This window comes from Kitasatospora sp. NPDC093806 (genome assembly GCF_040683335.1).
Taxonomy (GTDB): Bacteria; Actinomycetota; Actinomycetes; order Streptomycetales; family Streptomycetaceae; genus Kitasatospora.
The window spans coordinates 1-57,671 of record NZ_JBFBDO010000048.1 but is presented as its reverse complement, the minus strand read 5'-3'; the positions used below and the strand labels follow the sequence as shown (position 1 = coordinate 57,671).

Genomic DNA, 57,671 nt, shown 5'->3' with positions numbered 1-57,671 from the left:
GGTCGACTACACGGTGTACGGCATCCGGGACGCCATCCTGATCGACAACACCGGCAAGTGGCGTGACCGCGAGGGTCTGTCGAAGCACCTCCGCCCCGGCATCGAGAAGGTCGTCCTGACCGCCCCGGGCAAGGGCGACGTGCCCAACATCGTGCACGGCGTCAACCACGACACCATCAAGCCGGACGAGCAGATCCTCTCCTGCGCGTCCTGCACCACCAACGCGATCGTCCCGCCGCTGAAGGCGATGGAGGACGAGTACGGTGTGCTGCGCGGCCACGTGGAGACCGTCCACTCGTTCACCAACGACCAGAACCTGCTGGACAACTACCACAAGGCCGACCGTCGCGGCCGCTCGGCACCGCTGAACATGGTGATCACCGAGACCGGTGCCGCCTCGGCCGTCGCCAAGGCCCTGCCGGACCTCAAGGCGAAGATCACCGGCAGCTCGATCCGCGTGCCGGTGCCGGACGTCTCGATCGCCATCCTGAACCTCCAGCTGGCCCGCGAGACCAACCGCGAGGAGGTCCTCGACTACCTCCGCAACGTCTCGCTGACCTCGTCGCTGAAGCGCCAGATCGACTTCACCACCGCCCCCGACGCGGTGTCGATGGACTTCATCGGCTCGCGCCACGCCTCGATCATCGACGCCGGCGCCACCAAGGTCGAGGGCGACAACGCGATCCTCTACCTGTGGTACGACAACGAGTTCGGCTACTCCTGCCAGGTCATCCGGGTCGTCCAGCACGTCTCGGGCGTCGAGTACCCGACCTTCCCGTCCCCGGCGGTCTGATCCGTAGCGGATGAAAACGGTGGGGCGGCAACCTCGGAGGTTGCCGCCCCACCGGCGTTCCCGGGCACGGGTCGGACCGCCAGGCACGGGCCGGGTCACCCGGGTACGGGTGCGGTCACCCGGGTGGGGCGGCCGTACGGCGTTCGGCGCGGGCGCCCTGGGCGACGACCACGGCGAGGGCGGTCGCGATGACCGCCTCGGCCCAGAAGAAGGCGGCGTAGTCGAGCAGCGAGCCGATCGGCGGGCTGCCGGGTGCCGCGTTGCGCATGCCGACGAGGGCGAACAGGGTGGCGGCCATCCACCCCAGGGCGGGCCAGACCAGGCCGCGTCGCTGGGTGACGATCACCCAGGCCGCCGTCAGCACGGACAGGGCCAGGGCCCACATCGCCACGATCATGAACCAGGCCAGGATGAACGTGCTGCGCGAACGGGTCAGCCGCTCCGTCACGACCACGGCGTTCTCCGTGACCGCCGCCCCGCCGCGGCCGCGGACCAGGAAGAACGGGTCGGCGTTGACGAGGCTGAGCACCATCGGCACCGGTCGGCCGCCGAAGGTGGCCTCGAAGCCGAGCAGCGTCTGGTAGCGGTCGAAGGGGTAGTCGGAGACCCGGCCGGTGAGCAGGGTGAACGGGATGGTCTCGGCGTTGATCCGCTGGCCGGCGGGGAACCGCAGGAGCGCGCGGTCGAGCGAGGTGGTCTCCACCACGAGCTCGGCCGTCGGCGCCAGCGGGTTGTCGGGGGAGGCCAGCGCGCCCTCGGGGGAGACGATCACCTTGGCCGTGAGGGCGAGCGCGCTGGGGTCGACGCGTTGGACGATCACCTCGACGGTCACGTAGTCGCTGCCGACCTCGGGGCCGGCGAACTGTTCCCGCTCGCGGCTGCTGCGCTCGTTGAGGTAGAGGGCGATGCCGGCCGCGCAGACCAGGGCGACCAGGACGACCACCAGGACGAAGCGGCCGCGTCGCGGGGTGTAGAGGGCGGGGCCGGGCGGGGCGCCGGACCGCGCGCGATGCGGCGGCCGGACGCGGCCGGCGCGCAGCCGGGTACGGAGGCGGGGGCGCGGGCCGTCGGCCCGGCGGGTCGGAGACGGCATGCTGGCGTACCCGCTTTCGGGCCGGGACCGGTGGGAGGGGGAGGAACGCGGTCCAGCCTCCCGGCCGGGGAGCCGGGGTGGACGGCGCCACCCTCGGCGGTGCTCCGTCCGGCCCTGCCCGCTGTCCCTCACCCGGGGGACGGCCGGCGGTGGGCGGGGGACAGCAGACAGGGCCGGACGGGGGCCGGGCTCGCCACCCGGCCCCCTGGGACGCGCCGGACGGTCCGCGGGGGATCGGCCGTCCGACGTCCCCCACGGTGTCACCCCGCCGCTCGCCCGACCATGGCGGCGCCGACAGGCTCCGGGGGAGCGGAGCTGTCGGCGCCGACAGCGGGCAGCCCGGGCCTCAGCAGGTGGTGCCCGTCGGGACCGGCCGCAGCTCGGTCAGGTAGGCGTCGACGGCGCCGTTGACGCAGTCGTTGCCGCGTCCGTACGCGGTGTGCCCGACGCCGCGGTGGGTGAGCAGCATGCCGCCGGGCAGCTGTTCGGCCAGGCTGCGGGCGTCCTCGTACGGGGTGGCCGGGTCGCCGGTGGTGCCGACGACCAGGGCGGGCGGCAGGCCGTCGGCGCGGACCCGGTGCGGGGTGCTGGTGCCCTGCGGCCAGGTGCGGCAGCTGAGTTCGGCGAGGACGGTGGCCGCGCCGAAGACGCCGGACTCGCGCCGGGCGCGGTCGAGGACGGTCCAGTACGCCTGCGGGTCGGCGGGGTGCGGGATGTCGAGGCAGTTGACGGCTTCGAGCGCGGCGTCGGAGTTGTCGGGGTGCTCGCTCCCAGAGCCCCCGTCGCCGCCCTCGCCGCCGGGCTCCTCCCCGCCGGCCAGGGCGGCGAGCTTGGTCCCGTCACCGCGGTGGGCGGCGCGCAGGGCCTCGGAGAGCGGCTTCCACTGGCTCTCGGGCGAGTACATCGACTTGGTGACGGCGGTGTGCAGCAGGTTCTGGTCGAGCCGCCGGGCGCCGGACCGGTTGCCGTCCTTGACCGGGAGCGGCTTGCGGGCGGTGCGCTCGTACAGGTCGGCGACCAGCTTGCGGATCGCCTCCGGGGAGTCGGCCGGGCAGCTCGCCTTGCCGACCACCGCCGCGCACTGGTCGGCGTAGTCGTCGACGGCCTTGCGGAACGCGGCGCCCGAGCGGAGGGCGCGCTCGGCCCAGTCCTGCGCGGGGTCGACGGCGCCGTCCAGGACGAGCGCGCGGACCCGGCGCGGGAACAGTTCGCCGTAGACGGTGCCCAGGTAGGTGCCGTAGGACCAGCCGAGGTAGCTCAGCTGCCGGTCGCCGAGGGCGGCGCGCAGCACGTCGAGGTCGCGGGCGGCGTCCTCGGTGCCGACGTGCGGCAGGATCTCGCCGCTGCGGGCGGTGCAGGCGGCGGTGGACCGGTCGGCCTCGTCGAGCGCGGCCTGCCGTTCGGCCTCGGTGGTCGGGACGACGGCGGGGGAGGTGGTGGGCGCGGCCGGGGCGGACGGCTTGCCCGCCGCCTTGCCCGGGGACGTCCCCGCTGACGCCTCCGCCTCCGCGCAGTCGACGGCGGGCACGCTGCCGGCCACCCCGCGCGGGTCGAAGCCGACCACGTCGAAGCGGGCCCGGAGCGCGTCGGTGAACGAGGTGATCCCGCCGCCCTTCAGGTGCGCGACGCCGGAGCCGCCCGGGCCGCCGGGGTCGAAGACCAGCGAGCCGATCCGCCGGCCGGGGTCGGTGGCGGCGGCGCGGATCAGCGGCAGGGTGAAGGTCCGGCCGTCCGCCGGGTGCCGGTAGTCCATCGGGACGGTGAGCGTCGCGCACTGGAGGTCGCCGCACGCGCTCCAGGAGGGCTTCTGCTCGTAGAACCGCCGCAGCTCGGGGTCGGTGGCCGGCTCCGTCGCCGCCGCCGTCGCCACCGCGGTGGCAGGAGCGGTGGCAGGAGCGGCAGCCGGTGGCGCGGTGGCCGGGCCCCGCGTCGCGTCCGGTGTGCAAGCGGTCAGCGAGCCGACGGCGACGGCGGCGGACAGGACGGAAGCGAGGGTGAGGGCACGGCGGTGCCCCGGGAAAAGGTTCACGCGAGGGTGCTCCGGGAAGGACGGGCGGGCGCCGTGCGCCGAGCCGTTCAAGGTGCCGCCCCGAGGGTGTGGGCGGCCCGGGCACAACGCTACGAGCGCCCCACCCGCCCCCGGGTCCCCCTCAGGTACCCGCCCCGCCCCGCCGGTCGGCCGCCCCGCCCTGCGCTTGGCGGCGTAGCAGCGCCGGTGACCGAGAGTGACGGAAATGCCGGTGGCCCCGTCCGCGGGATGTACCGGTGTTAGGGCTTCGTTAACCCCCGTGTGCCCCGGTGTCCGGCTGCCGGTCGCGTGCACTAATGGTCTATACCAATGCGGTACTGTGGCCGCGGAGCTGTCAGAAACACGGCTGTGGGGGCCACATGACTGTCCAACACCTTCCTTCTCTCTCTTCCTCCTCTTCTCCTTCCGTTCTCTCTCATCTGCCTCAACCACCTTCCGACCAGGAGCTCTACTGGTACTTCGGACCACAGCGGCGGTGGGTGCTCGTCGCGAGCTCGGCCGCGTTCGTCTTCACGGCGGCGACGATGCTGACCTTCGCGCTGCGCACGCCGGCGCTCTGGATCTTCCTCGCGGTGCTCGGGCTCAACGTCGTGGCGCTGGTGCTCTCCTCCGTCAACAGTCTGCGACAGCGCCGGCTCACCCGGCAGTCGCACGAGGTGCTGGTGCACGCCTGGGCGCCGGAGGAACTGCCCACCGTCGACCTCTACCTGCCGACCTGCGGTGAGCCGCTCGACATCCTGGAGAACGCCTACCGGGCGGTCGCCGCGGTCGACTGGCCCGGGGCGCTGACCGTCTGGGTGCTCGACGACGCGGCCCGGCCGGAGGTCGCCGAGCTGGCGGCCGCGCACGGGTACGAGTACGTCGTCCGGCCCGACCGGGGCCACCTCAAGAAGGCCGGCAACCTCAACCACGCGCTGACCCTCAGCACCGGGGAGCTCATCGCCATCCTGGACGCGGACTTCGCGCCCCGGCCGGACTTTCTGCGCCACCTCGTCCCGTACTTCGCCGACCCGCGGATCGGCATCGTGCAGAGCCCGCAGTGCTTCGACACCGACGAGTCGATGAGCTGGATCGAGCGGGCCGCGGGCGCCGCGCAGGAGTGGTTCTTCCGCTGGATCCAGCCCTCCCGGGACGCCAGCGACGCCGCCATCTGCTGCGGCAGCAACGCCGTCTACCGGCGGGTCGCGATCGACGAGGCCGGCGGCTTCGCCCGGCTCGACCACAGCGAGGACCTCTTCACCGGCCTCGGGCTCTACGCCAAGGGCTACCGCACGCTCTACGTGCCGGTACTGGTCGCCAAGGGCACCTCGCCCGACAACCTCGCCTCCTACGTCAACCAGCAGTACCGCTGGGCGATGGGCAACCTGCACCTGCTCGGCTCGCCCGAGCTCAAGCGGATCGGCGCGCCCTGGCGGATGCGGCTCTGCTTCTACGAGGGCATCGTCGGCTACCTGGCCGCCGCCGTGAACATCTTCGTCGCGCCGCTGCCGCCGCTGGTGATGATGTTCGGGTACCCCGACCAGATCCGGCCCTGGCACGTGCTGCCGATGCTCGCGCCGCTCTGGCTCTGGCACGTCCTGCTGCCCAGGGTCAGCCGCACCCGCTGGCGGATCGAGGTGATCCGCTCCAACGTGCTGATGAGCGTCGCCGCCGGTGTCGCGTTCTGGCACACCCTGCGCGGCCGCAGCGCCGCCTGGGTGCCGACCGGGGCGGGTTCGGCCGGGGAAGCCGGTACGGCCAAGGCCAAGCCCAAGTCCGGCGGGATGGCCCGCAAGGTGGTGCTCGTCTCGCTGGCCTGGCAGGTCGGCTCGCTCGGCGCCGGCGCCCTCGGGCTCGGCCTGGCCGTCGCCGAGTACGGCTGGGGGCCCACCTGGGGCCTCGGGCTCTACCTCGCCGTCCAGGCACAGATCGGCCTGCCGCTGATCCGCGACCTCCTCGTCGAGCTGCGCGGCGCCGGCCGGGAAGGCAGTGCCGCGGCGTCCCGCCTCGGCATGCTGCCCCGGCGCTGGCCGGAGGGCCTGGCCGCGACCGCCGTACTCGTGCTCACCGCTCTGCTCGCCTCCGGCTGGGTCCGCCCGATGCTGCCCTGGCTGGGCTGAAAGGTCACCGCCACCAATGTCGTCACCTCCGATATCCCCGCCGCCGGCCGAGGCCGCCGCGGTCCCGGAACTCCGTCCGGACGCCTACACCATCCCCGGCCCGCCGACCGGCGGCACCGTCTCCCGGGGTTCCGATGCCCCGGGCCCGGCGCCCCGCCCGACCGGCTTCCGCCCCGACATCGAGGGCCTGCGCGCCGTCGCCGTGCTCGCGGTGCTCGCCTTCCACGCCGCCGTTCCCGGCCTGGCCGGCGGCTTCGTCGGTGTGGACGTCTTCCTCGTCATCTCCGGCTACCTGATCACCGGCCTGCTGGTGCGCGAGGCCACCACCACCGGCCGGATCCGGCTCGGCGAGTTCTTCTCCCGCCGGGCCCGGCGCCTGCTGCCCTCCGCCGCGATCGTGCTCGGCACGGTCGCGCTGGTCGGCGCCTGGCTGACCGTCCCGCTGCGCCGCGCCGACCTGGAGCACGACGTGCTCGCGGCCGCCCTCTCCGTCGCGAACTGGCGCTTCGTCGCCCAGCAGACCGACTACCTGGCCGCCGGCCGGGACGAGAGCCCGCTGCTGCACTTCTGGTCGCTGGCCGTGGAGGAGCAGTTCTACCTCTTCTGGGGCCCGCTGCTGGCGCTCACCGCCTACCTGGTGCTCCGGGTGGTCCGGCGGGGCCGGCCGGACGGGCGCGGGCGGGCCGTGCGGCCGGTCGCGGCGGCGCTGGCCGCCGTGCTGACCCTCGGCTCCTTCGCGCTCTCGCTGCGCTGGACGCACGACAACGTCTCGCTCGCCTACCTCGGGACGCCGTCCCGGGTCTGGCAGTTCGGCGTCGGCGCGCTGCTCGCCCTGCTGCCCTGGCACCTGCTGCGCGGACCGCGTCCGCTGCGGGTGCTGGTCGGCTGGGGCGGCGCGGCGGCCGTCGTCGGTTGCGTGCTGGCCTACGACAACACGACCCCGTACCCGGGCTGGGCGGCGCTCGTCCCGACCCTCGGCACGGCGGCCGTCATCCTGGCCGGCACCCCGGGCCGGGACACCGGCGGTTCCGACCGCCTCGGCGTCGACCGGCTGCTCGCGCTCCGCGCCCCGCGCGCGATCGGCCGTCTCTCCTACAACCTCTACCTCTGGCACTGGCCGGTCCTGGTGCTGGCCGGCGCCAAGTTCGGCCCGCTGTCCTGGCCGGTCAAGGTCGCGCTGACGGCCGCCGCCGCGCTGCCCGCCGCCGCCGTCATGCGCTGGGTCGAACGGCCGCTGCGCCGCAGCCGCACCGTCTCCGAACTCCCGCGCCGTGGGCTGTCGTTGGGGCTGGCCGCCGTGGTCATCCCGGTGGTGCTGGCGCTGGTCGTCGGCACCGGGACGCTGCGCCTGCTCGGCCCCGCCGCCCCGGTCGACCTCCAGGGCCTGCCGCCCGGTTCGCCGGACGGCACCTCGCTGCTGGTGCGCACCGCCACCCCGCCGAAGGGCGGACCGGCGGTGGTGCCGGACCCGGTCCAGGCCCGCGCGGACTTCCCGCCGGACGGCGAGTGCGAGGTCGCGCCGACCGCCACCACCAGCCCCGACTGCCGCTTCGGCGTGACCGGGAGCCCGGACCGGATCGTCCTGCTCGGCGACTCGCACGCCGGCCAGTGGTTCTCCGCGCTGCTCGCCCTGGCCGCCGAACGGCATTGGGCGCTGGAGGAGTTGGTCAAGCAGGGCTGCCCGCTGCCGGAACTCACCGTGGTCAACCCGCAGTTGGGCCGCACCTACCGCGAGTGCGACACCTGGCGGGCGAACGCCCTGACCCGGCTGAAGGAGGGCCCCAAGCCCCGGCTGATCGTCGTCTCCACCCTCAACCGGTACACCGACGACCGCCAACTCCTGCTCCAGGGCTGGGAGAAGACCCTCGCCCCGCTGCGCGAGCTGGGCGTGCCGATCGTCTACCTGCGGGACACCCCGATCCCCGGCACCGACGTGCCCGCCTGCGTCTCCGGGCACACCGAGGCGCCGGCCGCCTGCGAGTTCCCGCGCGAGAAGGCGCTGTGGGCCGACCCGCTCGCCGAGGAGGTCGCCGCCGGGCGGGTGCCGGGCGTCCGCTCGGTCTCGGTCAACGAGGTCATCTGCCCCGGGAGCGGGCGCAGTTGCCCGGCGGTGCTGGAGCGCATCCTGCTCTACCGGGACGACGCGCACCTGACCAACGTCGCGGCCGTGGTGCTCACCCCGCGCCTGGAGCGGCTGCTGGTCGGCTCCGGCGCGCTGCCCGCCAAGGGCGGACCGGGTGCCGCGCCCGGCCCGGTCGTCGACGGCTGGACCCAGCTGCTGCGCGACGACTTCGACGGCCCGGCCGGCAGCCGCCCGTCCGCCGCCGACTGGCAGTACGACCTGGGTACTTGCTACCCCGGCTGCCCGGCCCCGCAGTGGGGCACCGGCGAGATCGAGACGATGACCGACTCGACCGACAACGTCCGCCTCGACGGCAAGGGGGCGCTGGAGATCGTGCCCACCCGGGACGGCAACGGTGCGTGGTCCTCCGGCCGGATCGAGTCCCGCCGCGCCGACTTCGCCCCGCCGCCCGGCGGAGTGCTGCGGATCGAGGCCTCGATGGCGCTGCCCGACGTCACCGGCCCGGCCGCCGCCGGCTACTGGCCCGCCTTCTGGACCCTCGGCGGCGAGCTGCGCAACGGCTTCACCGGCTGGCCGGCGATCGGCGAGCTGGACATCATGGAGCAGGTCAACGGCCGCGACGCGGTCTTCGGGACGATGCACTGCGGCGTCCTCGACGGCGGCCCTTGCCAGGAGCCGCGCGGCCTCGGGTCCGGCGACCAGCCCTGCCCGGCCGAGTGCCGCACCGGCTTCCACCGGTACGCGGTCGAGGTCGACCTGAAGCCCGGGGCCGAACAGGTCCGCTGGTACCTCGACGGCCGTGAGCACCACCGGGTGACCGCCGCCCAGATGGACCGCGCCACCTGGGACAAGGCCGTCGGCCGCGGTCTGTTCCTGATCCTCAACGTGGCCGTCGGCGGCAACCTCCCGACCGCGTTCGGCGGCGCCGTCACCCCGGCCACCGAACCGGGGCACCCGCTGCGCGTCGACTACGTCTCGGTGGCCACCAGGCCGTAGCCGACCCGGAGGGGATTCGGGAACGGCCCGGGCCGGGGAGCACGCCGCTCCCCGGCCCGGGCCGTTCGCGCCGGCTCAGCGTTCGCGCCTCCCGGGGAGTTCCCGGTGGCTCAGCGTTCGCGCCGCCCGGGCAGTGCCGCCCAGGCGGCCGCGAGACGGTCGACCAGGGCCGCCGCCGTCTCCGGCGGGAAGGAGTAGGGGAGCCGGAGGTGGTCGTCGTGGGCGCCCGACGGGTCCATGGTGGCCCCCGGGACGACCTCGGCGCCGTGCCGCAGCGCCAGCTGCGCGTAGACCCGGGCGTCCGTGCCCGGCGGCAGCCGGACCCACAGCACCGAGCCGCCGTCCGGCTCCCGCCACCGCCAGTCCGGCAGGCGGGCGGACAACAGACCTGCCATGGCGGCGAGTTGCTCCCGGCGGGCGCGGTCCCGCGCGGGGGCGAGGCCGGACAGGGTGGGGAGCAGCCGGGCGGCGAGGGCCTGGTCGAGGACGGCGCTGCCGAGGTCGCTGACCGCCTTGAGCCGGGCCAGCCGCGCCACGGCGTCCCGCGGCGCGCGGACCCAGCCGAGCCGCAGGCCGCCCCAGACCGCCTTGGTCAGCGAACCCACCGTCAGCACCGTCCCGCCGGCGGGCGTCGCACCGATCGGCGGCGGCGCCTGGCCGGGGGCGAGGGCCGCTGCGTGGGCGCTGTCCTCCAGGACGGTGACGCCGTGCTCGGCGGCGAGTTCGGCCACCCGGCGGCGGCGTCCGGCGGACATCAGGGTGCCGGTCGGGTTGTGGTACGTCGGCATGACGTAGAGCAGCGCGGGCCGGTGCTCGGCGAGCGCGGCGGCCAGCCGGTCCACCCGGATGCCGTCCGGGTCGAGCCCCACGCCGACCAGCCGCGCGCCGGCCGCCCGCAGGACGTCCACGCAGCCCGGCCACCCGGGGGACTCCACCACCGCGGTCGACCCGCGCCCGAGGTACAGCTGGGCGCTCAGCGTGACGGCCTGCGTGGCGCCGGTGGTCACCAGCACCTGCTCGGGCACCGTCGGCAGCCCGTGCGCCGTGTGGTGGTCGGCGATCGCGGCCCGCAGCGCAGGGAGCCCCGCCGGGTGGTAGCCCGTGTCGCGGACGAGGCCGGGCAGGTCCGCGCGGACCAGGTCGAGCAGCGCCCCGGCCAGGTCCGGACCGCCCGCCTCGGCGGCCTGGCCCAGCGAGATGACGTCCGGCGGCTGCGTCACCAGCCGCTGGAACAGCGCCGTCGCCTGCCCGCCGGGCACCCGCCCGTCGGCCGGCGCCCGGTGGGCGGCCGCCCCGCCCGCCACCCGGGTGCCGCTGCCCCGGCGGGTCTCGACCAGGCCCGAGCCACGCAGCGCGTCGTAGGCGGCCACCACCGTCGCCCGGCTGAGCGAGAGCGCGTCGGCGAGCCGCCGCTCGGAGGGCAGCCGGTCGCCGGCGCGCAGGTCCCCGGCGCGGACGGCGGCGACGAACGCCTCGGTGAGCCGCCGGTACAGCGGGCCTTCGGCGGCGCTCCAGTCGCCCAGCAGGTCGATCAGCGCGGCCGGTTCCGAGCCGCCGCCATTCCGGTCCACTTTCCCCTCCACTGGCACGGGAGTACGGACCCGCGCTGCCCGAGGCTAACGGCATGACGAACAGCGCCACCCTCACCCCCCGGCTCGCCGCCATCTGCGACCTCTCCGTCCCCGCCGCGCGGGACGGCGCAGGGCGGCACGAGTACGACGGGACCGTCCAGGACCTCTCCCCGGCCGGCGTCCGCCGCGGCCTCGCCGCCCTCTCCTCTGTTGCTGTCGACGCCGACCCGCACGACGAGGCGCACGCGGCCGCCGCCGAGGACGCTCTCCGGGTGCGGTTCGGTGAGCTCGAACTCCACCGGAGCAACCCCCTGTGGCACATCGAGAACCTCGACCTCTCCGGCTACGACCGCCCCTACGCGCCCGAGCCGGAACGCGACGCCGCCCGCTCCGCCCACCTGCGCCGCTGGCCCGACGCCGTCGACGCGGCCGTCGAGGCCCTGGACCGCGTCCCCGCCGCCCTCGCCGCCGCCACCCTCCCGCTCGCCCGCGGCCTCGCCGCCCACCTCGACCCCCGGGGCGGCCTCGACCACCTCGCCGCCGGCCGGGCGCTCGCCCGCCTGCTCGCCCACCTCGAACGGGCCGCCGCCCTCGGCCTGCCGTCCGCCGCACTCGGCGGCCCCGCGCTCGCCCGCCTCCTCGGCGCCGCCGAGGCCTGCTCCGTCGACCTCACCGCGATGTCCGCCCGGGTGGACGCCGAACGCGACCGGCTGCGCGCCCTGCTCGACGAGGCCCTGTGCCGCGTCGACCCCGCCGCCGCGCCCGCCGACACCGCCCGCGCCCTCCAGGCCGACCACCCCGGAGCCGACGGCCTGCTCGACGAGTTCGCCGCGCTGGTCGAGGAGACCGTCGCCTGGACGGCGCGCCGCGACCTCGTCCCGGACCACGACGTCGAGGTGCTCGTCCAGCCGATGCCGGAATCCCAACAGCGCGCGCTGGCCGGGCTGTTCGCCTCCGCGCCGTACGAGGCGGACGCGCCCGCGAGCTTCCGCGTCACCCTCCCCGACACCGCCTGGGACCACGCCGAGCGCGAGCAGTGGCTGTCCAGCGGCTTCAACCGGACCCTGATGCCCAACATGGCGATCCACGAGGTCGCCCCCGGCCACGCCAGCCACTTCCGGGCCCTGCGCCGGGCACCGACCGAGGTCCGCCGCACGCTCCACTCCGAGGCCTTCATCGAGGGCTGGGCGCACTACTGCGAGGAACTCGCCCTGGAGGAGGGCTTCCGCGACGGCGACCCGCGCGTCGCCGTCGCGGTCGCCCAGGACGCGCTGCGCCGGGTCACCCGCTTCGCCTGCGCGATCGGCCTCCACACCGGGGCGATGACCGTCGAGGACGCGGCGGCCCGCTTCACCCAGGACGTCGGCCTGACCGGCCCCGCCGCCCGGCACGAGGCCCGGCGTGGACTGTTCGACCCCACCTACGGGCGGTACACCTGGGGCAAGTTCGCCATCCTCGACCTGCGCGAGCAGGCCGTCTCCCGTTGGGGCAGCGGGTTCAGCCTTCGCCGCTTCCACAGCGCCCTGTTCGACCTCGGCGCCCCGCCGCTCGGCCTGCTCTCCACGGCGCTGGAGCGCGGATGACGACCTCACTGCCCGCCTTCATTCTCGCCACCCTGCTGCTGATCGCGGTGCCGGGGCCCAACCTCGTCTACATCCTCACCCGCAGCGTGCAGGACGGCCGCCGGGCGGGCCTGGTCTCGGCCCTCGGCATCGAGACCGGCACCCTCGTCCACGTCACCGCCGCCGTGGCGGGCCTGGCCACCCTCGTCGCCGACCACCCGCTCGCCTTCGCGACTCTCCGCTACGCAGGCGCCGGCTACCTCGCCTACCTCGGCCTACGCACCCTCCTCACCCGCCCGTCCACCGCCGCCACCGCGCCCCCTGCCCGCCCACTCCGCCACATCTACCGCGACGCCGTCCTCGTCAACCTGCTCAACCCCAAGGTGGTCCTGTTCTTCCTCGCCTTCCTCCCCCAGTTCCTCCCCACCTCCGCCACCCGCGCCGACATGCTCCTCCTCGGCCTGGTCTTCCTCACCATCGCCCTCGTCATGGACCTCTCCTACGCCCTCACCGCCGCCGCCCTCACCCCGCGTCTCCGCACCCACCCCCGCCCCCTCGCCTACGCCACCGGCGGCGTCTACCTGGGCCTCGCCGCCCTGGTCTTCCTCTGACCCTCCCGTTCACCGGAACATGAGTGTTGACGCATCGCTCCGATTCATCTCCTGCGTCCGGGCCCCGGATCTGCAAGCCCACCCGTAGCGGCAACAGCGCCAACTGTGTGGAACTGGCCACTCCTGGCGGCCCCTTCTCCTACGTGCGTGACTCGAAGGACCCGGAAGGCCCCGCATTGATCCTCACCGATAAGGCGTACGCAGCGTTCATAGGCGCAGCCGCCGCCGGTGAGTTCGACTTCGGGTTCGTCTGACCGCTCGCCTGGGTGCTTTGCCGCATGCGGCAAAGCACCCAGGGAAAACGGTGATGCCTCCGTCGGGGAGGAACACGGGCGCCGTCGCGCATCATCCTGGCGAATCCGCTGACGCGACGCCCGTCGAGGGCTCACTATGAGTGCCGACCCCGTTCTCGTCCGTGAGTGGGGCTGACCACTTAGGTGTGGGAGGATCAGATGCCACTACGGCGCATCGGCAAGGACGAGAAGTCCGGCGATCACGGGTCCCCCACGGTGTGGGTGGACCAGGAGACCAAGGACTTCATCATCCAAGGGTGGAAGATCGACCAAACGACGACGGCGGACTGCCTTGCCGACGGCCCGATCCCGGAGCACGAGACCGTGGTCCGCGTCCCTGTCCGCATGGCGAAGGTGCTCAAGGAGGCGCTGGATGTCGCAGAGTCTGGCGAACTTCGCTGACCTCCTGCGGTCGGCGAAGAAGTCGGCGGTCCACCTGGAACTGCGCGACGTCTACTCGGTCGAGAACGAGATCGCGGGCTTCCAGGCGTGGAAGGCCGGGCACAGGCTCGACCCTGCCGACCGCTCCTCCTGGTGGCGCCCATGGCTCGACCTGGTCCAAGAGGTGACCGCGAACGGCGTCGCCGTGAAGCGCGCCCGGGTGGTCTCCGAGCCGGCGAGCGAGTACATCCGCTACGAGCACTCCTTCACGTTCACCAATGTGGCCGGCGGTGAGGAGGTGCGGTGGCTGGCCCGTCGTCGCGCTTCGGATCTTCTGCTGCCCGGGAACGATTTCTGGCTGTTCGACGGCCAGGTCGTCCAGTTCAACATCTTCGACGGTGACGGCCGCTGGACGCACACGGACCAGAGTGACGATCCTGAGACGGCGCGACTCTGTGCCAGCGCCTTCGACGCCGTATGGGAACGTGCCGTTCCCCACGAGGCGTACAGCGTCGCCGAGTAACCACCGCCGTCGGCCAGTTCATGTCCTCGTCACCGCTCTCCAGCGCGCAGGCCGCGCGGAAGGCCCTTGCCGGCCAGCTCGACCACCTGCTTCAGGTTTCCATGCAGCCCAACGTTTCCCTGGGGATCATCCCGTTCCGAGCCCGCCGGACCGTCTGGCCCCTCGAAGCGTTCTACGCCTTCGACGACGAACTCGTGGCAGTCGAGACCTTGACCGCCGAGATCAACATCACCGCTCCCGGAGAGATCCGTACGTACCTGCGCGCGTGGATTGCTGTCCATGGGGCCGAGGCCCGAATCCGGATCACCGAGGCCCGTAACGCCCTCGGGTGAATACCTGCAACCGTATGCAACTTCGTGGCACCGTCCGTCTGTTGCTACCTACCGTCTTCCACGCACCCCTGCACAGCTGCTCAGTCGCACGGCCGGGCAGTGACAACCCAGTTGGAGGGTCCGTGAGTATCGCCATCAAGTCCGGCGTCGCGCTGGAGGAGTTGGGCAACTTCTTCGAGATCGCGGCGAGGCGGTTCGACGCCGGGCAGGCCGCGCCGGAGATGTTCTCCGGTGCCGTCGACGCCGCGTGGCACCGGCTCGCCGAGGACCCGGCCGCGCACGACGCGTTCAGCGTCGCGCGCACCGGTCGGAGGCTTCTGCACGTCGAGGACCCGGGTGAGGGAGTCGTCTCCTGGGTGGGCGCTTACGAGGAGGCGTACGGCCCGCTGCCTGAGGTGTGGTTCACGAACGCGGACGGCACGGTCAACAGCTCCAGCCTGAGGGGCTACTGGGACTCCGGTGAGGTCCGGGCGGAGTGGAACTGCTCGCCCGTGCCGGGTGACGGGGACCTCACCCCGGAGACCATCGCGCCGTGACCGGCGCACGATCCAGCGGAGCGCCCCGGCGCGATGCCGGGGTGCTCCGCCTCGTGGAAGCCCGGTCGGCGGAGCCTGCCAGCGTGGACGTGGCCGACTATGTCGCGGCGTTGCCCCAGCACTGCCCGTTCCTCGAACCATCCGTCGCGCGTGGCATGACGGGGTGGACGGTCTACGAGATCGTCTCGGGCGCGCGACGAGGCGCGGTCGAAGCCGCGCTGTTCTACGCGGGAGTGCAGGCCGCGGAACGGATCCGCACGCTGAAGCACCACCAGGACGGTGTGTTGGCCTGTGAGAACGTCGTGTTCCTCGAGCAAAGCCCGGACGCGGATCAGCGCGAGCTGATGGCATGGCCGCACTGGGCGCTCAAGAACCTGTACGGGCCCGTCGGCGTGATGTTCGGGAAGTTCAGCCGAGGCGCCACCGAGGAGGACCGCTTCGGGCGGCGCATCCCGTCGCCGCCCTTCTCGTTCCTCCCGGCGCGGGCGACGATCCGCCCGCTGGACCCGAAGTTCCTGACAGATACGCCCGATCTCGCGGCGGTGGTGGCCGCAGCGGAGGACGACGGGCGGGACGTGTTCCGGGACCTCCCGTGCGAGTGGAAAGCAGTACGAGAATGGGCGAGTTCCCTGCTGGGGCCTCGGAGGCGCTGAAGGTGGCGGAAGCCGTCTGTGGTCCGGTGGAGTTGGAGCTGATCACGGACCGGCGGGGCTCGGCCGTGTGGAAGGCGACGGGCCCCGGGGCGGTTGTGAGCATCAAGATCGGCACGGGGGAGGCCGCCGAGATCACGACCCGGGAAGCCGCTGTACTGGACGAGCTGGTCGGCTACTCGGTGACCGCGGGCAGGTTCGGGGAGGGAGTCTGGTACGTCACCCCTTGGCTGGACGGGCCGTCCACGTGGAAGGTCTTCGCGCCGGTGAGACGGGGGGAGCTCGACCGCACCCGGGCGTTGGCCGGTGCGGTCGAGTTGTGCAGGGCGGTCGCCGACTTCCATTCCGAGGGGTGGGTGCACGGTGATCTCCAGCCGCAGCACGGCCTCCACACCGGGAGCGGCGTGAGGCTCATCGACTTCGCGTGGTCCAGGAAACGTGGCACGACCCCCTGGACGGCCTTCGACGGAACCATGCTGCACCTGACCGCACCCGAGCTGGCCGCCCGGATCGCTGTTGGACCGCAGCCCGTGAAGACGACCCAGGCCGCCGACGTCTACGCGCTCGCCGGGACGGTCTGGACGTGCGTCACCGGCAGTTGGCCGCTCGACTACGACAAGGCCGGGATCAGTCCTCGGGAGCTGGGCGTCACCGGGCTCCGTGAGGCCATCGCCGCCAGGCGCGTTCCGCTCGTGCCTGCGGCGGTCTGGCCCGAGTTGCAGACCGTGCTGAGCCAGGCTCTGCTCGCCGCGTCCCGTGACCGTCCCAGCGCCGGCGAACTCGCGGGTCTTGTCGCGGCAGTGAGCGCGTGATTCGACTGCGCGAGCTGACAGCGGAGGACATCGAGTCGATCCAGCGGATCTTCAGCCCGGAATCGACAGCATTCCTCATGCGGGAACCGATGAGCCGAGTCGCGTCGCAGGTCTACGTCGACCGGGCCATGGCCGACGCCGGGAGGAGGCCCCGCATGCGGTACATCCTTGGTGCGGCGGCGGATGAGGATCTCGTGGGGGTGGTGAAGCTCGATCTGGATGGAACCGATGCCGTGGTCAGCTACATTCTGAGGGCCGACTCCTGGGGGCGGGGCCATGCCACGGACGCCCTGCGCGAACTGCTCGTCATGGCCTTCGGGAAACTCGGAGTGGCCTCGGTCCGCGCCAGGCACCACCTGGACAACCCTGCTTCGGGACGCGTCCTCGCGAATGCCGGCTTTCTCCCCGTCGGCAGGGTGTCAGGATTCGAGACGTACGTGATTCGTACGGAGGGGAAGACGACTGATGAGTGACATCGAAAGCTTCACCGTCGAGGCGCTCGGGCGCGTCGTTGGTGGCCGTGCCGAGCCGACGGACGACAACTGGGGTGGGACCCGGTCGATCATCCGGCTGGACGGTGAGCGGTTCACGGCTGACGCCACCAAGGGGCTGGAGGAGTTCTCGCATCTGGAGGTCGTCTTCCGCTTCCACCTCACCGACCCGACCGACCTCAACCTCGGCGCCCGTCGCCCCCGGGACAACCCCGACTGGCCGGAGGTCGGCATCTTCGGCCACCGCAACATGCGTCGGCTCAACTGGCTCGGTGTCTCCCGCTGCCGCCTCCTCAAGGTGGACGGTCTCGATCTCCACGTCGAGGACCTTGACGCGGTCGACGGGACGCCGGTCCTGGACGTGAAGCCCTGGTTCGCCGAGTTCGGCCCCCAGGGCGCGGTGCACCAGGCGCAATGGAGCACCGACATGCTCGGCGACTACTTCGCGCCGAATCGGACTCCCTGACCGTTGGTTGGCACAGGGGGTGGGGCACCGGTGCTCGCGCGGTAACGGTCCGTTCGGGTGAAGGTGGGGTGCGGTGGTGTTGGTTCGTGGGCGGCCGATGCTAGAAATTGGCATGCGGTCGGGCCCGGGCCGAAAGTAGCCACCTCATGGTCGCGTGTGCAGCGCGCGGCCTCCAGTGAGAACGGAACCCGTCTCATGGCAATCGCCCTTCGCAAGACGCTCGCCATCGCCGCGCTGGCGCTGACCGCTTCCTTCCTGCCGGCCGGCGGCGCGGGGGCCAGCGAGACCGCCCGCTCGGACGTGCGCACCCCCAACCTCTACTGCCTCGCGAACGCCTGGGGGAACCCGGGTGTCTCGGTGAAGCCGTGCAACGGCGGTGACATCGGTCAGTACTGGAGCGTCTCGGGTGAGCAGATCGCCCTCGCCAACGCGAAGGGCTACTGTCTCGCCAACACCTGGGGTGCCGCGGACGTCTCGGTGAAGCCGTGCAACGCCGGTGACCAGGGCCAGTACTGGACGATCACGGGCCAGCAGCTCACGCTCACCTTCGCCCCGGCCTACTGTCTCGCCAATGCCTGGGGCACCCCGAACATCTCCACCAAGCCCTGCGACCGCGCCGACCGCGGGCAGGCCTGGGTGGTCTTCGACAACCAGATCAGCCTCGCGGCCGCCTGATCCGCAGAGTCCCGTGCCCGGGGCGCGCCGATGTGCGGCCGCCCCGGGCACGGGCGTGTCCTCAGGAGACCTGGGTGAAGGTCGCGTGGTAGAGCCCGCCGTTGCGGGTGCCGGTGCTGTCGGTCGAGGTGACGTAGAACTCCACCGTGCGCTTGTCGAAGTCGACGACCTGGCTGACGGTCACGTCGCCCGGCTCGATCCAGGAGATGAAGTGGTTCTTCGGGCCGGTCTGCACGGCCTGGACCGGGGCGGTGAAGGTTCTGCCCACGTTGGGGCCCTTGACGGTGAGACCGGTGACGAACTTGCCGTCCGCCGAGAAGGTGTTGCGGTAGACGTTGCCGGTGTCCACGTTGACCAGGTACGCGTGTCCGGCGTACGGGGGCAGGTGGCCGGGGCGCAGGTCGCCGGAGACGCCGGCCGGGTTGAGGTCCACGGCGGACGCCTGGCTGGCGACGAGTGTGGCCGAACCGGCGAGGGAGAGGGCGGCGGCGGCCGCGAGGGCGACGAACTGGCGCTTCATGGGATTCCTTCCAGGGGATTCGGGCGGGAGGTGCTTCGGGGCGTGCGGTGGGGCGTCGTGGCGCGGTGCGTGATGGCGCGGGAGAGGCCAATGTGGCGTGTACACACGGGAGTTCATCGACGCACGCATGGTGCTCACGACGCAGAAGATACCCAACAATCGAACTGCTCTACGGGTATTCGGGGCAACGAATCTGACGGTACGTCGGCGCCGAATCGTCGGTACCGGGAGCGTTCCAGGTCGTCGGCGGCGCACGTCGTGGCGGCTCGGGCGGCGAGGTGACCCGGTTGGCGGCGGACGGCGTGCGGGTGGCGCGGAACCGGGGTGGACTGGGGGCGACACCCCTGCCCGCCGGCCCGCCCGCCGGTCGTCGAAAGGCCGCCGATGCCCGCCTCGCCCGCCGTCCCCGCCGACTACGCCGACCTGCGCGCCCTGGTGATCAACTGCACCCTGAAGCGTTCACCCGAACGCAGCCACACCCAGGGCCTGATCGACGTCAGCACCGGGATCATGCAGCGCCAGGGCGTCCAGGTGGACGTGCTGCGGGCCGTCGACCACGACATCGCCATCGGCGTCTGGCCCGACATGACCGAGCACGGCTGGGAGACGGACGACTGGCCCGTCCTCTACAGCCAGGTGATGGCCGCCGACATCCTCGTCCTGGCCGGCCCGGTCTGGCTCGGGGACAACTCCTCGGTGATGAAGCAGGTCATCGAGCGCCTCTACGCCTGCTCGTCGATCCTCAACGAGCACGGGCAGTACGCGTACTACGGGCGGGTCGGCGGCTGTCTGATCACCGGCAACGAGGACGGCGCGAAGCACTGCGCGATGAACGTCCTGTACAGCCTCCAGCACCTGGGCTACGTGATCCCGCCGCAGGCCGACGCGGGCTGGGTGGGCGAGGCGGGGCCGGGGCCGTCCTACCTGGACCCCGGTTCGGGCGGGCCGGAGAACGACTTCACCAACCGCAACGCCACCTTCATGACCTGGAACCTGCTCCACCTGGCCCGGATGCTCAAGGACGCCGGCGGCATCCCCGCCCACGGCAACCAGCGCTCCGAGTGGGACGCCGGCTGCCGCTTCGACTTCGAGAACCCCGAGCACCGCTGAATCGTCTGTCCTGCTCAAGGCCCGGGGCGCGGGCACGGACCAGGGTGATGCGCTTGACCGACGCAGATTGGTGCGCAGTCGGCGGCCCCGAGGTCCAGGCCGCCGACCGGCCCATTGTCGTGAGGCAACTCAGGAGGCGAGAACGAGCTTCAGGAAGGGGCTCGGCTCCCCGTGCCAGAAGATGTCGACGCTGTCCCTTGCCCGGGTCACGGCGACGAAGAGCAATGAGCGGGCGCGCTGCATCTCCCGACGGTACCGGGCGAGGTCGGTGCCCTTCAGACGGTTCACGTTGTCGCGTGGCACCAGTCCGTCGCGGACCCCGGCGATGACCATCCGCTGGTACTCCAGGCCCTTGAACCTGAACATCGTGCCGATATGCACCCCGCTCTCGCTCCTGGGGCCGTCGGGGCCGATCTCCACTGCGGGAATTCCGTGCTGCGCCAGGGTGTAGGCGACCTCTCCCGCCATCTGGTTGGTGGGGACGCAGACCGCGATCTGTTCCAGGGGGATCCGTTCGTCGGAGTGGGCTCCCCAGGCTGCGATGTGCTCGGCGATGGCGGCTCGCTCGGCGGTCCAATCGATGCAGGGGTGCAGCTGGGGAACGGCGCCGTTGAGGACCGAACGGAAGCCGGCCAGAGTTTCCTCGCCACCGTCGAGGTCGTCGTAGGACTCCCCAGTGAGGACGTCCAGGGCCGAGCGCAGAATCTGGCGGGTGGTGCGGTAGCTGAGAGTGAGCTTCGAGGAGCGGCCTCGAATGTGGACGCCCAGGCTGCCGAGGGTCACTTGATTTCGATAGATGCGCTGGTGGGTGTCGCCGACCAGAAACATGTCGTCCTGGCCGCTCGGGACCATCGCTCGGAGCATCTTCCAGTGAGCCGGCCGCAGGTCCTGTGCCTCGTCGACCACGATGTGCCGGTACCGGTACCGGTACCGCAGCCAGCCCTTGGAACCGTCCTGAAGATGGATGTTGTCCAGACCGCCGGCCTCGTTGCGATGAGCCTCGATCGCCGCGATCCGCTGTTCGCGCTCGATCTCCAGGCGAGCCGCCCTCTCTGTCACCTGGTCCCAGGTCTGCCGTCGGGAACGGTCCAGGCGTTGGGTGAAGCGTTCGGCAAGCTGCCAGATCTCGGCGCGCTCGGCACGGCCGATATTCCTGCCGCGGCCGGCCCGTCGGGCCCTGAAGTAGTCCGCGCGTGATCCGATCGCCTGCCCGAGGATCACCTGTGTCCACTCGTCATGGAGGAACTCGGCGTCCCACGCGGCCTCACCCAGTTCATCCAGCAGTGCTTGCCACTCCCGCACAGCCTGGTTGTCGTCGATCGTCTGCTTGGAATTGCCGGGCTCGGCCTCCCGGACGATCCGGAGTGCGAGCTGGTCGACGTGACTGATATCCACCCTGGCCAGTAGCCCCTCCCCGCCCAGTTCGAGGAGCCGCGACCGCAGGTCCGCGGCGAGGTTCTTGTTGTAGGTGGTGAACAGGACGGGCTTGGTGTGACCCGGGGGCAGCCGGTCGACCAGGTGCTTGACGCGGTGGAGGGCGACGATCGTCTTGCCCGTACCCGGGCCGCCGCTCACGCGGGCGGGCCCGGAGTAGGTACGTTCCACCAGCTTGGACTGGGTGGGGTGGAGGAACACCTTCCAGCGCCCGAAGTCGCCGCCCTTCAGGACCTCCTCCAGAGCCGCGTCGGAGGTGGTGACCATGGTGGCAGGTCGTTCGGCAGCAGCCTGGAAGTCCTCCGGGTCGACCGGCTCGGGCGCCGCAACCGGGGTGGTGACCTGGTCGAGGATGCTGTCGAAGTCCTTGCCGTCGACGATGGCCAGGAGTACTTCGCCGGTGAGCTGCGGGGCGTATTCGACTAGGCCGAGCAGTTGGTCCTCGGTGGTGAGCGTGCGGATGACCGGGAGGAGCGGTTGGGCGACGCCGAGGTCGCTGAGCTGCTCGTCGCTCCAAGCCGCGAAGAGCCCGTGGAGCGCGGTCGGTTCGACCGGGCGGGGAGCTGATGCCGGTGGCGCCGGGGCGAGGACCCGCAGGAGGCTCTCCTCCACGACCTGGAGGTCGACGTACTCGATTCCACCGGTGACGTGGTTGATCCCGTAGGCGAGCCGGTCGAGGTTCTCGTAGACGTCCTTGCGGTGCTTGACCGCGACGATCAGCCAGTCGTCGTCCGCCAGGCGCAGGAGCAGGGCGCGGTGGTCGTCGTTGACCCGGGCCGACCAGAGTCTGCTGTCGCCCTTGAGCTGCTGCAGCTTGAGGCCGGTGGCCTGAGGATTCGCCTTGAACTTGTGCTGGAAGTCGTAGAGGGCGCCCTTGACCGAGCGGGGGAGTTTGAGGATCTCCTTGTCCGCCTTGTCCAGCAGGCGAAGGGTGATTCCCGGGGTCTTCATCGCGCTGACTCTCCGTCGGTGGTCGTGGCGTTTCGTCGGTGTTGCGGTGTGCTCCGGGAGCTGGTCCGCGTGCCGAGCAGCCCGGCGAGTTCCCGGGCATCCCAGCTCACGGCCGGGCGGACGTCCCAGCCGGCCGCGCGGAACGCCTTGTCACGGTCCTGGGCTTCGAAGTCGTGCTCCCCGGTGGTCGCACGCGGAGCGAGGACAATGCCGATCCGCCGGTCAGGCCAGGCGAGTTCGGCCTGCCAGCCGTTGCTGTCGAGCTCGTAGCCGTCCTTCGGTGCGGGTGCCCCGGCCTCGGCGAGCAGACGTGCGAGGTCCGCGAGCCCGGCTTCGTCCGGGTCGAGGTACTCGATCACCCGGGTCCACTGTGCGTCGGACCCGGCGGTCGTGACAGGGGTCGGCGCCTCGGCTGAGGGCCCGGTGACGACCTGAGGTACGACAGGGGCTGGCCGCCCAGGGCTCAGGACTGCCGGGCGATCCGCCAGGATCTGCGGTTGCTTCGCCGGAGTCTGCCGAGTCGACGCCAACCATCCCCCGCCGCCGCTCACCGCCAGGGCCTCGACGGAGAAGCCGTCGAGGAGGCTCGTCGTGAGCTGGACGCTGTCGCCACCGCCGTGCTCCAGGAACTGCAGCAGGTTGGTCCAGAACAGCCAGGAACGCCAGCGCTGCTTGTGCGACGGTTCGTCGTTGTGGACGTGCACGCCGTCGTCGAGGACGGCGAGCACGCTCCAGACCGGTGGCTTGCGGCGCCCGTCGGCCGCCGGGACCAGCCGGAGGCCCGCGCCGTCCAGAGCGATGATGATCTGCACCGGCCCGCGAGGACCGGCAGGTGCCCCGCCAGCGAGGGCCGCGCGGACTTGCGGACCGACTGCGTCGACCGCAAGAGCGGCTGCCTGTGCTCCGACGACACCGGTCAGCCCTGCCGCGGCGGCCTCCGCGCGCCACTGCCAAAGGGCGGCGTCCGGTGAGCGCAGGTAGGCGAGCAACAGGTGAGCCGGGTTGACCCAGACAGTTTCGGAGAGCTCGCCCGGGAGGCTGCCGCGGACGTTGGCGTAGTACTTCCGTGCCTTCTCCTCCCCGCTGCCCTCCGGCCCGTAGGGTCGCCAGACCGGGGCGTTCGGCCCGCCGCCTGCGTGGCCGTTGTCGGTGATGCGGCGGCGCCAGTCCTTGACGTCGAAGTACGTCAGCTGGAACACGCGCAGGCCGTCAGCCCGGAGCCGGGCGCGCTTCACGGCGTCGTCCGCCAGCCGGTTGTGCCGCGGGCCGGCGTGGTACTCGTAGCCGTCGAGGTAGACCGCGAGGCGCGGACCGGGTGCGTCGAGCCGCTCGAAGAGGATGTCCGGGCGGGTGCCGTCCAAAGCTCTCTGCTGGGAGACCCGCCAGCTCACCGTGGATTCGCCCTGGTCGGTCAGGCGGAGTTCGAGCGAGTAGGTACCCGCCGAGGTCGTGTAGGCGTCCGCGCTGGCGCGGGACTCCGGCAACCGGGCCCAGTCCCTGAGGGTGTCGACGAACATGATTTCGAGATCGCTCTCGGCCTGCTGCTCCAGGGAGATGTGACGCGTGGTCGTGACCGGCGAGGTCTGCCAGCGCTCCCCGTCCGCACCGAGCAGGTCGTCGAGCATCTGGCGGACCTCGCTGCGACTGACCTTGTCGTAGTCCGTGGCCGGGACGCGGCGCAGCAGGCAGCGGTGGCAGCCGTCCTGACCCTTCTCTCGGCAGGGGCAGCTCTCGATGACGTCGCGTGCCCTGAGCAGGACTTCCTTGAAGCCCTCCGCCGAGGCCAGCCGGTGCAGGTAGCCGGTACCACCTGGGAGGCGGTCGTAGACGACCAGGAAGCGCTGGGGCCAGTCGGAGTCACTGCCGTCGGGCATGGAGGCGGCCGCGATGTCGATGTGGTCCGGGTCGCCGCCGTAGCGTGCGGCTATGCCGACGAACAGGGCCGCGGTGAAGGACGCCAAGCGCTCCTTCACCCGCGCCACCGAGGCGGGCAGCAGGATCCGAACGGCCTCGGTGGTCAACTCGTGTGCGAGCAGCAGGGGTACGTCCTGCGGCTCGGTCCGGCCGGAGCCGGCCTGCTGCGGCGCCCTGCGGCGGGGGCACCAGAGCAGGTGATGGGCACCGGCCTTGGAGGGAGTACTGAGCGACTGGGTGAGGGCGTCGGCCGGAGCGTCTACGACGGGGCGGCCGTCGGCCGTCGCACCTCCGCAGCTCGTGCACACGAAGAACGGGTTGAGACGGACGTCCTCACCGGCCACCGGTACGGTGCTGCTGCCGTCCTGGCGGTCGAGGCCCAGGTTGAGCGTCCGCACGACCGCCCGGCGGGCGAAGTCCACCCCGAAGGTCGCCTTGTCGTGGCGCCAGGAGCCGGGGGCGAGCTGGTCCGGATCGATGTCGACGGCGGTGAGGACGGAGTACCGTCGGCGCTCCCGTTCGTCCTTGTCGTCGCGGACCCGGGCGTCGTCCCGCTTGTCGCGGGCCACCACCTGCCGCGGCTGGAGCACGTACTGCACGCATCCGGCGTCCGCGATCGCCCGACCGCCGCAGCGCGGGCACGGATCGGTGTCGTTGAGCGCGTTCTCGGTGCGGACGAACCCGCAGGACGGGCAGAGCCGCCAGACGGCCCAGGCCCGCCGGTCGGGGCTGCCGATGTCCAGCGCCCGCACGACGTGCCGGTAGCCGTTGACGTAGAAGCTGCTGCCGGGCGCGAGTTCGGTGAGGGCCAGCCGACGGGAGCGGTCGTAACCCCGGACCTCGCTGCGATAGACCCGGGAAGCCCCGCCCTCCGAGTCCCCGGGGACCGTGGTGGCTCCGTCCGCCTCGGACGGGTCCTCCCGCCAGTAGAGGGTGGCTTCGAGCTTGGTGGTCGTGTCGGCGAGGCTGTAGTTGGGCAGCAGACCGAGCTCGACCAGCGTGCCGTGCGCGCTGGCCCGGTTCAGCGCGCCCAGGAGGTCGGCGGTGCTGCGTAGTTCGGCACGCAGCTCCCGCCGTTCGCGGCCCTGCTCCGGGTCGGTCGGTACCAGGGCGTCGACGGCCTTGTTGATGGCCGCGAGGCGTCGCTTCAGCTCCTCGCGGCGGAGGACCCAGGATTCCTCGGCCTCCTGCAGGGAGCGGGCGATGCCGCCCGTCGCGTAGGAGCGCACTTCGGCGGCCGCATGGTCGGAGACGCCTGAGCCGTCTCCCAGGCCGTCGCCATGGTGGAAGAGTTCGAGGAACTCCTCCACCATGGCCTTGCCGTGGGTGAGCGCCGCGTCCTGCAGGTCCTGGCACCAGCCGTTGGTGCCGAACAGCGCCGACACCAGCCTGGGCACGGGCTGCAGTCGCTCGCCGTCGGCTGTGGTCAGCTTTCCGGCGGCGGCCAGGTCGAGCAGTCGTGCCGTGTACTGGCGGCGGAGGATCTCGACGGCCGACAGGTAGCAACCGGGCGGCACGATGTCGCCGGCGATCATCTCGCGCGGATCGTCGAGGTAGTACAGGTCGCGGGCCCGGCGGCCGCCGAAGGCGACGACGAGGGCGTTGCCGGTCTTCCGGCCGGCGCGACCGGCCCGTTGGACGTAGTTCGCCGGCCCGTCGGGCAGGGAACCGAGCAGGACGGCGGACAAGTCGCCGATGTCGATACCGAGTTCGAGGGTCGGCGTGCAGGACAGCACGTTGGGGTCGGTGTAGTGCGTGCCGGACCGGAATGCCCGCTCGACCCGCTCCCGCTCGGGGCGGGTGAGCATGCCGGTGTGCTCGGCGGTCACCACACGGAAGGTGCCGCCGGTCAGGTAGAGACGTCGGTAGTAGTCGTCGGCGTAGTCGCGTTCCTGGACGCTGCCGAAGCCGGACGTGGTGCCACCGGTGCGGGAGGCGCCGTACTGCGGCGGGGTCAGGATTCCCTTGCAGCGGTAACGCGGGCACGGGTGCCCGTACCAGCGTGTGCGTCGCTCCGGTGGCACGACCTGCTGCCAGCCGCAGTCCTCACAGCTGACGAAGGCCTTGTTGACGATCGAGTCGTCGAGCAGCCGCACCTCGATGTGGCCGGGCTGAAGCCCGTAGACGCGCGTGGTGCGGTCCTGTGCCGTGCGGACGGCCAGGACCTGTTCGTCGGCGAGTGCGGGCAGCAGTCGGCGCAGGTACTCGGTGGCGCCGGCGGAGTCCAGGCCGAGGCACCGCCTGGTCCAGTCCTGGTACCAGCCGCCGCGGCCGGACACCGTGTCGAAGTGGGACTTGTCCTTCTGCCCGTCGAGCAGGAACCGGGGCGGTGCCATGCTGTCGAGGAAGGCCGGCATCCCGTCGGGGCGGCCGCCCCAGATCTTGAACCAGGTGACGCCGGCGTCCTTCATCCATGGCTCCAGCCAGCGGTGCCGAACCCCACCACGCTGCCGCAGGCGCTCCAGCAGGCCCCGCACATAGGCGACGTAGCGCTCGGAGGTCGGCATCGACTCCGCGGCGACCAACTGGCCCGGCAGAGCGAGGTACAGATCACGCGCGAGAGCGGCGACGCGTTCGGGCTCCTCCAGGACGACCTCGGCGGCGGCCGTGCGGGTGAGCTCCAGGGTGCGCCCGAGCCTTGACCGCAGGCCGAACTCCATGACGGTGGCGAACGCCAGCCGCTCGCCGATCAGCCTCCAGGTGCGCGCGTCACCGGTGCCGCGCCCGGAGAGCAGCCGGTCCACGCCGGCCTCGTCGTGCAGGTCCGGCGGGACGACGGCGGCGAGTGTGCCGGGGTCGTCCACCGAGTCCAGGACGTTCCCGATCAGGTCGTTCAGTGGGAGCGGTGCGCCGGAGTCCTCCAGGTTGTGTGCCAGCAGCGACCGGAGGGAGAACTTGTAGGAGGCGTTGGCGATGTACCCGGCCCGGTGCGCCGCGTCCTGGGTGGAGTCGTTGAAGACCAGCGTCTTGCGCTCTTCGGGGACGAGGGCGATGTCGCCGCCGGTGAAGAGCTGGGTGACAGTCGCCGAGGCGAGCGCCGCCAGCGCCGTACCGAGGAAGCGAATGCCGTTGTCGGTGTTGCACGCCGGGCAGCGGTCGTCCGTGGCGGCCTTGTCGGCGGTCTTCTTGTCCAGGATCGCCAGCGCGAACCAGGCGTCCAGCAGATCTCCGTCGTCGGTGGCGACCGGCATGCGGTAGGTGCCCTGGGCGCCGTCGAGGACGACGACGGAGAGCGGGTCGGCACCGCCGCCCGCCGGCAGGGAGCCGGTGAGGGCGGCGAGCGCCTCCTGCTTCTCCGCGCGGGTGGCGGAGATGAAGTATCGGATGCGCCGCTTGTCCCGCCCGATGCCCGCCCGCCAGATCTTGTCATGGGCCATCACGAGCCGCTGCGGATCGGCCTCCGGGGAGAGCGCAGCCCACCCGGAGCGCCCGCAGTTACGGCAGTAGACGGCCGGAAGGTGCACTTGCGCCGGACGAACCGCGGTGTCCGCACCGGGGAGCGCCGAGGGCCGCTGCGATCCGCTCGACGGCCAGCCGCCGGAGTCGCCGTCCTCACCGTCCACCGGAACGGCAGCGGCTGCGCTCCGGCGGGCGGCCGTCCGGTCGTCCTCGTACCAGCGAAACTCCGGCGTACCGCCGAGGCCCCGCAGCACCCTGGTCACCGGCCGGACCCACAGATGGGCCTCCACGTGCAACAGCGGGCGGGGTCGTCGCTCGTCGGAATCCGGGTCCCGCGCGGCCGACAGCAGGGCGACGAACCGCGACAGCGCCTGCAGCGCGAGCCGAGGATTCTCCCGCGCGGTACGGCCCCACGCGTAGCCGAAGCGCGCCAAGCGGTCCCGCAGACCCCACTCGTCGAGCGGTTCGCCGTCGAGCAGGGCCAGGACTCCATGGGTGAAGTCGTGGCGCCGCAGCATCCGTCCGATCTGGAAGGCGTCGAGGCCAGAGCGCCCCAGCATGCGGGTCGCGAGGCCGTCCAGGTCCAGCAGCTTCGGATTCGATTCGACGCCCGGACCACCCGAAGCCGTGATGACCTCCTGCGGGGTCGGCGGCTCGGGAAGCTCGTAGTCCACCGCTCCGGTGAACTCCTCGGCGGACATCCGCTCCTCGCCGATCAGCGTGTCCGGCGCGAACGGCATCCCGAACACCTGGGCTGCGACGTCGAGGATGCCGCCGGCTTGAGCGCCGGGGCGCCCTTCGCCGAGGGTTGCCGACGTGGCCACCGGGCAGATCGACCCGAGCGGGCTGCCCGGGCGGGTGGCCCCGACGGCGGCGGCCAGCCGCCGTAGCAGCATGGCGACGTCGGTGCCCTGCGCCCCGTCGTAGGTGTGGAACTCATCCAGGACCACGTGGGTGATCGCGGCGCCCTCCCACAGCGGGCGGTCCTCGCCGCGCTGGAGGAGCAGGTCGAGCATCTTGTAGTTGGTGATCAGCACGTCCGGCGGCGAGACCCGCATCTCCTCACGGCGCGTCATCACCCGACGGAAGTCCGTGTCCGGGCGGTCGCCGATGTAGAGCCCGGCCGTGACCTCCGCCAGCTCCGGCTGCGCGAGGTAGTCCCCGATGCGGCCTGCCTGGTCGGTGGCCAGGGCGTTCATCGGGTACAGCAGGACGGCCTTGACTCCTCGCCGGCCGCGCGCCTTCTCCCGGCGGCAGTGGTCGAGTACGGGGATGAGGAACGACTCGGTCTTCCCCGAGCCGGTTCCCGTCGTCACCAGCGTCGGCCGGGCCGGGCCGTGCAGGGTGCTCAGCCGCTCCCACGCCTTGGCCTGGTGCCGGTACGGGGGGAAGCCGGGTTGCCACTCCAGGTGGCGCTGCCAGCCCTCGTCCGCGACGTGGAACGGCGTCCTGATCCGCAGGTATGGCCCGCGAAAGATCCCGGTCTCCGGGTGGCCGAGGAAGCGTTCGAGCGCGCCGCGGGTGTCCTCGTCCGCGAGGGCGTACGTCGTCGTGAGGTACTGCGTCAGACTGCCGCGCACCTGCGCGGCGGCCAGGGTGGGCCTCACGGCGGACTCCTTCGACGTGCGCTTTCAGGGAGCGTGGATCACTGGATCACACCGTATAGTGCGGCACCGACCTATCGGACCCCGTTCTCGATCACGACCAGGCTTCGAGTTCCTTGACGAACTCGGTGTAGGAGCAGTTGCGGGCCTTCGGTCGGGGCGTGACAAGCTTGTGCTTCGCGGCCTGCTCCATGATGGACGGGGCGTGCTTCTCCTCGTACCGAGGGGTGCGGAGCTGCGTCTCCAAGTGCTTCTTGGCATCGGCGATCATGCCGAGGTCTCGCCCGGCGTCCTTCGCGTCCAGCTTCCAGTTGGGCTTGGTCTTGGGGAACGCGCCGGGGAAGAGCATCAGCCATGCCTCCATCTCGGAGGCCGCCAGGGCGAGGGCTGAGTTGCACTTCGTGAAGGCACGTTGAAGCTCACCGGAGAGCCCGTCCCGGGTCTTCTCGTAGACGCTGTTCGTGACGCCGTCCATGTCCACATGGACCACGATGCCGAAGAGCTGGGCATCGTGCCTTTCCGCCAGGGCCTGGGCGATCTGACGGAGTTCGTCCAGGGTCGGTGCGAGCCGGGCCTTGGCCTTGTCCAGCCGCATCTTGTCCTGCTTGATCTGGACGATCTTCGGCCCGGGCTTCGGCAAGAGCTCCGGAATGAGGTGCTGCAGTACCTCCCGGTCGAAGGGGCCCTCGCCGGCCACGGCGATGATGGACTTCGACGCTTTCGGTCGGCTGCCCTTGCCTCGGCCGCTCACAGATCACCGCCGAGAGTCCCGGAGAACCAGAGCTTGCCCAGGGGAAGTCCCTCGGAGGCCTCGACTATTGCCTGGATCTTCTCGGCTCTGATGGCAGGAATCTGGGAAGCGCCCGTCTCGTCACGCTCGCAGATCACGAGCTCTTCCGGTTCTAGGTAGTCCGCGAAGACCGGTGAGTGGCTGATGACGAGGAACTGGGAACGTTCGCTGGCGTCCCGAAGGCGCTCGTACAGGAGGCCGAGGGCGTGCGGGTGCAGGCCGTGGTCGATCTCCTCGATGCAGGTCAGGATCGGCGGGTGCGGATCATGGAACAGTGACAGGAGGCACAGCAACCGGACGGTGCCGAACGATGCGTCGGCGAGCTGGGTGCGGCCGCGCAGCCCGCGCTCCTTCAGCATGACCGTGACTCGGTCCGGCTTGCCGGGGGTCGGCACTACCTCGATGTCCTCGATGTCCCGCACCACGTACCTGACGTCGTCGAGCAGCGAGTCCCAGGCGTAGGAGTCCTTCTTCAGCTCCAGAAGGAAGTCCCCGATGTTCCTCGCGTCGTTGGCGAGCTTTCTGCCGCTGAAGCCGATGGGCGACGGCTTGCGCGCTTTGCGCACGTCGGCATCGAAGATGCGGACCGAGGAGATGTGCCGGCCGATCGTTCTCACAGCGTCGAAGGATGCGCCGGTCGCCGGAAGGCCGGCCGACTCCTGGAGGCCGCTCACGTACCGGTCCGGAAGGTAGCCCGGTGCCGTCGGCAGTTCCTCGCGGAGCGGACTGTCGACGAGGAACTTGTCCCGACGCAGCTCGATCGTGGAGGCCGCGGCGGGGCCGAGGTGCTGGACGAACCGCTCCCGCCTGGACAGGACGTGCTGGTCGTCGGAGTCGCCGGGAGCCCGACGTTCGAGCAGGGTCAGGTCGTACGTGTCCGGGTGTGCGTCGGTGGCGTGCTCGGTCCACACACCTTCGAGTCCGATGCTCAGCTCGGACTTTGTGCGACGGCCGCCTCGGTGAGCGACCTCCGGGTATCCGTCGGAGGCCTCGAGCGTCGGGCCGATGCCCTGGCGCGCGATGTCGGAGAGGAATCCGAAGGCCTTGAGGACGTTCGACTTGCCTGCCGCATTCGGGCCGACCAGGACGTTCAAGGGACCCAACGGAAGCTCGGTGTCCGTGAGGGTCCGGAAGTTGACGACGTTCAGGCGGGTGAATCGATGCTGCAAGGGATGCCGATCCGAGTGGTTGTGTGCCAGTCACAGCGGGACGGCGTCAGCCTACCCAGCGCTGATCACGACGGCTGGGGATCCCCTGGATTGCCACAGCCCGAATCATCTGCGCGGGGCACTCCACCCGGACGGTCTTGCCCGGATCGCCAGGCGCGGGTGCCCCAGCATTCGGCGAGCGCAGCGAGGAGGAGCAGGCCGCGGGCTGAATCGGCGTCGGCGGCGTTGGTGCGGTGGTGTACATGCTCAAGGTCCGCACAGCGTGCGGGACCGCGAGGCCGCACCGACGAAGGACAGCCGCACCTGCGGGGACGGCACGCGCTGGACGCGTTGCTGTCCGCAGGGCAGGAGGGCGGTCATGCCGCTTGCCTCACCGAGGTAGATGGTCATTCGGTGCTGTGGTTGATTGTCCAGGTCGGTCCACGACGCCTCGGCAAGTGCGGGTCGCACACCGATGTACGGGGCGAGGCCTGAGGCTCTACCGTGCTCACGGAGGTCCTCGGCGCTGTCGCGGGCCTTGTCACCGATCCATGGCGTCACGGTCAGCCCGGCGGTGGCAAGGGCTACCAGGCAGAGGGATGCGGTCGAGCAGCCCTTCTTCTGCAGGTGGTGAGCGATTGGAGCGAAGACGATGATGCCGAAGATGCCACTGCAGAAGAGTACTTCGGACGCCCGGACGGAATACCACCCCGGCGCGATGACCGTCACCCCGAGTACGAAGCCGAGTGCAAGGCTCTTCGCCAGGGGAAAGGCCTGCAGCGCTTCACGAACTGCGTACGGGGTCACGTGTTTGATGAAGATCGCGCCTGCGGTCAGGAGAGGCACGCCCAGCGCGGCGAGCAATGCCGTGAGAATGCCGACCCGCGTGAGCAGCGTCTGCTGGTCGATGCCGACCTGTTCCGGGGTAAGGCCGAAGACCGCGCAGTACTCGTCGACAGCGGTATAGCCCGCGGCGAACAGCAGCAGGCTCAGCAGGGCGAGGAGACTCGCGCCGAACTGCAGGATGTCCTTGGTGGAGAACCCGGCCTCCGGTTCGGTTGGTGGTGCGGTGGGTCCGGCGAGTGGCGCGGATACAGTCACGGACTTCCTCCGGCGGAGCGGACGGCGTCTTTCCTTCTGGCCTGGATCGGCCTTCCAGGTAACAACGAGTGGCCAGATCGGCGGGCATGGCGGAGCCGCGGGCGTTCCGGAAGTCTGTCTGCCGACTGCACGGGAGTCGTATTACCCGGGGCCGGGCCGGATTCGGTGGCCGTCGCCTGCAACCGGCGCGGTGCGGTGGGCGCATCGTCGGCGTAGCGGGGGGGATTCGTCCGCTGTTCCGTCAGGCGGATCCGGCCGTCCCGCGTGTGTGCCCGAGAGGGCCGCCTCTCAGGAGTCGGCGTCGCTACCGAGCTTGTCGCCGACGTACCCGAGTCGGATCGCCTGCTCCTCGTGGACGAGACGGAAGTGCAGCCGTCCCTTCCCCGGGGTGAAGCGACCGTGCCATGAGAAGCAGCGCTCCTTACCGTCAAGGTCGGTGAAGGTGCACAAGTGCTGACGGCTCTGGGATTCCGGCGTGATGTGCGGGTGCTGCCACTGTGGCTCGGGTGAGGTGGCAGGGTCCCAGCCGGCGGCCGTCGCCTCCAGGTCGATCAGCAGCTTGCGGACCGGCCGGTGCCATTTCATGTCGAGGCGGCGAAGGCAGCGTTCGAAACGGGGGATCTTCTGGAGGTGCGGGAAGAACTCGTCCCATGCGTCGAGGATTTCCGCGGGAGTGGTGAGCGAGGCCGTGGCCGTGTCCTGGGCCCAGGTCTTGTGTTCGTCGGCCTCGTCCGGATGGGAGCAGTGCCGTGCACGGTCGAAGCTGTTCTCGATGCCGTCCTCGGTGAGGTGCTGAATGTCGACGTCCAGCCACGGAGTGGCCCACTTCGCCGATACCGGGAGACTGACGGCGAGGCCATCGGTGAGGTGGGCGAACGCGATGCCCTCGACGGTGCGGCCGTCATGCTGGTACTCGACCTCGTCCGGGTCGAGCGTCAACCGGACGGAGTCCCGGAAGGGCGAGCGACTGCGCAGGGCGAGGAGGTACCGATGCCGATCGCGGTTCTGCGGGTTCGCGTTCACCCACTGCTGGTACAGGTACCCGCGCGCCAACTCGGCAGCCGGCAGAGGGCTCTTGGTGACCAACGCGATGCTCTGCCAGCTCTTGAGATGGCGCAAGGTATCCACGAATCCGGCCATCGCCGTGTCCACCTCCCTGGGGCCGGATTCGGACTCGCAGGACAGCTCGTTGAGAAACAGTGTCAGTGACACTCCCACCCCTTGGGTTTCTGTTGATGATCGGCTACCGGACGAGGGCGCGGGAGGTCAGTCGAGAAGCTTCTCCAGGGAGTTCTCCCACTCGTCGAAGAACCCTGCCGGCCACTCGGAGAGCATGCCGTCCTCGCCCATGACAGGGCTGATGACCTCGGCGGTCTGCTCGTTGCGTCGGAAGAAGTGGACGGCCGTGGAGGCTGCCGGAATGTGCTTGTTCTTCACCGCGATGCGAAGGCCGTTGAGGACATGGTCGGAGTGGGTTTCCACGATCACCTGTGCTCCGGCGGCGACTGCAGCCACGGCGAGGTAGGCCAGCCAGGTCTGACCCTGCGGGTGGAGGTGCGCCTCGGGGTTCTCCAGGAGGATCAGGGAGCCCGGCTGGGCCGACAGGCAGGCGACGACGATCGGCAGGGCGTAGGTCAGCCCGAAGCCGACATTGGTCGGACGGTACCGGTTGGAGGCCGAGATGCCGGAGCCGAAGCCGTAGCTGAGGCGTACGGTGTCCGTCCCGTCGATGCCCACGGCTTGAAGATTGACGCCGGGGCAGAGCCGCTGCATCCAGGCCTCGGTCTGGGAGAGGAGCGACGCGGACTGGGCGTCGTCCAGCCGGAGGGGGCTGGCCGTGACGGGGTCGTCCTGGTGAGCCCGAAGGAAGTTGACGGTGTGCTCGCCCCGTGATCCGAGGAATCCACGGCCCACGGCGGCCTGGTGGGAACGCGGGTAGCTGACGGCCGGGACGATCCGGTCGGCCTTGAGGTACTGGAACCCGGGCCGGAAGAGCGAGCATTCATCCGCGTCGTGGGCGTCCGGACCCATCGGACAGTCGGTCATCCTCAACAGGTCGTCTTCGCGGCCGTATGCCGCAGACCAGAAGTAGCGGGTTCCGTCGGACGTCACGGTGAGCGAGATGCTGCGGTCATCCACGGCGGCCGACTCGTGGCGCACGTACGTGTCGTGTCGCACGTCCTGGCCGGTGCCGAGCTCGACGAGTTCACCGTTGAGGAGGAAGCCGCCGCCGTCGTCGTAGAGGTGGAGGAGCCCGGCCTCGTGGGACTGGCGGAGAAGCGCGAGGGACTGCAGAACGGTGCTCTTGCCGGAGGAGTTCAGCCCGGTGAGCAGCGTGAACGGGGCCAGGGCGATGTCCTGGCGGGCGAAGGCCTTGAAGTTGGTGATGCCAAGGTGCTCAAGCATCAAGCGTCTCCTGGAAGATCCGGTCCATCTCGCGGAAGCGAAGTCTGACCTTTCCGACATCGCCGGTGCCGGCCGACACGGAGCCCATGAAGGTGGAGTCGTCCATGAGCTCCATGAACTTCCTCTCCACGACGGATTGGCGGGCTGCGAGCAGGTCGATCTCGGCGGGGGTTCGGTTGGCCAGACAGGCCGACTCGATCTCGAACAGCGCCTTGTTGACCGGAGAACGGCGGTTGTAGCCGCGGAACCGCTTTCGGAAGGCGTGCCCGCCGAAGATCCGCTCTGCCGCCTGCATCGCCTGAGTGAACCGGTCTGCCAGGTCTGCTAGTTCTGCCGGAGAGAGGGTGTTGATTTCGTGCATGGCGGACCGGAGGAATCCGTCGAAGTCCTGTGAGGCGTAGGACTCAGGTGAGTTGAGATTGAAGGCCAGGAAACGAAGGCACATCTCGCGGTCCGACATGCGCTCAGGGGAGACGCTGTAGGACGTCGCACTGAGGAACGGCCCGGTGTTGGCGAGCTCGTACAGGAAGGTGCGGGCCCGGCCGGGGATCAGCGCATGGCGCAGTTCCTGGCGGGTCAGTGGGCGGCCGCCGGTGTTGATGCGGCCGAAGATGTTGAACTTGACCTCCTCCGGAGTGCCGCGACGGATGAGAAGAACCACGAGTTCTGTCTCTTCGATCCGGGTCTGAAGGCGGTTCGGAAGGTCGGCGAAGGAGCGCCCATTGAACTCGGTCAGGTACTCCAGGCCGGTGAGGATAAGGGGCTCGGCGTCGATGACCTCGGGGGCGACGAAGCGAGCGATGGTGGAGAGCCGCTGAACGCCGTCCACGACTGCCCAGGAGTCGTCGTCCACCTCGGCGGCGTAGAGCGTTGGGAGAGTGATCCGGAGCAGAAGCGATTCGATGAGTCGGCTCTGCGCCTTCGCTGTCCAGATGCCGGCACGACGCTGGAAGTCCGGAGCGAGGTCCATGGTGTTGCGCCGGATGCGGTTGAGAAGGAGCGAGACCGTGGGGGTGCGGGTCAGAACCTCGATCTTGCTGGGATCGAAGGGGCTGGCGATCCGCTCACCGATGTCCTCGGACTCGACACCGGAACTCTTGCCGCCGTCGTCGAACTCGACGGGGAGTTGAGTTCCGGGCTCATCGAGCGCGAACAGGGCGTCCGGTGCGAGGCGCTGGGACTTCCCGCCCGTGGAGTTGTTGATGTCGGTCATGACTCATCCTCGTTGGGCGTCATCGGTGCCGTCGACGCTGGCGGAGTCCACCGGCCCGCGGCGATCTCCGCATCCAGGCGCGCCTGGAAGTGCGCGTGTGCCGCGCGCATCTCGGTCTCGCGGTCGGCCTTGTAGAACGGCGCGGTGTAGCCCTCGGGCGGGGTGGTGGTGGCAGGGCTGGCCAGATGGTCGAGGAGGGCCGAGTAGGCTTCCTTGGTCTGGCCGTGACCGTACGTGTTGTGGTTGCGGGCGAGCTTGCGTCCGTTCCCGTCGAAGTACATTTCCGCCTCGTAATCGGCGAGGATCGGATAGCGGGTCCTGCAGATCGCGACTAGCTGATCAGCGGTGACGCCAAGCCAAACAGAGACGAGTGCATCCAGTTCGACGAGGGCCGCGCGGCGTTCGTACTCGGTGCGGAGCGGGGTGTCGTAGGCCCAGACGGGGCTAAGCCCTGCCCTGAGTGGTTTTAGGCCTGCCCAGTCCGTATATGCCCAGTCCTCCGCAGATTCGAGCTGTGAAGGGTCGAACAGTTCACTCCAAAGCGGCGCGTATGCATCTGTGAGGCAGTTAAGGCGGAGCGAACGTAGGAGAAGGGAGCTGGCCAGGGGATGGTCGGCGCGGGCGGCAGGCATTTTCAGAACCTCAGCGACGCGAAGGTGGGAGCGCCCGGTGATGCGGAGCAGATAGTCGAGTGGAAGTGTTGCCCAGAATCCAGCATTGAGGCTTGTTTGGAGGTTGTCATCCAATGCCATTGAGTTCACGGCATCGACATGCGTGGGGCCTGGAGGGATCAAGGCGGCGAAGAGGCTTCGCTCGGTGTCGAAAGGCACCATTGCGCGCCAGGCCAATCGATAGTATTCCGTGTAGGGGCGACCGTTCCACTGGTCCTGAGCTGCAATGTAATCGTCCATGCTGCATGCGCGTACATAGTTGGTGCGAGGAATAGCGTCAGCCGGGAGCGTAGCGAGATCGAAACTGGTCCAGTCGCGGTTGGTCTTGCACGGAATTTTCGGCTCTTTGTATAGGGGATTGGAAATGCCGATGTGTGGCCCCTGTAGGATGATATCGGAATGTTCTTCTGGCGTGGAGGTGCTCCATTCGTAGAGGCCGAGCTTCTTGGTAGCCAGATTCTCGAACATGCCAGTAGTGATCTTCGGGTGAAATGCACTGAGGCGGTCATGAACTCTTGCGAGGGCCTCGATTGCCCCTTCCTCGTCGGAAGTTACCGGGTAGAGGAGTGGGGTCTCCGGGTCGCGGTAGCTGGGCTCTCCGGAGATGCGATTCCATTCCCCAAGTCGATTGATGTCGATGGCGATTAGGCGGGCTGCGTGAGGTCGAGTATCCCACTTTCCGAGGTGCTTGATGCCCGGGAGTGGTCCTCGCCCATCATGGCCAAGAGAGGCTCTAAGTGTAATTGGATCGAAAAGCCAGCTGATGTGCGTGAATGAGATTTCCGAACTGGGGCCATAAATATTTACGCTGAACTCTGTATTGGCGTGAATCTCCGGAAAGACTCCTGTGCGGTTATGGAAATGTGCATGTAGGCGAAGGTGTTTGTATGATGCCTGTCGGAGGTTGACCTCTTTGACGCCTCCGAAGTGTGAATCTGGGTGGATCAGGCCTGCAGATCCCTGCGGCGATAGGTTGCTCCAGCATTGGCACATAAATGCGCGGTACAGGTCTGGCCGAGTTCCGCGAATCATCGTGTACGTTGCGGCGGAGCTGAGCAGTGTAGCCGTTCCGCAAACTCCGGAAAGTTCGCTCAGGTAGGCATTGCGGTTTTGGAGAGAGGAAAGTATTTCGCTATGGCGTGTACTCCACTCCTCCCTGCCGGGCTTCTCCTCCAGAGCGAACCACGGGTCGAACTCTGCCATGACTGTGCTTTCCTGCCAGTCCGGCCGCACCCAAGGGGGATTGCCCACCTGGATGTCGTACCCGCCTCGGCTAAAGGCTTGCGCGAACTCCAGCTCCCAGTGGAAGAACCCCTGAGCGTCCGAGAGGTCCCGCGCAACTGATGTCCAGGGGAAGCGGGATTCGAGCCAATGCGCGCGGTCCATGCCCATGACGTCAGGCAGGGCGTCTTCGTAAGGAGTCAGTTCTTCCAGGGTCTCAAAGGCCGAAATTAGAGACCCGGACGGCACTTCGTGTGTGCCGAGGAGTGCCTCAGCGAAGTCGAGCCAATCGTCGAACGACGCGAGGGCGATCACCGAACGCCGTACCTCGCGGATTGCCTCCTTGCGGCGGCCGGTGCTACGGCGTCGCTCGGCTGCCTGCCTGGTCAGTTCACCGGGCTCGCTGATGCCTCCGAAGAGGTCCTCTGCCTCCCAGGACAGGAGGACCTCGGGCGAGTTCCCTTCGACTGCCATGGCTACCGGGCCATCTGCGATGCGGTTGTAGCGATCTGCGGTGCCGTCCAGCAAAGCAGCCTCCTGGACCGGCCAGAACCACAGTGCGCACCACGCGTCCATCAGTGTCTTGAGACGCCAGTACGGGGTGTCGACCGCGAGAAGATCTGCCAGCACCTCTTCCCGCTGTACAGCAACCTCGGGGCTACGCAGCCACTCCTCCTCGGCGCCCCACACGTCAATGCGTCGGGAGATGTCACGCTCGGAGATCTCCAGGCGTCGCACCACCAAGCTCCACAAGTACTCGGCTCGTCGGGCGAGGCCTTGAAGACGGGTGATCTGCTTGGCGTTGGGAGACTTGGTGATCGCCCGGCGCCATGCGCCCAACGCCTTCGTAGCCTCGGGCGCGAGTACCTTGGCCTCCTTCTCGGCCGCAACCGCGCCCCACTCCTTCGCAGGCAGCAGGAAGTGGTGGACCGAGCCCTTCGGGAGCGGGGTTCCGTTCGCTGCGTCTGCCAGCGGGAAGCGCTCGGGCGTTGTGCCCAGCCAGGCGCCCTTCTTCAGCTTCTCTGCCGGGTACACCTCTCGCCGGCCGCCGATCAACGAGTTCCCTCGCCGCAGGTGCAGACCGAACCAGGGCGCTTCCATGCCCGGGTGCATGGTGTTCAGCCATAGGGAGACCTCGGCCAGCTCGACCGCAGTCTCGTTCAGGTCGACACCGTACGAGTTGTGCAGGGCGATGTACGCCTTCACCTTCTGCAGTTCGACCGGGTACTTCTCCGTGTCGATGGCGACGCCCAGCTCGTCCTGGCGTCGCCGCAGGTACTCGGCCGCTACCTGGTTGATCGCCTCGTTGAGGAAGGCGCCCGACCCCAGGGCCGGCTCACAGATCTTCCAGTCCAGCAACTCACGGGCTGGCGTCACCGTCTCGTCCTGGTCCAGGCGGTGCTGGAGGGTGAGCTGCACAGTCACCTTGGTCAGCGACTCGGGCGTGTAGTACGACGCCGACGTCTGCCTGTCGCGGCCGGACAGCCGGTAGACGAAGGAGCCTGGCTTGTGCCGGACCGGCACCTCCTCGCCGGTGTCCTCGTCCCGGGCGCGCACGAACACGCTGTCCGGGTACTCGTCGACCTTCGACCTCGGGATCAGCCACGAGCCGTCCTTCGAGTCGCCGCCCTTCGCGACCTCCCACAGCTCCTTGTCCGACACGAACCCGCTGTACGACATCAGCCCCTCGTACACCGCACCCAGCTGGTTGATGCCCAGTTGCGCGTACGAGATGAAGCCGCCGCGCTCGCCCTTCCGGCCCTTGGTAAGCATCAGAAGCCGCAGCACCTTGTACAGCGTCGCGTTGCGCAGCCGGGTATCGAGGTAGCGCTCCTCGCCGGTCTCGTCGGCGTCGAAGCGCGGGTCGGGAACGGAGTCCTTGCCGATTAGCTTGATCGACTCGGGCTCGAAGAGCTTTGAGTGCAGCGGCTCGAACCGTAGGCCGATCTCCTCCGAGGTCGTCTCCTCGACGACCCCGTGCGTCCGCCGAGGCCGGTAGCCGTCCTGGACCTTCCCGAACAGCAGGTCCAGCGACTCGTACAGGTAGATCCCGCGCCGCGACTTCTCGTCCACCAGGTCTCGCTCGGCGACCAGCTCGCCCAGCCGCCCCATCCCGTAGCCCTGCTGGTACTCGGGGTAGTCCGCCGGCAGGATGCCCAGCTCCGGTCGGGCCTCCGCGTACAACAGGAACAGGATCCGGTACAGATACCGCAGCGACTCCCGCGTCAGCTGCTTCCCCAACTCGGGGAGCTCCATGATGTCCTCGGGCCGGACACCCTCGTTCTCGCCGATGCGCTCCAGCACCTCGTTGGCGATGAGCTCGACGCTCATCCGAAGCCCATCGCGCAGGTCGCTCGACACACCCACCGCGTGCTTGGTGGACTTGTCGACGAGCTCCGCGAGCGGGTTCTCGCCGCCCGCCTCCGGCGTGCGCAGCGAGTCCGTGCCGAACAGCGCCGCCACTGTGTCGAGTTCGCCGCCGGCCTTGGTGTCGTTTCGCTCCAGTGCGCCGTCCAGCGACACCGCGAGGTAGCGGCCCTCGCCCCAGGTCATCCGGTCGGCGAGGACGACGACACCGCCCACCAGCAGCAGCACATACCGGGGCGCGTCCTCGCACGCGAACAGGAACGAGGCGAGCTTCGACCCGGTGGCGACGGTGTGCTGCCCGTCGAGTACCAACGCTTCGAGCAGGCGACCGGGGCCGTCCGGGTCCAGGGCCGCATCAGGCTCGGCCGCCCAGCCGCAGTCCAGAGCGACGAGACCCTTCTCGCTGTGCGCGACCCGCACTTCGTGGGCCTGGTCGGCCCGTTCGACCGTGATGGTGCCGGGCTTGGCGTCGTAGCCGAGGGCCAGCAGCACCCGCGCGTTGAGCGCGCGCACCCGCTCGCGCCAGGCTGGGGAGCCATAGGTGGTGGCGTCGTCGTCCGCCACAGCTCGGCCGTCATCGGTTGCCTCGGACAGGGCGAAGCCGGCCCGCGACCGGAAGTAGGGGCGGCGCAGCGCCCGCAGGCCGGCCCGCGGAGTGACCGGCAGGGCGTCCGGGTCCCGCTCCTCGTCGCCCGCCGCAGCCTTCGTCGCCTCCTCGCGTTCCTTCCATACAGCCAGCAGCCCGGACTTGAGGTCCTTGGGCAGCACCTCGGCCAGGTAGTGAGCGGAGAAGTAGTCGCCGCGGTTCACCAGGGAGTCGTACGTCATAACTGATTTCCCTCAGAGGTCAGACGGCCTGGGGCGGCGTGGGGGCGAGGACGGCGAGGACGCGAAGCAGCGGGCGGCCGGTGGTCAGCAGCGAGTCGGCGATGCCGGCGAGCCGTTGCTTGGTGCGCTCGCCAGCCAGGGTCGGCTGTTCCCAGGCGCCGAGGCGGAGCCGGTAGTTCTCGATCGGTTCGCGCAGTGGTTCGTCCCAGGCCTCCCGGTGGTGTTCCAGGAACGCCTCCGCGCGCTTCAGAGCAGCGGGGATGCCGTCCTGCAGCCGCTCGACGGGCCAGTGCTTCAACGGGTTGGCCATGGTCGGACCGACGCCGGAGCGGCGGAGTATCGCGACCATGTCGTCGTCGACGGCCCCGTCCCGTGTCACCGCCATCCACTTGACCACCGTCGGCCGGCCGAGCGCATTGGAGTAGACGCCCTGGATCAGATACGTGGGCTCGGCGACGTCCGCGGTGACCACCAGTGCCTCCTGCCGCCCGAGGCGTACGAGCACCTTGTCGGTGAGCCACTCCACCACCGGGTGGAGGTCGGTGAGCAGGGAGATCTCCGGCCAACTGGAGGTGGAGGACTCGCGGGCGCGTTGCAGGGAGTGCTCGGCGAGGCGGCGGTTGAGGGTGACGAGCAGGCGTTCGCGCAGCCGCTGCTCGCGGACGTAGTCGAGCGGCAGCGCCTTGAGCCGGTGGACGAGATCAGCCGGCGGGCGGAAGGAGATCAGGCCGGACGTCTCGTCGCGGTCCAAGTCCAGGGTGCTCTGGGCGTCCGGGAAGACCTCGCGCAGGGCCTCGTCCAGGAACTCCCGGGTGGACGCGAACAGACGTGGGACGTCGGCGCGCGGCACGGATGTGTCCTCACCATCCGGCTCCTCACCGACCGAGCCGAAGAAGTCGGCGAGGAAGTCGTCCATACCGCCGGCCTCGTCGGCTTGCGGACAGTGCGCCTCCAGGGACTCCTCCACCGTGCGGCCGCGCAGCAGGTCCTGGATCAGCGACCGCTCCTCCGCTTCCGCGCGGTAGAGGCCGGTGACCGCCTCCGCCGTGCCGAGCTTCTGGTGGGCCTCGCGTTCGCGGTCGAGCAGGCGCTCGGCGACGAGCGTGTCGTCCTTGGCACCCTCGACCTCGCTGGTGAGGATCAGGGCGCGGAACTCGGGGGAGCGGGCCTGGCCGTAACGGTCGATACGGCCGTTGCGCTGCTCGATGCGGATCAGCGACCAGGGCACGTCGTAGTGCACCAGCTGGCTGCACTGGCGGTGGAGGTTGACGCCCTCGGACGCGACGTCGCCGGTGAGCAGGACGCGCACGGGGGTGTCGGCGAGGCCGAAGTCCTCGACGCACTGCATCTGCTGCTCGTCGCTGAGACCGCCGTGCATGATGCGGACGGCGGCTTGGGCTGCCCGGCCCTTGAATCCGAGCGCGGCGGGGAGGACGGAGTGCAGCCATTCCAGGGTCTGCACGCGCTCGGAGAAGACGACGACGCGGGTGTCGGAGCCCGGCCCCACACCGATCGCCCGCAACTCGGTGACGAGCGCGGCGAACTTCGCCGAGTCGGCGTCGGTCATTGCGCCGACCAGTTCCCGAAGCCGCAGAAGGGCGTCCCGTTCGGTGGCGACGGCCGACTGGACCTCCTTCTTCTCCAAGGTCTTGATCCGTGTCTCGACGGTGGCCTTCAGTGCAGCGCGCGAGGAGAGGAAGGACTTGAGCAGGGTGTAGGGGAACAGCGGTACGTCGCTGACCGACTTCCGGCCGTCGGACGGCAGCCAGACCTCGGCCAGCTCCTCGAAGATCTTCTCCTCGGCCGGTGTGGCCGAGCAGTGGACCGATCGGGAGGGGCCGCGGTCCGCCCACTGCCCTTTCATCTGTTCGCGGACCTCTTGGCTGATTTTGGTGCGGCGGATGAAGAGGTGCTCGATGTCCTCGGCCCGGTAGTTCTCCGGGTCGCGGATCGCCGCGGGGTCGAGCAGGCCGATGAGCTCGGCGAAGGATTTCGCGTCGCCGTTGTGGGGGGTGGCGGAGGCGAGGATCAGGGCGTCCGTGCGGGGGGCCAGGATCTGGGCGAGCTGGTTGCGCAGTGAGCCGCGGTTGATCAGGTTGTGCGATTCGTCGATGACGACCGCGTCCCAGCTGATCCGCTCCAGGTGGTGCTTGTACTGGTCGGTGTTCTTCAGAGTGTCGATCGAGACGATCACACGCTTGAAGTAGGTGAAGGGGTTGCGGCCCGCCGGGATCTCGCGCTGGATCCGCTCGATGCCGACCGAGTCCAGCCGGATCAGCGGGATCGCGAAACGCGTCCACAGCTCGTGCTGGAACTGCTCCAGGACGTGCTGCGGGGTGACGACCAGGATGCGGTCCCCACGTCCGCGCCGGATCAGTTCGGCGAGGGTGAGTCCGATCTCCAGGGTCTTGCCGAGGCCCACCACGTCGGCGATCAGCATCCGGGGCCGCAGGTTGCGTCCGGACAGCGCGAGCTGGGCCGGGCGCTGCTGGTAGGGGAGGGTGTCCAACAGGAATGAGTCGGCCAGGGCGAGCCCGCGCTCGGACTGAGGAAGGGCGGTCCGTCGCAGCACGGCCTCCAGGAAGAGGCGGGAGCGGCGGAAGTTCGGTGAGTCGTCGGCAACGAGCTTCGTCTGCCGGGGGTCGACCAACTCGATCTGGTCCAGTGCAGTGAGAAATACCGCCTCCTGGTCGCGGACGAAGTCCGAGACACCGACCACCTCGACCCGGGCACCGTCGTGCTCGGTGAGCGAGCTGTTCCGTACGAGCCACACTTCGTCCCGAACGAAGACCTGCGCGCCTGCCGGATACGGGTCCTCCGTGGTCCCGGTCGGTTCGGCGCTGCTCAGCTCGGGGGTCACCGGTTGCCTCCTGTGTTCATCGTGCTGTGTGGTGGTCGCGGTCGTCCTCGCGAGACAGTGCACCAGGTGAAGAGCTTACGGCGAGTGCGAGGAGAGGATCGGGCCTCGGTCAGAACGGGGCCTTGGCCGCGTAGACCTCGCGCAGCTGTTTGGCTGTGCGACGGGCCTGCAGGGATCGCCGGGACGCGCGAGGCGCTGATGCCGAGGTCGGGTCGGGCACCGGTCCAGGCGTGTCGGCGGGCGCGGCTGCTACCGCGGGGACGTCCTTGAGTGTCGGTGTGTAGCCGGGGCTCTTGTCCGGTGCGGGCCCCGGCGGCGGGACGACGGCCGGCGCGGGGGAGGAACCGGCAGGTGCTGGGGGCAGCACTGTGGTTGCATCGGCCGCGCCCGGGGCGGGGGCCTGAACGGCTTGGGCCGGCGCCCCGGTCCCGGGAGTCGGATGCGCTGCGGTCAGGGCTGTCAGCCGTCGGCGGGCCTGGGCGACCTTGAGGCCCTGGGCCTCGATGACGGCGCGGAACTCCTTGACCACGGACGGCAGGGACGGCCGGTCCTTGGCCTCGTGGGCCAGCATCGAGGCCAAGATCGGGGACAGCTCGGTCGGGACGCCGACCAGGTCCGGGGATGTGTCCGGATCGGTGACCATGTGGAAGAGCACATGGACATTGGCCGCCTGGTACGGGTACCGGCCGGTCAGCGCGAAGAGGAGGACCGCGCCCAGCGCGTACGCGTCGACCGCCTCCGTGAGCGGCTTCACACCGTTGGCCTGTTCCGGTGCCATGCACATGGGAGTGCCGACGACCGTGTTCGGGGCGGTGAGCGATGAACCCGACTCGGCGAACACCGCGAGGCCGAAATCGATGATCTTGGGGCCGTTGGGCCCCAGCAGGACATTCGCCGGCTTGAGGTCCCGGTGCAGCAGCCCTTGTTTGTGTACCAGGGTAAGGGCCTCGGCGAGAGTCGCACCGAGCGAGGCCACCAGGACGGCGGGGAGCGGGCCGTAGGCGTCCACGTGCCTTCGGAGATCGGCGCCCTCCACATACTCCGTGGCCAGCCACGGTGGTTCCGCCTCGGGATCCGCGTCAAGGAAGGCCGCGACCCGGTTTCCCCAGACGGTCTTGAGGACCTCGATCTCCTGGGCGAAGCGCATCCGGGTCTCCGAATCGACCAGGGACGGCTTGATCACCTTGACCGCGGCCTGTTCTCCGCCAGGGGACTCGCCCAGGTACACCTGGCCCATGCCCCCCTGCCCGATCCGGGCGAGGAGTTCGAAGCCACCGATCTCGGGCGGGTCCTCGGGGCTCAGGGGAGTCGTCGTGTGCACGCCCATCCTCGTCATGGTGCTGATCGGAGATATCTTGTGGCCACCGTAGTGGACCTTGTTTGCTCAAGCGGGTGGATCGGGAGGTGCGGTTTCGTGGCCGGCAGCTCGGCGCGGCTCACATGGCGCACCTGGTGCGAAGCATGCGGAGCGTTGCCCGTCGCATGCACGAGGTGACCCTCAGCGGGATCGCCGTCGCTGTCGCACAGTGCCTCCTGGAGGGCGACAGTGATGAAGTCCTCGAACAGCTTGTTCATGTCGAGCAGGAAGCCGCTGGTGCGGACGTCGCCTGTGGGGTGCTCCACCGACCTGCCGTGCAGGATGGCAGCGGCGAGGTGTAGCGCCGGTTGGTAATGGGCATCGAGTCGTGACGGTTTCCAGTCGGGCAGCGGCTGACCAGGCACCAGGCGGGCTGCTTCCGTCAACCGTGCGTGCTGGTGCAGCAGCCGGTGGCACACGGCTGGGTCGACGCCTGGCCAACGCGGCAGGCGCTCGGTGGCGGCGCGGAGCAGGCGGTTCTCGGTCGTGTCGACGGTGAACTCGTCGTACGTGATCTCCAACGGGAGCATCGTGCCGTGACGGCGGCGGATCTGGTCGCCCCCGCGGATGCGGCCCCGTGCGACCGGGCTGCTCTCGTCAGTGGCCCGGTAGCCCTTGAGTGTTCCTCTGCGGAGGGTGATGCGGAGGAGATGCTCGAACGTGTGGGCAATGGCAGGCAGTAATTCATTCTGCTCGGCCCGCTTCACCGCGTCGTCTCGCCGTCCCCTGGGGTCGAGGGCGTAGCCGGCCAGAAGAGCCGTGTGATCCGTCGCTTGGGGGTGATGCGTAGGACTGTGGGTGTGCGTGGAGCAGGTTGCTCGGTACCTGACCGGGGTGGCCAGTCAGATGGTGGAGCAGGGCTTCGTGGACGGGGTGTTTACGGCCGCCGCGCTGGAGGAAGCCCATTTTGCCTGTGACCTGTGGCTGCGTTGCCTCGCCGAACGGTGCAGAGACCTCCAGTAGCCTTGGCTGATCCGTTGATGAGATCGGGTAAGGGCGGAGTTGCTGGGGCAGGTTTGTGGAGCCAGTGGGCCGGCCACGGTCGGGGTTGGGCCTTGGCTCGGGTCCCGGCGTGACCGTCGCGCGGTGGCCGGTCAGTGAGTGGTCCCCTCCGGGGTGTGGAGGTCGGTGGGGCGGGTCGCGGCGGGGAGCAGGGCGCGCAGGGCGTGGGCGGTGGTGGCGGCGGGCAGGGCGGGTTGGGGGTGGTCGAGGACCTGTTCGGGCAGGGCGGGGACGTGGACGAAGCCGCCGCGGGTGGTGGGGCGTTCGGTGGCGAGCAGGTGCATCAGGGCGTAGAAGACGTGGTTGCAGACGAAGGTCCCGGCGCTGTGGGAGAGCGAGGCCGGCAGGCCGGCCGCCCGGACGGCGGCCACGCACGCCTTGACCGGCAGGGTGGCGAAGTAGGCGGTGGGGCCGCCGGGGACGACGGGCCGGTCGATCGGCTGCCGGCCCGCGTTGTCCGGGATCCGGGCGTCGTCGAGGTTGACGGCTGTCCGCTCGACGGTGATGTCGGGGCGGCCGGTGGCCTGGCCGAGGCAGACCACCAGGTCGGGGTCGGTGTCGCGGACCGCCGCGCGGAGTTCGTCGGCCGCCCGGTCGAAGACGCAGCTCAGTCGGACGGGGGTGACGTGCAGTCCCTCGGGCGGTCGGTCGGCGACGAGGCGGGCGACCTCCCAGGACGGGTTGAGGGTGGCACCGTCGAACGGTTCGAAGCCGGTGAGCAGGACCCGGGTCATGGGTGGGGAGGGCCTTTCCGGTCAGAAGGCGAAGAGCGCCATGATGGCGATGTTGCACACCAGCAGGGCGCCCGCGGTGGGGAGTTGGGCCTTGATCGGCCCGTACTGGTCCTTGAGTTCGAGCAGGGCGGCCGGGACCAGGTTGTAGTTGGCGGCCATCGGGGTGACGAGGGTGCCGCAGAAGCCGGCCAGCATGCCCACGGCCAGGACGACCGCCGGGTTGCCGTGTTCCTGGGCGATCAGGACGGGCCAGCCGATGGCGGCGGTCATGACGGGGAAGGCGGCGAAGGCGTTGCCCATGATGATGGTGAACAGGGCCATGCCGAGGCAGTACACCGCCACCGCCGCGTACGGGTTGCCGTCGGGCAGGAAGTGCGTGGTGATCCTGCCGACCTGGGTGCCGACCCCGGCGGCCTGGAAGATCGAGCCGAGCACGGCGAGGAGTTGGGGCAGCAGGAGGGTCCAGCCCATGGCCTCCACCAGGGTGCGGCCGGCGTGCAGAGCGGTGACGGGGTTGCGCTCGCGGGTGAGGACGAGGCCGACGGCCAGGGCGACGAGCGTGCCGATGCCGAGTCCGAGCAGGGCCTCGCCGCCGGACGGGAGCAGCAGGCTGTCGCCGATGTGCACGCCCTTGAGGAGGGTGGCGCAGATCAGGGCGACCAGCGGCAGGGTCAGGGCGGGGATGAACAGCCGGCTGCCGAGGCGGGCGGCGGAGGCGGCGCGCTGTTCGGGGGTGGTCGTCCTGGGGGTGCCGCGGCCGGTGAAGCCGAGGCCGCCGAGACAGATCATGGCCAGCACGGCCACTCCCAGGGGCGCGGCGGGCGCGGTCTTGTCGGCGACGTACGTGCCGTAGACGAAGCTCGCGCCGAACAGGCCCCAGAAGGCGGCGCTGCCGAACCGCTTGGGGTTGCTGCGGTCGGCCGCCATCTGCGCGGCCATCGTGAGGAAGACGGCGCCGACGAGCCAGTACAGCCATTCGACCTTGATCACTTGCTCTCCTCCGGGGTGCGGGAGCCGGCGGGGGCGGCAGGGGCGGCAGGGGCGGCGGGGGTGAGGGCCGGGTCGTCGGACGTGGCGGGCGCGGCGGCCTGGTCCCGGGCGAGGACGGCGTCCAGGCGCAGCAGGCGCAGACCGTGGATGACGGTGGCGCAGATCGCGGTCGGGATGGCCCACAGCGCGAGCTGCACCGGCTCCAGGCTGGTGTGGTAGGTCGCGTTGACGAAGCCGGTGATCAGCAGGACCGAGCCGATGGCGAGGAAGCAGTCCTCGCCGAAGAACAGGCCGACGGTGTCGGCGCTGGCGGCGAAGGAGCGCAGGCGTTCGCGGGCCCGCTCGGTGAGGGTGCCGTGGCGGCGCTCGACGGCGGCCTCCGCCATCGGCACGATCATCGGCCGCACCGCCTGGGCCTGGCCGCCGAGCGCGGTGATCCCGAGGGCGGCGGCGAGCTGGCGGACCACCATGTAGGCCGCGAGCACCCGGCCCGCGCTGATCCTGGCGAGCCGGTTCATCAGGGTGCGGGCCTGGTCCTGCAGGCCGTGGCGTTCGACCAGGCCGATGACCGGCAGGGTGACGGCGAACAGGGTCACCGAGCGGCTGGAGGCGAAGCCCGTCCCGAACGCCTCCAGGACCTTCAGCGGGCTCATCCCGCCCAGCAGGCCGGTGGCGACGCCGGCGGTGCCGACGACGAGGAGCGGACTTCGTCGGGTGGCGAATCCGGCCACCACGATGAGGATGCCGACAAGAACGATCATGTTCCTGGCCGCCTTTCGGAGGGGTCCACGCCGTGCGCGCGGTGTTCTGCGACGTCACGGGCGGGGGAGGAACCGGCCTGATGGGCCGCTACCTCACAGGGGATTGCCGAGAGGGTAGGGGATTGTGGAACAATCCGACAAGAGTTCCGACAGGGTTCGGTCCTGACGGGACGTAGGGCGTCAGGAGGCAGGACTTGACCGGGGTTTTCGACGCACTCGCGGCCGACCGGGGCCGGCTCGAACGCGCCAGCGCCGCCCAGCGGGTGGCCGAGGTGCTGCGCGAGCACATCACCGAGGGCCGGCTCGCCCCCGGAACGCGGCTGTCGGAGGAGGCGCTGGGCGACGCGCTCGCGGTGTCGCGCAACACGCTCCGCGAGGCGTTCCGGCAGCTGGCCGACCAGCGCCTGGTCGTCCACGAGATGAACCGCGGGGTGTTCGTCCGGATCCTCGAACCGGCGGACGTCGTCGACATCTACATCCTGCGGCTGGCCCTGGAGATGGCCGGCGTGCGGGCGCTGCGCAGCGCGGCGCCGGAGCGCCTGGCCGCGGTGCGGGCCGCGCTGATGCGGGCGGAGGCCGCCGAACTGCTGGACGACTGGGCCGCCGTCGGCACCGCCGACCTGCACTTCCACCAGGCCGTCGCCGGGCTGGCCGGCAGCGGGCGGATCGACGAGTGCATGGCGCGGCTGATGGCCGAACTGCGGCTGGCCTTCGCCGCCGTCCCGTCCGCGCGCGGGCTGCACGAACCGTTCCTGCGCCGCAACCAGACGCTCGCCGGGCTGCTGGAGTCCGGCGAGATCGACGACGCCGAGGTCGAGTTGACCGGGTACCTGGACGACGCGCGCGCGGTGATCGTCCAGGCGATGACGGAGCGCGGGCGGTCCGGCCCGGGTGGCGGGTACCTCCCTGGGGGTGGGCAGTGACCGCCCAGGAGCCGGCCCCGGAGCCGGTGATCGATCTGAACGCCGACCTCGGTGAGGGCTTCGGGCGCTGGACGCTGACCGACGACGAGGCGCTGCTGTCCGTCGTCACCAGCGCCAACGTCGCCTGCGGCTTCCACGCCGGGGACCCGTCCACCATGCGCCGGGTCTGCGCCCTCGCCGCCGAGCGCGGCGTCCGGATCGGCGCCCAGGTCTCCTACCGCGACCTGGCCGGCTTCGGGCGGCGCGCGATGGACGTCCCCCCGGACGAGCTGGCCGACGAAGTCGCCTACCAGATCGGCGCGTTGCAGGTGTTCGCGCGTGCCGCCGGCGCCGAGGTCGACTACGTCAAGCCGCACGGCGCGCTGTACAACCGCACGGTGCACGACGAGGAGCAGGCCGAAGCGGTGGTGCGCGGCATCCGGCTGGCCCTCCCCGGCGCACCAGGCACACCGGGGCCACCGGGCCCGCCGGTGCTCGGGCTCCCCGGTTCGCGGCTGCACGAGGCGGCCCGGCGGGCCGGACTGCCGGTGGTCGCCGAGGCGTTCGGCGACCGCGCCTACACCCCGGAGGGCGCGCTGCTCTCCCGCCGGGAGCCGGGCGCGGTCGTCCACGACCCCGACGCCGTGGTCCGCCGCTCGGTCGGCATCGCCCGCGACGGCCTGGTCACCGCGCACACCGGCGACCGGATCCGGCTGCGCGCCCGCTCGCTGTGCCTGCACGGCGACACCCCCGGCGCCGCGGACAACGCCCGCCGCGTCCGGACGGCGCTGCGCGCGGCCGGGGTGCGCGTCGAGGCGTTCACATGAGAGTGCTGCGGGTCGGCCCGCACGCCCTGCTGGTCGAACTCGCCGACGCCGGCCGGACCGCCGCCCTGCACGCCGAACTCCTGCGCAGACGCGCGTCGTTCGGGCTGCCGCCGGTGGCCGAGATCGTCCCGGCCGAGCGGACCGTGCTGCTCGACGGGGTCGCGGACCCGCCCGCGCTGGCCGCCGAACTGGCCGGCTGGCGGGTGCCGCCCGCCCCGGAACCGTCCGGTCCGGTGGTGACCGTCCCGGTCCGCTACGACGGCGCGGACCTCGCGGAGGTCGCCGCGCTCTGGGGCGTCGCGGCGGACGCCGTCGCGCGCATCCACGCCGCGACCGAGTTCCGGGTCGCCTTCAACGGGTTCGCCCCCGGCTTCGGCTACCTCACCGGCCTCGCCGAGCGGTACCACGTCCCCCGGCGGGCGGAGCCCCGCAGCGCCGTCCCGGCCGGCTCGGTCGCCCTGGCCGGCCCGTACACCGGTGTCTACCCGCGCTCGTCCCCGGGCGGCTGGCAGCTGATCGGCCGCACCGACGCCGCACTGTGGGACGCCGCGCGCGAGCCCGCGGCCCTGTTCGCCCCGGGGACGCGGGTGCGGTTCGTCATCGCGGACGCGTGAGCGCGGACACGTGATCGTGGAAGCGTGGCCGGGGAAACGTGGCCGGGGAAGCGTGATCGGGAAAGCGTGAGCGGAGGAGCATGATCGGGGAAGCCCTGACCGAATCGGCGAGCGGAGCAGCAGTGACCGGAGCGGACGTACCCGGGCGGGACGGTCCCGGAGGAGCCGTGACCGTCCTCGGCGCGGGCCTGCTGACGACCGTCCAGGACCTCGGCCGCCCGGGGCACGCCCACCTCGGCGTGCCGTGCTCCGGCGCGCTCGACCGGCCGTCCCACCGGCTGGCCAACCGGCTGGTCGGCAACCCCGCCGGGGCGGCCGCCCTGGAGACCACGGTGCTCGGCTGCGCCGTCCGCGCGGACCGGCCGGTGACGGTGGCCGTGACCGGGGCGCCCTGCGCCGTCCGGGTGGACGGCCGGCCCGCCGCCTGGGGAGCGCCGGTCCGGCTGCCCGCCGGGGCGCGGCTCGACGTCGGCCCCGCGACCCGGGGGGTGCGCAGCTACCTCGCCTTCGCGGGCGGGATCGCCGCCGACCCGGTCCTCGGCAGCCGTTCGACCGACCTGCTCTCCGGGCTGGGCCCCGCGCCGCTGTCCGCCGGGGACCGGCTGCCGCTCGGCGTCCCGGCGGGCCCGACGGCCGGGGCGGACGTGCTGCCCTGGGCGGCCCCGCCGACCCGGCTGGTGCTGCCGCTGCTGCTCGGCCCGCGCGACGACTGGTTCACCGCCGGGGCCCTCGACTCCCTCGCGCGCGCCGCCTACCGCGTCTCGACGACCAGCAACCGGATCGGCCTGCGGCTGGACGGCCCGCCGCTGGAGCGCGCCCGGGCGGGCGAACTGCCCAGCGAGGGGATGGTGTTGGGCGCCGTCCAGGTGCCGCCCGACGGGCGCCCGGTGGTGTTCCTCGCCGACCACCCGACCACCGGCGGCTACCCGGTCATCGGCGTGGTCCCCGCCGCGGCGCTGGCCGCCGCCGCCCAGGCGGCCCCGGGGACGCCGGTCCGCTTCGCCCCCGTCCGGCCGCGCTGACGGGCGGCGGCGCGGCGGGGCGGGCGCGCTTCCGGCCGGACGGGCCCGCGCCGTCCCGCTGACGCGACGTCTATCACTTGTCTACCGGGGATTCCTACGGTCGGGCCTTCGGCAAGTCCCGCCCTGCTCAGAAGGATTCCCAATGATCGACCCGGCCGCGCCGTCGCGCGGTGAAACACCCCGGACCGACACCGCCTGGATCGGCGACGATCCGCGCTTCACCGAACTGCGAGCCGCCTACCGCAGGTTCGTCTTCCCGGTGACGGCGGCGTTCCTGCTCTGGTTCCTGGCGTACGTCCTCTGCTCGGCCTACGCCCGCGGCTTCATGGCGACCAAGGTCGTCGGCAACGTCAACGTCGCCCTGGTCTTCGGACTGCTGCAGTTCGTCTCGACCTTCGGCATCGCCCTGGCCTACGGCCGGTTCGCCGCCCGGCGGCTGGACCCGCTGGCCGAGGCCCTGCGCGCCACGGCGGCGGCCCAGGCTCCGACCGCCCGCGCCACCGACCAGGAACCGACGGAGACCCAGGCATGACCCACCACCTTCCCCTCCCGCTCGCCACAGCGGCACAGTCCGCCTCCGCCTCGAACAAGGGCCTGACCGTCGGCCTGTTCATCGCCCTGGTGGCGGTGACCCTCGTCATCACCCTGCTCGCCCGGCGGAGCACCCGGGGCACCGGCGGCTTCTACACCGGCGGCGGCCAGTTCTCCGCGCTGCAGAACGGGATCGCGATCTCGGGCGACTACCTGTCCGCGGCCTCCTTCCTCGGCATCGCCGGGATCATCGCGCTCTCCGGCTACGACGGCTTCCTCTACTCGATCGGCTTCCTGGTCGCCTGGCTGGTCGCCCTGCTGATGGTCGCCGAACTGCTGCGCAACACCGGGCGGTTCACCATGGCCGACGTGCTGGCCGCGCGGCTGCGCAGCGGGCCGATGCGGACCGCCGCCGGGGTGTCGACCATCGTGGTCTCGGTCTTCTACCTGATCGCGCAGATGGTCGGCGCGGCGACCATCGTCGGGCAGCTGCTCGACGTCAAGGGCGCCTCCGCGCAGATCTGGACCATCGCCGGGGTTGGCGCCCTGATGATCGTCTACGTCGTGGTCGGCGGGATGAAGGGCACCACCTGGGTGCAGATCGTCAAGGCGGTGCTGCTGATCGCCGGCGCGGCCACGATGACCCTGTGGGTCCTGGCGAAGTACGGGTTCGACCTCAGCCACCTGCTCGGGGACGCCGCCGCGGCGTCCAAGAAGGGCGACGCGTTCCTCCAGCCCGGCCTGAAGTACGGGGCGACCGACGGCTGGTCGAAGCTCGACCTGGTCAGCCTCGGCACCGCGCTGGTACTGGGCACCGCGGCGCTCCCGCACGTACTGGTCCGCTTCTACACCGTCCCGACCGGCCGCGACGCGCGCAAGTCGGTGAACTGGGCGATCGGCATCATCGGGGTCTTCTACCTGATGACCCTGGTGCTCGGCTTCGGCGCGGCCGCGCTGGTCGGCACGGCGACGATCAAGGAGAAGGACCCGTCCGGCAACACTGCCGCCACCCTGCTGGCCGAACACCTCGGCGGCGGCGCGGGCAGCACCGGCGGCTCCCTGATGCTCGCCTTCATCGCGGCGGTGGCGTTCGCCACCATCCTCGCGGTGGTCGCCGGGCTCACTCTGACCTCGTCCTCCTCCTTCGCCCATGACCTGTACGCCAACGTCATCCGCAAGGGCCGGGCGACGGAGCAGCAGGAGGTGGTCACGGCGAAGGTCGCCGCCGTGGTCATCGGCGCGGTCGCGGTCGCCCTGTCGATCTTCGCCCGGGACCTCAACGTGGCCTTCCTGGTGGCGCTGGCCTTCGCCATCGCGGCCTCGGCCAACCTGCCGGCGATCTTGCTGACGCTGTTCTGGAAGCGCTTCACCACCTTCGGCGCCAAGTGCGGCATCTACGCGGGCCTGGTCGCCTCGATCGGCCTGGTGCTGCTCTCCCCGATCTGCTGGGGCGGCGCGAGCGACACCGTCCACGCGGTGAAGCTGACGGCCGCCCAGGCGAAGACCTGCGGGGTGGAGGCGTCCGACCAGCGGGTCGGCAACGCCACGGCGCTGTTCTCCTGCACCACCACCGCGCCGGTCCCGCTGCAGAACCCGGGCATCGTCTCGATCCCGGTCGGGTTCGCGGTCGCGGTCCTCGGCTCCCTGGCCGGCGGCCGCCGTCGCGGCCGCCGGACCGAGGAGGCCGACCGCCGCGCCTTCGCGGAGCTAGAGGTCCGCGCGCTCACCGGCGTGGGGCGGTGAACCGTGCGACCGGGCTCCAACCTCGACGAGTTCCTCGCCGACCTCGCGCGCTACGCCGCCGCGGAGGTCCTGACCGCCCAGCTCACCGCGGACACCCTCCGCAAGTACCTGCGGGCCGGGCTGATCGTCCCGGCGGACCTGTGCGCCGGTGACGTCGACGGCTACGCGCAGCGGCTGCTGCACGCCGGACGGACGCACTCCGTGGTGGCCCTGACCTGGCTGCCCGGACAGTCCACCCCGATCCACGACCACATCTCCTGGTGCGTGTCGGGCGTGGTCGAGGGCGTCGAGGTGGACGAGGCGTACCGGCTGTGGCGGCTCCACGGGTCCGGCCGCCGGGTCCTGGTGCCCGAAGGCCGGACCACCTGCTCTCCGGGCCGGGTGCAGCTCCTGACCCCGCCCGACGAGGACATCCACCGGGTGTCCAACGGCGGCCCCGGCCGCGCCGTCTCCCTGCACGTCTACGGCGCGGACATCTCCCCGAACGGGGGCAGCTCGATCAACCGCGTCTTCGGCCACGAAGTCGTCGACACCCCACCACCCGGCGCCCGCCCCATCACCTGGCGCACCCCCGACCCCCTGCCCCGCTGACCCGCCGACCCCACCCCGACGGGCCGTCCACCCCGGACGGCCCGTCGCTCATGGGGGCCCGCAGGGCGGTTTCAAGGCCGCCACCGTGGCGAGCGGCGCCGGTCCACGCCCCTGACCAGGGGGTTCGCGTCGCCGTGGGTCCGGCCCGGGGGGCGGGGGCGGTTGTGAGGTGAGCCACCGTGCAGGGCGGTAGCGTTCTGTGGAGCTGGCATGTACGCTGCGTGTTGCTGGTTGAAAACCATGCGGGCCTGGTCGCCGCTCCGTGGGGGGAGTCACGTCCAGGCCCGGTCGCCGGCCAGGGGCCCGGTTGCGCTCGTGGGGGAGCTTCAACCGGGCCTGTCGGCCTGCTGTCATAAGGTATGCCCGGCCGGAGGGCGTTTCAGTCCACCAGCGGGGGAGGGAAGTTCGTGGGCGCGGGCGCGGGCCGGACGGTCGCGGTGCTGGGTGGGGGTGTCGCGGGGCTGACCGCGGCGATGGAACTGGCCGAGCGCGGGTACGCGGTGACGGTGGTGGAGCCGGCCGGGTGGGGTGGCAAGGCACGCAGCACCTCGGTGCCGGGGACCGGGACGCGGGGGCGGCTGGACCTTCCCGCGGAGCACGGGTTCCGGTTCTTCCCGGGGTTCTACCGCAGCCTGCCGGACACCATGCGGCGGATACCGTTCGAGCGGGACGGCCGGCGGCAGCGCGACGGCGTGCTCGGGAACCTGCGGGAGGCGCCGCAGTTCCTGTCGGCGCGGTCCGGGCGGGTGAACGAGGTGCTCAGCGAGGTGGCGCCGCTGTCGGGGCCGCGCACGCCGCTGCAGATCCTGTGGGCGCTGGGCGTCGGCCCGCGGCCGGGCCGCGGCCTCGACGAGGAACTGCTGTACTTCGCCAACCGCATGACGGTCTACCTCACCAGCAGCACCGAACGCCGCCTCGGCCAGTGGGAGCACACCTCGTGGTGGGACTTCACCGCCGCCGAGGGGGCCTCCGAGGAGTACCGCAAGACCTGCGTGGTGGGCCTGACCCGGACCGTCGTCGCGGCCCGCGCGGAGGTGGGGAGCGCCCACACGGTGGGCGGGTACCTGGAGGCGATGGCCCTCGGCTTCCTCGGTCGGGGCGAGTCCGCGCCCGCCGACCGGGTGCTCAACGCCCCCACCAGCACCGCCTGGATCGATCCGTGGACGGAGTACCTGACCGGCCTCGGCGTCCGCCTCGAACTCGGCTGGCGGGCCGAGCGCCTGGACGTCCGCGGCGGGCGCGTCCGGAAGGTGCTGCTGCGCGGACGACACGGCGGGCGCCGCGAGCTGACGGCCGACTGGTACGTCTGCGCGCTGCCCGTGCACCGGGTCGGCGCGCTGCTGGCACGGGGTCTGGCCGAGGCCGACCCGATCCACGCCGACCTGGCCGCGCTGCGCACCGACTGGATGGTCGGCCTGCAGTTCTACCTGACCGAGCCGACCCCGGTGGTCCGCGGCCACGCCCTCTACCCGGACTCGCCGTGGGCGCTGACCTCGGTCAGCCAGGCGCAGTTCTGGGACGTCGACTTCCGCGCCACCTACGGGGACGGCACGGTGGCGGACTGCCTGTCGGTGGACGTCTCCGACTGGGACACGCCGGGCGTCCGCTACGGCAAGCCGGCCCGGGAGTGCACCCGCGCCGAGGTGGCCGCCGAGGTGTGGGCGCAGCTCGGCGAAGCGCTCGACGACGGGCGGACGGCCGTCCTGCACCCCGGCCTGCTGCACTCCTGGCACCTGGACCCGGCGGTCACCGGGCTCGACGGGCCCGGCCCGGCCCGCAACGACGAACCGCTGCTGATCAACACCAAGGGCTCCTGGCAGCGGCGGCCCCGGGCGGCCACCGCCGCGGCGAACCTGTTCCTGGCCGGGGACTACGTCCGCTGCCCGGTCAACCTGGCCACCATGGAGGGCGCCGACCAGGGCGGGCGGCTGGCGGTGAACGCCCTGCTGCGGGCGGCCGGAGACCCGGCCGACCCGGCCGAGGTGTACCCGCTGTACGACCCGCCGGAGCTGCGCCGGCTCAAGGAGGTGGACGCCGAACTGTTCCGCCAGGGGCGGCCGCACATCCTCGACACACCGGCCCCGTGGGCGGACCGGCGGCCGGTCAGCGCGAACGCGTCCCGATGAGCTCGCGGACGGCGTGCAGGTCGAGCAGGGCCTCGGCGTCCGCGCCGGGCCGTTCGCCCAGTTCCGCGAGCCACCGCGCGGCGGACCGCAGATGGGTGTCGGCGCGCTCGCGCACCCAGCGGCGGCCGCCGGCCCGCGCCACCAGCTCCGCGAGCAGCGCGCCCTCCCCGGCCGGGTCCGGGCCGGGCGGGGCCGCGTAGCGGCGGGCCAGCTCCTCGCCGGCGGCGGTCCCGGACGCCAGCGCGGCCACCACCGGCGTCGACATCTTGCGCGCCCGCAGGTCCGCGAAGACCGGCTTCCCGGTGACCTCGCCGTCCCCCCAGATGCCCAGCAGGTCGTCCACCAACTGGAAGGCCATGCCCAGGTCCTGGCCGAAGGCGGCGAACCGCGCGGTGTCCGCTGGGCCGGCCCCGCCGTACAGGGCGCCGAGCCGGCCGGCGAGCGAGAACAGCGAGGCGGTCTTCCCGGCGACCATCTCCAGGCACTCCTCGACCCCGACCCGGGACCGCTGTTCGAACAGCACGTCCAGCCCCTCGCCGACCGCCAGCCGGATCAGGGTGTCCAGCAGCGCCTCGGCGGCCTCCGGGGCGAGCCGCGGATCGCCGCTCCCGCCCGAGAACGCCTCGAAGGCGAGCAGCAGCAGGGCGTCGGCCGCCCGGGTCGCGGAGGCCGCGCCGAACACCTGCCAGGCGGCCGCGCGGTGGCGGCGGACGGCGTCGCCGTCCAGCACGTCGTCGTACAGCAGCGAGAGGTTGTGCACCAGCTCCACGGCGGCGGCCGCCGGGACCGCCGCCGCCGGGTCCCCGCCGACGGCGCGCGCGGACAGCAGGGTCAGGGCGGCGCGCACGCACTTGCCGCCGTGGCGCCCGTCCGGCGCGGAACCGTCGGCCGGCCGGCCGAGATGGTAGGCGGCGAACCCCCCGCGCCGCCGGCCCAGC

At 71.0% G+C, this 57,671-nt stretch carries 44 protein-coding genes (1 of these 44 running past the window's edge); 24 read left to right on the top strand and 20 right to left on the bottom strand.

Going from position 1 to position 57,671, the window contains the following annotated elements; translation table 11 throughout:
• Positions 1-793, top strand: partial view of a glyceraldehyde-3-phosphate dehydrogenase gene (locus tag AB0N76_RS22435; RefSeq protein ID WP_363559510.1) — the 3' portion only. It extends 656 nt beyond the left edge of the window; 793 of the gene's 1,449 nt are visible here — the last part of the coding sequence; its start codon lies off the left edge, out of view; it ends in the stop codon at positions 791-793.
• A gap of 115 nt (positions 794-908) precedes the next feature.
• Here the strand turns inward: AB0N76_RS22435 and AB0N76_RS22430 are convergent, their stop codons facing one another.
• Both AB0N76_RS22430 and AB0N76_RS22425 read right to left on the bottom strand, forming a co-directional pair.
• Entirely contained in the window at positions 909-1,886 is a 978-nt protein-coding gene (locus tag AB0N76_RS22430) for a DUF4436 family protein (RefSeq protein ID WP_363559508.1), read from the bottom strand.
• A gap of 346 nt (positions 1,887-2,232) precedes the next feature.
• Positions 2,233-3,915: an alpha/beta hydrolase gene (locus tag AB0N76_RS22425; RefSeq protein ID WP_363559506.1), complete on the bottom strand. Its 1,683-nt coding sequence runs from the start codon at positions 3,913-3,915 to the stop codon at positions 2,233-2,235.
• A 359-nt stretch (positions 3,916-4,274) separates the two neighbouring features.
• Between AB0N76_RS22425 and AB0N76_RS22420 the strand changes: the two genes are divergently transcribed.
• Complete coding sequence (locus AB0N76_RS22420; protein ID WP_363559504.1) at positions 4,275-6,014, top strand: glycosyltransferase family 2 protein; 1,740 nt, start codon at positions 4,275-4,277, stop codon at positions 6,012-6,014.
• Positions 6,015-6,030: 16 nt separating this feature from the next.
• Positions 6,031-9,093 carry an acyltransferase family protein gene (locus tag AB0N76_RS22415; RefSeq protein WP_363559502.1) on the top strand — a complete coding sequence of 1,021 codons (3,063 nt, stop codon included), beginning with the start codon at positions 6,031-6,033 and terminating at the stop codon, positions 9,091-9,093.
• 110 nt (positions 9,094-9,203) lie between these two features.
• Here the strand turns inward: AB0N76_RS22415 and AB0N76_RS22410 are convergent, their stop codons facing one another.
• A complete protein-coding gene (locus AB0N76_RS22410) occupies positions 9,204-10,664 on the bottom strand; it encodes a PLP-dependent aminotransferase family protein (RefSeq protein ID WP_363559500.1) in 1,461 nt (486 codons plus the stop codon).
• Between the two features lie 53 nt (positions 10,665-10,717).
• Here AB0N76_RS22410 and AB0N76_RS22405 point away from each other — a divergent pair, with 53 nt between their 5' ends.
• The 12 genes from AB0N76_RS22405 to AB0N76_RS22350 all read left to right on the top strand — a co-directional run bounded on the left by AB0N76_RS22405 (position 10,718) and on the right by AB0N76_RS22350 (position 17,996).
• Complete coding sequence (locus AB0N76_RS22405) at positions 10,718-12,247, top strand: DUF885 family protein (RefSeq protein WP_363559498.1); 1,530 nt, start codon at positions 10,718-10,720, stop codon at positions 12,245-12,247.
• Positions 12,244-12,837, top strand: coding sequence for a LysE family translocator (locus AB0N76_RS22400; protein WP_363559496.1), 594 nt, complete (start codon positions 12,244-12,246; stop codon positions 12,835-12,837). Before AB0N76_RS22405 ends, AB0N76_RS22400 begins: the two co-directional genes overlap by 4 nt.
• Positions 12,838-12,860: 23 nt before the next feature.
• A complete protein-coding gene (locus AB0N76_RS22395) occupies positions 12,861-13,091 on the top strand; it encodes a DUF397 domain-containing protein (RefSeq protein WP_363559494.1) in 231 nt (76 codons plus the stop codon).
• 198 nt (positions 13,092-13,289) lie between these two features.
• Positions 13,290-13,532, top strand: coding sequence for a hypothetical protein (locus tag AB0N76_RS22390; protein ID WP_363559493.1), 243 nt, complete (start codon positions 13,290-13,292; stop codon positions 13,530-13,532).
• Complete coding sequence (locus tag AB0N76_RS22385) at positions 13,504-14,034, top strand: DUF6879 family protein (RefSeq protein ID WP_363559491.1); 531 nt, start codon at positions 13,504-13,506, stop codon at positions 14,032-14,034. The genes AB0N76_RS22390 and AB0N76_RS22385 overlap by 29 nt, the downstream gene beginning before the upstream one ends.
• Positions 14,035-14,054: 20 nt before the next feature.
• A complete protein-coding gene (locus tag AB0N76_RS22380; RefSeq protein WP_363559489.1) occupies positions 14,055-14,366 on the top strand; it encodes a Scr1 family TA system antitoxin-like transcriptional regulator in 312 nt (103 codons plus the stop codon).
• Between the two features lie 122 nt (positions 14,367-14,488).
• Entirely contained in the window at positions 14,489-14,902 is a 414-nt protein-coding gene (locus tag AB0N76_RS22375) for a hypothetical protein (RefSeq protein ID WP_363559487.1), read from the top strand.
• A gap of 83 nt (positions 14,903-14,985) precedes the next feature.
• Positions 14,986-15,555: a hypothetical protein gene (locus AB0N76_RS22370; protein WP_363559485.1), complete on the top strand. Its 570-nt coding sequence runs from the start codon at positions 14,986-14,988 to the stop codon at positions 15,553-15,555.
• Positions 15,556-15,650: 95 nt separating this feature from the next.
• Positions 15,651-16,364: a hypothetical protein gene (locus AB0N76_RS22365; RefSeq protein WP_363559483.1), complete on the top strand. Its 714-nt coding sequence runs from the start codon at positions 15,651-15,653 to the stop codon at positions 16,362-16,364.
• Positions 16,361-16,837 (top strand): GNAT family N-acetyltransferase, encoded by a 477-nt coding sequence (locus tag AB0N76_RS22360; RefSeq protein WP_363559481.1) that lies wholly within the window; start codon positions 16,361-16,363, stop codon positions 16,835-16,837. The genes AB0N76_RS22365 and AB0N76_RS22360 overlap by 4 nt, the downstream gene beginning before the upstream one ends.
• Positions 16,830-17,321, top strand: coding sequence for a TrmO family methyltransferase (locus AB0N76_RS22355; RefSeq protein WP_363559479.1), 492 nt, complete (start codon positions 16,830-16,832; stop codon positions 17,319-17,321). The genes AB0N76_RS22360 and AB0N76_RS22355 overlap by 8 nt, the downstream gene beginning before the upstream one ends.
• A gap of 195 nt (positions 17,322-17,516) precedes the next feature.
• Complete coding sequence (locus AB0N76_RS22350) at positions 17,517-17,996, top strand: ricin-type beta-trefoil lectin domain protein (protein WP_363559477.1); 480 nt, start codon at positions 17,517-17,519, stop codon at positions 17,994-17,996.
• 61 nt (positions 17,997-18,057) lie between these two features.
• Here AB0N76_RS22350 and AB0N76_RS22345 read toward each other — a convergent pair whose 3' ends face one another.
• Positions 18,058-18,516, bottom strand: coding sequence for a hypothetical protein (locus tag AB0N76_RS22345; RefSeq protein WP_363559475.1), 459 nt, complete (start codon positions 18,514-18,516; stop codon positions 18,058-18,060).
• 384 nt (positions 18,517-18,900) lie between these two features.
• Here AB0N76_RS22345 and AB0N76_RS22340 point away from each other — a divergent pair, with 384 nt between their 5' ends.
• Entirely contained in the window at positions 18,901-19,626 is a 726-nt protein-coding gene (locus AB0N76_RS22340) for a flavodoxin family protein (RefSeq protein ID WP_363559473.1), read from the top strand.
• A gap of 129 nt (positions 19,627-19,755) precedes the next feature.
• On the opposite strand, the gene AB0N76_RS22335 is transcribed toward AB0N76_RS22340, so the two are convergent.
• The 15 genes from AB0N76_RS22335 to AB0N76_RS22265 form a co-directional block, all read right to left on the bottom strand.
• Entirely contained in the window at positions 19,756-22,011 is a 2,256-nt protein-coding gene (locus AB0N76_RS22335) for a UvrD-helicase domain-containing protein (RefSeq protein ID WP_363559471.1), read from the bottom strand.
• Complete coding sequence (locus tag AB0N76_RS22330) at positions 22,008-28,931, bottom strand: DEAD/DEAH box helicase (protein WP_363559469.1); 6,924 nt, start codon at positions 28,929-28,931, stop codon at positions 22,008-22,010. Before AB0N76_RS22330 ends, AB0N76_RS22335 begins: the two co-directional genes overlap by 4 nt.
• Before the next feature lie 91 nt (positions 28,932-29,022).
• Positions 29,023-29,568, bottom strand: coding sequence for a hypothetical protein (locus AB0N76_RS22325; RefSeq protein ID WP_363559467.1), 546 nt, complete (start codon positions 29,566-29,568; stop codon positions 29,023-29,025).
• A 107-nt stretch (positions 29,569-29,675) separates the two neighbouring features.
• Positions 29,676-30,887, bottom strand: a complete 1,212-nt coding sequence (locus AB0N76_RS22320; protein ID WP_363559465.1) for an AAA family ATPase — start codon at positions 30,885-30,887, stop codon at positions 29,676-29,678.
• 246 nt (positions 30,888-31,133) lie between these two features.
• Positions 31,134-31,967, bottom strand: a complete 834-nt coding sequence (locus AB0N76_RS22315; RefSeq protein WP_363559463.1) for a hypothetical protein — start codon at positions 31,965-31,967, stop codon at positions 31,134-31,136.
• A 288-nt stretch (positions 31,968-32,255) separates the two neighbouring features.
• Entirely contained in the window at positions 32,256-33,179 is a 924-nt protein-coding gene (locus AB0N76_RS22310) for a hypothetical protein (RefSeq protein ID WP_363559461.1), read from the bottom strand.
• 54 nt (positions 33,180-33,233) lie between these two features.
• Entirely contained in the window at positions 33,234-34,373 is a 1,140-nt protein-coding gene (locus tag AB0N76_RS22305) for a DUF3696 domain-containing protein (RefSeq protein ID WP_363559459.1), read from the bottom strand.
• Entirely contained in the window at positions 34,366-35,586 is a 1,221-nt protein-coding gene (locus AB0N76_RS22300; RefSeq protein WP_363559457.1) for a DUF262 domain-containing protein, read from the bottom strand. The genes AB0N76_RS22305 and AB0N76_RS22300 overlap by 8 nt, the downstream gene beginning before the upstream one ends.
• The gene (locus AB0N76_RS22295; RefSeq protein WP_363559455.1) at positions 35,583-40,673 is read right to left on the bottom strand and encodes a class I SAM-dependent DNA methyltransferase; all 5,091 of its coding nucleotides are present in this window, start codon (positions 40,671-40,673) and stop codon (positions 35,583-35,585) included. The genes AB0N76_RS22300 and AB0N76_RS22295 overlap by 4 nt, the downstream gene beginning before the upstream one ends.
• A gap of 19 nt (positions 40,674-40,692) precedes the next feature.
• Positions 40,693-43,533 (bottom strand): DEAD/DEAH box helicase, encoded by a 2,841-nt coding sequence (locus tag AB0N76_RS22290; RefSeq protein ID WP_363559453.1) that lies wholly within the window; start codon positions 43,531-43,533, stop codon positions 40,693-40,695.
• A gap of 109 nt (positions 43,534-43,642) precedes the next feature.
• The gene (locus AB0N76_RS22285; protein ID WP_363559451.1) at positions 43,643-44,860 is read right to left on the bottom strand and encodes a serine/threonine-protein kinase; all 1,218 of its coding nucleotides are present in this window, start codon (positions 44,858-44,860) and stop codon (positions 43,643-43,645) included.
• 5 nt (positions 44,861-44,865) lie between these two features.
• Positions 44,866-45,597, bottom strand: a complete 732-nt coding sequence (locus AB0N76_RS22280) for a hypothetical protein (protein ID WP_363559449.1) — start codon at positions 45,595-45,597, stop codon at positions 44,866-44,868.
• Positions 45,598-45,984: 387 nt separating this feature from the next.
• Entirely contained in the window at positions 45,985-46,626 is a 642-nt protein-coding gene (gene pcp / locus AB0N76_RS22275) for a pyroglutamyl-peptidase I (protein ID WP_363559447.1), read from the bottom strand.
• A 21-nt stretch (positions 46,627-46,647) separates the two neighbouring features.
• Positions 46,648-47,616 (bottom strand): DUF979 domain-containing protein, encoded by a 969-nt coding sequence (locus AB0N76_RS22270; protein ID WP_363559445.1) that lies wholly within the window; start codon positions 47,614-47,616, stop codon positions 46,648-46,650.
• Positions 47,613-48,377 carry a DUF969 domain-containing protein gene (locus AB0N76_RS22265; protein ID WP_363559443.1) on the bottom strand — a complete coding sequence of 255 codons (765 nt, stop codon included), beginning with the start codon at positions 48,375-48,377 and terminating at the stop codon, positions 47,613-47,615. Before AB0N76_RS22265 ends, AB0N76_RS22270 begins: the two co-directional genes overlap by 4 nt.
• Before the next feature lie 194 nt (positions 48,378-48,571).
• Between AB0N76_RS22265 and AB0N76_RS22260 the strand changes: the two genes are divergently transcribed.
• The 8 genes from AB0N76_RS22260 to AB0N76_RS22225 all read left to right on the top strand — a co-directional run bounded on the left by AB0N76_RS22260 (position 48,572) and on the right by AB0N76_RS22225 (position 56,733).
• A complete protein-coding gene (locus AB0N76_RS22260) occupies positions 48,572-49,300 on the top strand; it encodes a GntR family transcriptional regulator (RefSeq protein ID WP_363559441.1) in 729 nt (242 codons plus the stop codon).
• A gap of 26 nt (positions 49,301-49,326) precedes the next feature.
• Positions 49,327-50,106 (top strand): 5-oxoprolinase subunit PxpA, encoded by a 780-nt coding sequence (locus tag AB0N76_RS22255; protein WP_363559512.1) that lies wholly within the window; start codon positions 49,327-49,329, stop codon positions 50,104-50,106.
• Positions 50,103-50,720 carry an allophanate hydrolase subunit 1 gene (locus AB0N76_RS22250; RefSeq protein WP_363559439.1) on the top strand — a complete coding sequence of 206 codons (618 nt, stop codon included), beginning with the start codon at positions 50,103-50,105 and terminating at the stop codon, positions 50,718-50,720. The genes AB0N76_RS22255 and AB0N76_RS22250 overlap by 4 nt, the downstream gene beginning before the upstream one ends.
• Before the next feature lie 167 nt (positions 50,721-50,887).
• Complete coding sequence (locus AB0N76_RS22245; RefSeq protein WP_363559437.1) at positions 50,888-51,742, top strand: biotin-dependent carboxyltransferase family protein; 855 nt, start codon at positions 50,888-50,890, stop codon at positions 51,740-51,742.
• A 142-nt stretch (positions 51,743-51,884) separates the two neighbouring features.
• Positions 51,885-52,274 carry a DUF485 domain-containing protein gene (locus tag AB0N76_RS22240; protein ID WP_363559435.1) on the top strand — a complete coding sequence of 130 codons (390 nt, stop codon included), beginning with the start codon at positions 51,885-51,887 and terminating at the stop codon, positions 52,272-52,274.
• Complete coding sequence (locus AB0N76_RS22235) at positions 52,271-54,016, top strand: cation acetate symporter (RefSeq protein WP_363559433.1); 1,746 nt, start codon at positions 52,271-52,273, stop codon at positions 54,014-54,016. Before AB0N76_RS22240 ends, AB0N76_RS22235 begins: the two co-directional genes overlap by 4 nt.
• Before the next feature lie 3 nt (positions 54,017-54,019).
• Complete coding sequence (locus tag AB0N76_RS22230) at positions 54,020-54,607, top strand: cysteine dioxygenase family protein (RefSeq protein ID WP_363559431.1); 588 nt, start codon at positions 54,020-54,022, stop codon at positions 54,605-54,607.
• A gap of 407 nt (positions 54,608-55,014) precedes the next feature.
• Complete coding sequence (locus AB0N76_RS22225) at positions 55,015-56,733, top strand: FAD-dependent oxidoreductase (RefSeq protein WP_363559429.1); 1,719 nt, start codon at positions 55,015-55,017, stop codon at positions 56,731-56,733.
• Here AB0N76_RS22225 and AB0N76_RS22220 read toward each other — a convergent pair.
• Positions 56,711-57,671: polyprenyl synthetase family protein (locus AB0N76_RS22220; protein ID WP_363559427.1), on the bottom strand; the 961-nt coding region annotated here is incomplete at its 5' end. The genes AB0N76_RS22225 and AB0N76_RS22220 overlap by 23 nt on opposite strands.

Excerpts from the sequence above, each read along its gene's own strand:
- AB0N76_RS22430 (WP_363559508.1), bottom strand. The coding sequence starts at position 1,886 with ATGCCGTCTCCGACCCGCCGGGCCGACGGCCCGCGCCCCCGCCTCCGT.
- AB0N76_RS22285 (WP_363559451.1), bottom strand. The coding sequence starts at position 44,860 with ATGGGCGTGCACACGACGACTCCCCTGAGCCCCGAGGACCCGCCCGAG.
- AB0N76_RS22380 (WP_363559489.1), top strand. The coding sequence starts at position 14,055 with ATGTCCTCGTCACCGCTCTCCAGCGCGCAGGCCGCGCGGAAGGCCCTT.
- AB0N76_RS22390 (WP_363559493.1), top strand. The coding sequence starts at position 13,290 with ATGCCACTACGGCGCATCGGCAAGGACGAGAAGTCCGGCGATCACGGG.
- AB0N76_RS22265 (WP_363559443.1), bottom strand. The coding sequence starts at position 48,377 with ATGATCGTTCTTGTCGGCATCCTCATCGTGGTGGCCGGATTCGCCACC.
- AB0N76_RS22335 (WP_363559471.1), bottom strand. The coding sequence starts at position 22,011 with ATGAAGACCCCGGGAATCACCCTTCGCCTGCTGGACAAGGCGGACAAG.
- AB0N76_RS22340 (WP_363559473.1), top strand. The coding sequence starts at position 18,901 with ATGCCCGCCTCGCCCGCCGTCCCCGCCGACTACGCCGACCTGCGCGCC.
- AB0N76_RS22235 (WP_363559433.1), top strand. The coding sequence starts at position 52,271 with ATGACCCACCACCTTCCCCTCCCGCTCGCCACAGCGGCACAGTCCGCC.
- AB0N76_RS22400 (WP_363559496.1), top strand. The coding sequence starts at position 12,244 with ATGACGACCTCACTGCCCGCCTTCATTCTCGCCACCCTGCTGCTGATC.
- AB0N76_RS22350 (WP_363559477.1), top strand. The coding sequence starts at position 17,517 with ATGGCAATCGCCCTTCGCAAGACGCTCGCCATCGCCGCGCTGGCGCTG.
- AB0N76_RS22305 (WP_363559459.1), bottom strand. The coding sequence starts at position 34,373 with ATGCTTGAGCACCTTGGCATCACCAACTTCAAGGCCTTCGCCCGCCAG.
- AB0N76_RS22405 (WP_363559498.1), top strand. The coding sequence starts at position 10,718 with ATGACGAACAGCGCCACCCTCACCCCCCGGCTCGCCGCCATCTGCGAC.
- AB0N76_RS22355 (WP_363559479.1), top strand. The coding sequence starts at position 16,830 with ATGAGTGACATCGAAAGCTTCACCGTCGAGGCGCTCGGGCGCGTCGTT.
- AB0N76_RS22250 (WP_363559439.1), top strand. The coding sequence starts at position 50,103 with ATGAGAGTGCTGCGGGTCGGCCCGCACGCCCTGCTGGTCGAACTCGCC.
- AB0N76_RS22420 (WP_363559504.1), top strand. The coding sequence starts at position 4,275 with ATGACTGTCCAACACCTTCCTTCTCTCTCTTCCTCCTCTTCTCCTTCC.
- pcp (WP_363559447.1), bottom strand. The coding sequence starts at position 46,626 with ATGACCCGGGTCCTGCTCACCGGCTTCGAACCGTTCGACGGTGCCACC.
- AB0N76_RS22345 (WP_363559475.1), bottom strand. The coding sequence starts at position 18,516 with ATGAAGCGCCAGTTCGTCGCCCTCGCGGCCGCCGCCGCCCTCTCCCTC.
- AB0N76_RS22295 (WP_363559455.1), bottom strand. The coding sequence starts at position 40,673 with ATGACGTACGACTCCCTGGTGAACCGCGGCGACTACTTCTCCGCTCAC.
- AB0N76_RS22385 (WP_363559491.1), top strand. The coding sequence starts at position 13,504 with ATGTCGCAGAGTCTGGCGAACTTCGCTGACCTCCTGCGGTCGGCGAAG.
- AB0N76_RS22415 (WP_363559502.1), top strand. The coding sequence starts at position 6,031 with ATGTCGTCACCTCCGATATCCCCGCCGCCGGCCGAGGCCGCCGCGGTC.
- AB0N76_RS22240 (WP_363559435.1), top strand. The coding sequence starts at position 51,885 with ATGATCGACCCGGCCGCGCCGTCGCGCGGTGAAACACCCCGGACCGAC.
- AB0N76_RS22300 (WP_363559457.1), bottom strand. The coding sequence starts at position 35,586 with ATGACCGACATCAACAACTCCACGGGCGGGAAGTCCCAGCGCCTCGCA.